This window comes from Chryseobacterium artocarpi (genome assembly GCF_001684975.1).
GTDB lineage: Bacteria > Bacteroidota > Bacteroidia > Flavobacteriales > Weeksellaceae > Chryseobacterium > Chryseobacterium artocarpi.
The window spans coordinates 57,672-115,342 of sequence record NZ_MAYH01000023.1; the positions used below are offsets into that span (position 1 = coordinate 57,672).

58 protein-coding genes (2 of these 58 cut by a window edge) are annotated in these 57,671 nt (G+C 34.5%); 41 read left to right on the forward strand and 17 right to left on the reverse strand.

Annotation, left to right across the window (positions count from 1 at the left end):
* The 5 genes from BBI01_RS08205 to apaG form a co-directional block, all read left to right on the forward strand.
* Positions 1-812: the 3' portion of a glucose-1-phosphate adenylyltransferase gene (locus BBI01_RS08205; protein WP_065394204.1), read on the forward strand. Its footprint begins 457 nt before the window's first position; the window shows 812 of its 1,269 coding nt (coding positions 458-1,269); its start codon lies beyond the left edge, outside the window; the stop codon is at positions 810-812.
* A gap of 338 nt (positions 813-1,150) precedes the next feature.
* On the forward strand, positions 1,151-2,191 hold the full coding sequence (locus tag BBI01_RS08210) for an SRPBCC domain-containing protein (RefSeq protein WP_065394205.1): 1,041 nt from the start codon (positions 1,151-1,153) through the stop codon (positions 2,189-2,191).
* A 125-nt stretch (positions 2,192-2,316) separates the two neighbouring features.
* A complete protein-coding gene (locus BBI01_RS08215) occupies positions 2,317-5,130 on the forward strand; it encodes a 2-oxoglutarate dehydrogenase E1 component (RefSeq protein WP_065394206.1) in 2,814 nt (937 codons plus the stop codon).
* 37 nt (positions 5,131-5,167) lie between these two features.
* Complete coding sequence (gene odhB, locus BBI01_RS08220; RefSeq protein WP_065394207.1) at positions 5,168-6,421, forward strand: 2-oxoglutarate dehydrogenase complex dihydrolipoyllysine-residue succinyltransferase; 1,254 nt, start codon at positions 5,168-5,170, stop codon at positions 6,419-6,421.
* Between the two features lie 80 nt (positions 6,422-6,501).
* Positions 6,502-6,891 (forward strand): Co2+/Mg2+ efflux facilitator ApaG/CorD, encoded by a 390-nt coding sequence (gene apaG / locus BBI01_RS08225; RefSeq protein WP_065394208.1) that lies wholly within the window; start codon positions 6,502-6,504, stop codon positions 6,889-6,891.
* A gap of 2 nt (positions 6,892-6,893) precedes the next feature.
* Here the strand turns inward: apaG and BBI01_RS08230 are convergent, their stop codons facing one another.
* The 4 genes from BBI01_RS08230 to BBI01_RS08245 form a co-directional block, all read right to left on the reverse strand.
* On the reverse strand, positions 6,894-7,616 hold the full coding sequence (locus BBI01_RS08230; RefSeq protein WP_065394209.1) for a T9SS type A sorting domain-containing protein: 723 nt from the start codon (positions 7,614-7,616) through the stop codon (positions 6,894-6,896).
* Positions 7,617-7,632: 16 nt separating this feature from the next.
* A complete protein-coding gene (locus BBI01_RS08235; RefSeq protein ID WP_065394210.1) occupies positions 7,633-8,190 on the reverse strand; it encodes a 3'-5' exonuclease in 558 nt (185 codons plus the stop codon).
* A gap of 80 nt (positions 8,191-8,270) precedes the next feature.
* Positions 8,271-9,248, reverse strand: coding sequence for a glycosyltransferase family 2 protein (locus BBI01_RS08240; RefSeq protein WP_065394211.1), 978 nt, complete (start codon positions 9,246-9,248; stop codon positions 8,271-8,273).
* Between the two features lie 6 nt (positions 9,249-9,254).
* Entirely contained in the window at positions 9,255-10,139 is an 885-nt protein-coding gene (locus tag BBI01_RS08245) for a lysophospholipid acyltransferase family protein (protein ID WP_065394212.1), read from the reverse strand.
* Positions 10,140-10,219: 80 nt separating this feature from the next.
* Here BBI01_RS08245 and BBI01_RS08250 point away from each other — a divergent pair, with 80 nt between their 5' ends.
* Entirely contained in the window at positions 10,220-10,750 is a 531-nt protein-coding gene (locus tag BBI01_RS08250) for a thioredoxin family protein (protein WP_065394213.1), read from the forward strand.
* Between the two features lie 120 nt (positions 10,751-10,870).
* Here BBI01_RS08250 and BBI01_RS08255 read toward each other — a convergent pair whose 3' ends face one another.
* From BBI01_RS08255 to BBI01_RS08270, 4 genes are all read right to left on the reverse strand, one after another.
* Positions 10,871-12,232: an aldehyde dehydrogenase gene (locus BBI01_RS08255; RefSeq protein ID WP_065394214.1), complete on the reverse strand. Its 1,362-nt coding sequence runs from the start codon at positions 12,230-12,232 to the stop codon at positions 10,871-10,873.
* Between the two features lie 361 nt (positions 12,233-12,593).
* Positions 12,594-14,156 carry an MFS transporter gene (locus BBI01_RS08260; protein ID WP_065394215.1) on the reverse strand — a complete coding sequence of 521 codons (1,563 nt, stop codon included), beginning with the start codon at positions 14,154-14,156 and terminating at the stop codon, positions 12,594-12,596.
* Between the two features lie 272 nt (positions 14,157-14,428).
* The gene (locus BBI01_RS08265) at positions 14,429-15,475 is read right to left on the reverse strand and encodes an HlyD family secretion protein (protein ID WP_065394216.1); all 1,047 of its coding nucleotides are present in this window, start codon (positions 15,473-15,475) and stop codon (positions 14,429-14,431) included.
* Between the two features lie 5 nt (positions 15,476-15,480).
* Positions 15,481-16,737: a TolC family protein gene (locus tag BBI01_RS08270; protein ID WP_065394217.1), complete on the reverse strand. Its 1,257-nt coding sequence runs from the start codon at positions 16,735-16,737 to the stop codon at positions 15,481-15,483.
* Positions 16,738-16,951: 214 nt separating this feature from the next.
* Between BBI01_RS08270 and BBI01_RS08275 the strand changes: the two genes are divergently transcribed.
* Positions 16,952-17,755, forward strand: coding sequence for a helix-turn-helix domain-containing protein (locus tag BBI01_RS08275; protein ID WP_065394218.1), 804 nt, complete (start codon positions 16,952-16,954; stop codon positions 17,753-17,755).
* A gap of 205 nt (positions 17,756-17,960) precedes the next feature.
* Here the strand turns inward: BBI01_RS08275 and rplI are convergent, their stop codons facing one another.
* The 3 genes from rplI to rpsF all read right to left on the reverse strand — a co-directional run bounded on the left by rplI (position 17,961) and on the right by rpsF (position 19,254).
* A complete protein-coding gene (rplI, locus tag BBI01_RS08280; RefSeq protein ID WP_065394219.1) occupies positions 17,961-18,464 on the reverse strand; it encodes a 50S ribosomal protein L9 in 504 nt (167 codons plus the stop codon).
* Between the two features lie 112 nt (positions 18,465-18,576).
* Entirely contained in the window at positions 18,577-18,879 is a 303-nt protein-coding gene (gene rpsR / locus BBI01_RS08285; RefSeq protein ID WP_002979091.1) for a 30S ribosomal protein S18, read from the reverse strand.
* Between the two features lie 33 nt (positions 18,880-18,912).
* Complete coding sequence (gene rpsF / locus BBI01_RS08290; protein ID WP_045497373.1) at positions 18,913-19,254, reverse strand: 30S ribosomal protein S6; 342 nt, start codon at positions 19,252-19,254, stop codon at positions 18,913-18,915.
* Between the two features lie 152 nt (positions 19,255-19,406).
* On the opposite strand from rpsF, the gene BBI01_RS08295 reads away from it, so the two are divergent.
* Entirely contained in the window at positions 19,407-20,006 is a 600-nt protein-coding gene (locus BBI01_RS08295) for a hypothetical protein (protein WP_065394220.1), read from the forward strand.
* On the opposite strand, the gene BBI01_RS08300 is transcribed toward BBI01_RS08295, so the two are convergent.
* The 5 genes from BBI01_RS08300 to BBI01_RS08325 form a co-directional block, all read right to left on the reverse strand.
* A complete protein-coding gene (locus BBI01_RS08300; RefSeq protein ID WP_065394221.1) occupies positions 20,003-21,358 on the reverse strand; it encodes a chloride channel protein in 1,356 nt (451 codons plus the stop codon). The two genes, BBI01_RS08295 and BBI01_RS08300, sit on opposite strands and share 4 nt — an antisense overlap.
* Positions 21,359-21,677: 319 nt before the next feature.
* Positions 21,678-22,463 (reverse strand): T9SS type A sorting domain-containing protein, encoded by a 786-nt coding sequence (locus BBI01_RS08310; RefSeq protein WP_065394223.1) that lies wholly within the window; start codon positions 22,461-22,463, stop codon positions 21,678-21,680.
* A 319-nt stretch (positions 22,464-22,782) separates the two neighbouring features.
* Positions 22,783-23,409 (reverse strand): hypothetical protein, encoded by a 627-nt coding sequence (locus BBI01_RS08315; protein WP_065394224.1) that lies wholly within the window; start codon positions 23,407-23,409, stop codon positions 22,783-22,785.
* 122 nt (positions 23,410-23,531) lie between these two features.
* Positions 23,532-24,839, reverse strand: coding sequence for a dihydrolipoamide acetyltransferase family protein (locus BBI01_RS08320; protein WP_065394225.1), 1,308 nt, complete (start codon positions 24,837-24,839; stop codon positions 23,532-23,534).
* 63 nt (positions 24,840-24,902) lie between these two features.
* Positions 24,903-25,730, reverse strand: coding sequence for an SAM hydrolase/SAM-dependent halogenase family protein (locus BBI01_RS08325; RefSeq protein ID WP_065394226.1), 828 nt, complete (start codon positions 25,728-25,730; stop codon positions 24,903-24,905).
* A 133-nt stretch (positions 25,731-25,863) separates the two neighbouring features.
* Between BBI01_RS08325 and BBI01_RS08330 the strand changes: the two genes are divergently transcribed.
* The 7 genes from BBI01_RS08330 to BBI01_RS08360 all read left to right on the forward strand — a co-directional run bounded on the left by BBI01_RS08330 (position 25,864) and on the right by BBI01_RS08360 (position 31,501).
* The gene (locus tag BBI01_RS08330) at positions 25,864-26,823 is read left to right on the forward strand and encodes a PhoH family protein (protein ID WP_065394227.1); all 960 of its coding nucleotides are present in this window, start codon (positions 25,864-25,866) and stop codon (positions 26,821-26,823) included.
* 114 nt (positions 26,824-26,937) lie between these two features.
* Positions 26,938-27,615, forward strand: a complete 678-nt coding sequence (locus BBI01_RS08335; RefSeq protein WP_065394228.1) for a porin family protein — start codon at positions 26,938-26,940, stop codon at positions 27,613-27,615.
* A gap of 145 nt (positions 27,616-27,760) precedes the next feature.
* On the forward strand, positions 27,761-28,258 hold the full coding sequence (locus tag BBI01_RS08340) for a hypothetical protein (RefSeq protein ID WP_065394229.1): 498 nt from the start codon (positions 27,761-27,763) through the stop codon (positions 28,256-28,258).
* A 433-nt stretch (positions 28,259-28,691) separates the two neighbouring features.
* Positions 28,692-29,348, forward strand: a complete 657-nt coding sequence (locus tag BBI01_RS08345; protein ID WP_065394230.1) for an outer membrane beta-barrel protein — start codon at positions 28,692-28,694, stop codon at positions 29,346-29,348.
* Between the two features lie 78 nt (positions 29,349-29,426).
* A complete protein-coding gene (locus tag BBI01_RS08350) occupies positions 29,427-30,077 on the forward strand; it encodes a porin family protein (protein ID WP_065394231.1) in 651 nt (216 codons plus the stop codon).
* 27 nt (positions 30,078-30,104) lie between these two features.
* The gene (locus tag BBI01_RS08355; protein WP_065394232.1) at positions 30,105-30,761 is read left to right on the forward strand and encodes an outer membrane beta-barrel protein; all 657 of its coding nucleotides are present in this window, start codon (positions 30,105-30,107) and stop codon (positions 30,759-30,761) included.
* An 86-nt stretch (positions 30,762-30,847) separates the two neighbouring features.
* Positions 30,848-31,501, forward strand: a complete 654-nt coding sequence (locus BBI01_RS08360; RefSeq protein WP_065394233.1) for an OmpW family outer membrane protein — start codon at positions 30,848-30,850, stop codon at positions 31,499-31,501.
* A gap of 81 nt (positions 31,502-31,582) precedes the next feature.
* Here the strand turns inward: BBI01_RS08360 and ffh are convergent, their stop codons facing one another.
* Positions 31,583-32,944, reverse strand: a complete 1,362-nt coding sequence (ffh, locus tag BBI01_RS08365) for a signal recognition particle protein (RefSeq protein WP_065394234.1) — start codon at positions 32,942-32,944, stop codon at positions 31,583-31,585.
* A gap of 662 nt (positions 32,945-33,606) precedes the next feature.
* Between ffh and atpB the strand changes: the two genes are divergently transcribed.
* The 26 genes from atpB to BBI01_RS08500 all read left to right on the forward strand — a co-directional run.
* Entirely contained in the window at positions 33,607-34,734 is a 1,128-nt protein-coding gene (gene atpB, locus BBI01_RS08375; protein WP_065394236.1) for a F0F1 ATP synthase subunit A, read from the forward strand.
* Positions 34,735-34,785: 51 nt separating this feature from the next.
* Positions 34,786-35,004 (forward strand): ATP synthase F0 subunit C, encoded by a 219-nt coding sequence (locus BBI01_RS08380; protein WP_007844726.1) that lies wholly within the window; start codon positions 34,786-34,788, stop codon positions 35,002-35,004.
* 103 nt (positions 35,005-35,107) lie between these two features.
* On the forward strand, positions 35,108-35,602 hold the full coding sequence (locus BBI01_RS08385; protein WP_045497327.1) for a F0F1 ATP synthase subunit B: 495 nt from the start codon (positions 35,108-35,110) through the stop codon (positions 35,600-35,602).
* A gap of 2 nt (positions 35,603-35,604) precedes the next feature.
* The gene (atpH, locus tag BBI01_RS08390; protein WP_065394237.1) at positions 35,605-36,144 is read left to right on the forward strand and encodes an ATP synthase F1 subunit delta; all 540 of its coding nucleotides are present in this window, start codon (positions 35,605-35,607) and stop codon (positions 36,142-36,144) included.
* A gap of 16 nt (positions 36,145-36,160) precedes the next feature.
* Positions 36,161-37,738 carry a F0F1 ATP synthase subunit alpha gene (gene atpA / locus BBI01_RS08395; protein WP_065394238.1) on the forward strand — a complete coding sequence of 526 codons (1,578 nt, stop codon included), beginning with the start codon at positions 36,161-36,163 and terminating at the stop codon, positions 37,736-37,738.
* Positions 37,739-37,814: 76 nt separating this feature from the next.
* On the forward strand, positions 37,815-38,678 hold the full coding sequence (atpG, locus tag BBI01_RS08400; protein WP_065394239.1) for an ATP synthase F1 subunit gamma: 864 nt from the start codon (positions 37,815-37,817) through the stop codon (positions 38,676-38,678).
* A gap of 269 nt (positions 38,679-38,947) precedes the next feature.
* A complete protein-coding gene (locus BBI01_RS08405) occupies positions 38,948-40,306 on the forward strand; it encodes a hemolysin family protein (RefSeq protein ID WP_065394240.1) in 1,359 nt (452 codons plus the stop codon).
* 11 nt (positions 40,307-40,317) lie between these two features.
* Positions 40,318-40,623 (forward strand): ATP-dependent Clp protease adaptor ClpS, encoded by a 306-nt coding sequence (locus BBI01_RS08410; RefSeq protein WP_065394241.1) that lies wholly within the window; start codon positions 40,318-40,320, stop codon positions 40,621-40,623.
* A 521-nt stretch (positions 40,624-41,144) separates the two neighbouring features.
* Complete coding sequence (udk, locus tag BBI01_RS08415) at positions 41,145-41,759, forward strand: uridine kinase (protein WP_065394242.1); 615 nt, start codon at positions 41,145-41,147, stop codon at positions 41,757-41,759.
* 4 nt (positions 41,760-41,763) lie between these two features.
* The gene (locus tag BBI01_RS08420) at positions 41,764-42,120 is read left to right on the forward strand and encodes an FtsB family cell division protein (RefSeq protein ID WP_065394243.1); all 357 of its coding nucleotides are present in this window, start codon (positions 41,764-41,766) and stop codon (positions 42,118-42,120) included.
* Between the two features lie 110 nt (positions 42,121-42,230).
* Positions 42,231-43,394: a methylmalonyl-CoA mutase family protein gene (locus BBI01_RS08425; protein ID WP_065394244.1), complete on the forward strand. Its 1,164-nt coding sequence runs from the start codon at positions 42,231-42,233 to the stop codon at positions 43,392-43,394.
* A 136-nt stretch (positions 43,395-43,530) separates the two neighbouring features.
* The gene (locus BBI01_RS08430) at positions 43,531-44,703 is read left to right on the forward strand and encodes a class I SAM-dependent methyltransferase (RefSeq protein WP_065394245.1); all 1,173 of its coding nucleotides are present in this window, start codon (positions 43,531-43,533) and stop codon (positions 44,701-44,703) included.
* Positions 44,704-44,832: 129 nt separating this feature from the next.
* Entirely contained in the window at positions 44,833-45,108 is a 276-nt protein-coding gene (locus BBI01_RS08435; RefSeq protein ID WP_065394246.1) for a hypothetical protein, read from the forward strand.
* 170 nt (positions 45,109-45,278) lie between these two features.
* Entirely contained in the window at positions 45,279-46,658 is a 1,380-nt protein-coding gene (locus tag BBI01_RS08440; protein ID WP_065394247.1) for a dipeptidase, read from the forward strand.
* A gap of 261 nt (positions 46,659-46,919) precedes the next feature.
* Positions 46,920-47,762: a T9SS-dependent choice-of-anchor J family protein gene (locus tag BBI01_RS08445; RefSeq protein WP_065394248.1), complete on the forward strand. Its 843-nt coding sequence runs from the start codon at positions 46,920-46,922 to the stop codon at positions 47,760-47,762.
* 262 nt (positions 47,763-48,024) lie between these two features.
* The gene (locus tag BBI01_RS08450) at positions 48,025-48,942 is read left to right on the forward strand and encodes a T9SS type A sorting domain-containing protein (protein ID WP_065394249.1); all 918 of its coding nucleotides are present in this window, start codon (positions 48,025-48,027) and stop codon (positions 48,940-48,942) included.
* Between the two features lie 260 nt (positions 48,943-49,202).
* Positions 49,203-50,114: a T9SS type A sorting domain-containing protein gene (locus BBI01_RS08455; RefSeq protein ID WP_065394250.1), complete on the forward strand. Its 912-nt coding sequence runs from the start codon at positions 49,203-49,205 to the stop codon at positions 50,112-50,114.
* A 79-nt stretch (positions 50,115-50,193) separates the two neighbouring features.
* Positions 50,194-50,901 carry an SDR family oxidoreductase gene (locus BBI01_RS08460; protein ID WP_185114348.1) on the forward strand — a complete coding sequence of 236 codons (708 nt, stop codon included), beginning with the start codon at positions 50,194-50,196 and terminating at the stop codon, positions 50,899-50,901.
* A 148-nt stretch (positions 50,902-51,049) separates the two neighbouring features.
* Positions 51,050-51,796 (forward strand): electron transfer flavoprotein subunit beta/FixA family protein, encoded by a 747-nt coding sequence (locus BBI01_RS08465; protein ID WP_065394252.1) that lies wholly within the window; start codon positions 51,050-51,052, stop codon positions 51,794-51,796.
* A gap of 41 nt (positions 51,797-51,837) precedes the next feature.
* Positions 51,838-52,785 (forward strand): electron transfer flavoprotein subunit alpha/FixB family protein, encoded by a 948-nt coding sequence (locus tag BBI01_RS08470; protein ID WP_065394253.1) that lies wholly within the window; start codon positions 51,838-51,840, stop codon positions 52,783-52,785.
* 179 nt (positions 52,786-52,964) lie between these two features.
* Positions 52,965-53,564 carry a bifunctional nuclease family protein gene (locus tag BBI01_RS08475; protein WP_065394254.1) on the forward strand — a complete coding sequence of 200 codons (600 nt, stop codon included), beginning with the start codon at positions 52,965-52,967 and terminating at the stop codon, positions 53,562-53,564.
* A gap of 22 nt (positions 53,565-53,586) precedes the next feature.
* Positions 53,587-54,969 (forward strand): nucleoside permease, encoded by a 1,383-nt coding sequence (locus BBI01_RS08480; RefSeq protein WP_065394255.1) that lies wholly within the window; start codon positions 53,587-53,589, stop codon positions 54,967-54,969.
* A 298-nt stretch (positions 54,970-55,267) separates the two neighbouring features.
* Positions 55,268-55,672, forward strand: coding sequence for a hypothetical protein (locus BBI01_RS08485; protein ID WP_065394256.1), 405 nt, complete (start codon positions 55,268-55,270; stop codon positions 55,670-55,672).
* A 2-nt stretch (positions 55,673-55,674) separates the two neighbouring features.
* Complete coding sequence (locus BBI01_RS08490) at positions 55,675-56,085, forward strand: hypothetical protein (protein WP_065394257.1); 411 nt, start codon at positions 55,675-55,677, stop codon at positions 56,083-56,085.
* Between the two features lie 58 nt (positions 56,086-56,143).
* Complete coding sequence (locus tag BBI01_RS08495; protein ID WP_065394258.1) at positions 56,144-57,322, forward strand: acetyl-CoA C-acyltransferase; 1,179 nt, start codon at positions 56,144-56,146, stop codon at positions 57,320-57,322.
* A gap of 106 nt (positions 57,323-57,428) precedes the next feature.
* A protein-coding gene (locus BBI01_RS08500; RefSeq protein WP_065394259.1) for an MFS transporter crosses the window boundary here: on the forward strand, positions 57,429-57,671 show its 5' end (the start). The gene runs 1,248 nt beyond the window's last position; only the first 243 of its 1,491 coding nucleotides appear in the window; it begins with the start codon at positions 57,429-57,431; its stop codon lies off the right edge, out of view.

The following is a 57,671-nucleotide window of genomic DNA, read 5'->3' on the forward strand; positions in this document are numbered from 1 at the left end:
CTGTAAATGCTAAAGATGCCACAGGTTTTGGGATCTTAAAATCTGATGATGAAGGAAATATTACCTCTTTCTACGAAAAACCTGGATATGATATGCTGGAGGGTTTACAATCCGAAGTTTCAGATGAGAATAAACATAAAGGAAAAGAATTTCTGGCTTCCATGGGAATTTATATTTTCACAAAGACAATCCTAAAAAAAATGTTTGATGAAGGAGCGGGTGACGACTTCGGAAAAGATATTATTCCAAACTCTATCGGGAAATATAAAACATTAAGCTATCAGTATGAAGGATATTGGACGGATATAGGAACAATAGAATCATTCTACGAAGCCAATCTGGATCTTTGTCTGGATCTTCCACAGTTCAATCTTTTCTCCTCTTCACCTATATATACAAGAGCAAGGATGCTTCCGCCATCCAAGATAAACGGATCTTATGTAAGTAAGGCAGTTTTTGGAGACGGATGTATCATCATGGCTGATAAAATTGAAAATTCAGTGATCGGAAACAGAACAAGAATCGATAAAGGAAGTACCATTGTTAATTCATATGTAATGGGTGCCGATTTCTACCAGAACACTACAGAGATTGTAATGAACGATAGAAAAGGACGCCCGAATATGGGGATCGGGAAATATTGCTATATTGAAAAAGCTATTTTGGATAAGAATTGTTATATCGGTGACAATGTAAAGATCATCGGCGGAAAACATATTCCTGATGGTGATTATGGAACACACTCCGTGCAGGATGGAATTGTAGTCGTGAAAAAAGGCGCTGTTCTTCCCCCGGGAACCCATATTGGGTGATAAATTAAGGAAGAGGGAAGCTGGAGGCTGGAAGTTATCGCAATCGAAGTGATGGATATGGTTGTTCTTTATTGAAAGATTTGTGAAAAATTAGGCTGGAAGTGGGAAGCTGGAGGCTGGAAGTTATTGCAGTCGAAGTGATAAATATGGTTTTTCCCTTATTAAAAGCTGGTAAAGAATAATTTTAATAGGAGAAAGATCAGTAATCATTGGAATAACAGTAACTTCCAGCTTCCCTCATCCCGCTTCCAACCATTAACAAGGTTAATTATTGTTAAACATAAAACAAGAGTGAACAGTGTATTGTTCACTTTTTTTATTTGTATTACTTTTGTGCGATGCGTATTTTTAAAATATTAACTGTAATTATTGTTCTTTTAGGAGGAGCTTATGCTGCTTCCATGTATTATTTCGTGGATGAAAGCAAGAATTTTACTGTAGAAAAAGAGATTGATTATCCAGTGGATAAAGTCTTTGCACAGTTTAATAATCTTCAGAATTTCACACGATGGAACAATTTTTTTACCAGTTCACCTACTATAGATATAGATTATTATACGCCATATGAAGGACAGGGAAGTGCTATTAGTTACGTAGATCCTAAAAATGACACAGATGGAGAAATGTTCATCAGATACGAAAACCTGAACAAAACCTTAAAATACCAGCTTTTTGAAGACGAAAACGAAAATCCGACCTTAGTGGATGTGAAATTCAAGCCGATTTCTGCTGAAAAGACAAAAATTATTTGGTATGTACATACCCCGAAACTTTCAGTATGGAGAAGAGTCGAAAATTTCTGGACAGAAGACCGTTTTGCTGAAAATATCAACAAAAGTATGATTAATCTTAAAAATTCATTAGGAAATAAGGTTGAAAAAGACAACCAAATGGCAGCCATCAAATACGACAGTTTAATGGTGGAAAATGAAGAAGATAAACTGCTATTGGGAATCAATGTAAGTACAGCGAATAAAAAAGATGCCCTTTACAAAAATATCGTGATGAATTATAACAAAGTCTATAATTTCGTATCGATGGATCTTGGTAAAAAAGACGATGAATTTGGATATCCGGTTCTGATGACTGATGCCGATAATTACAAAGACAAAGAAGTTTCTTACTTCTTGGGAATTCCACTTTCAAAAAAAATCGGAGTGTCTGACAATAACTTTAATTTTAGGTCTGTAAATCCATCACAAAACTACGTAATGTACTATAAAGGGAGCTATGAAGGTCGAATTAGGGCAATTCAGCAGCTGATTCAGAAAGCCAAAAAAGACGAGATGCGCTTCGGAGATATTCGCCAGACCTTTATTGAGCGTCCGATGGAAGGTCAGGATGTAAACCTTAAGCTCTCATTATCAGTGTATAAGTAATTTTTTTAGAATATTTTTTTTCTTAAGTTTTTTTAACGGTTTCAGACTGTTCTAACTCGGTTTTTTTTATTAAATTTGAAGATTAATTCTACAAATAAATTTTAATAAATAGATAAACTGTAATAATGGACAGATTTTCATTCCTAAACGCAGCTCATTCTCAGTTAATTGAGGATTTATACCAACAGTACTTAAAATTCCCAGATTCTTTAGAACCATCATGGAAAGCTTTCTTTCAAGGCTTCGATTTTGCTTTGGAGAACTACGGAGATGACGATAACATTCAATTTATTCAGGCTCCGGCCAGCGCTGCTCCTGCAGTACAACAGATTTCTCAGGCTGTATCAAGCGGAGAAGTTCCTGAACACATCAAGAAAGAATTTAAGGTAGTAAACCTTATCGAGGCTTACAGAACAAGAGGGCACCTGTTTACAAAAACAAACCCTGTTAGAGAAAGAAGACACTATACACCTACTTTAGACATCGAAAACTTCGGTCTTTCTAAAGAGGATTTAAATACAAAATTCAACTGTGCCGTTGAAACAGGAATGAAAGAGCCTGCTACTTTAGCAGATTTGATCAAGCATCTTGAAAATATCTACTGTGATTCTATCGGAGTGGAATATATGCACATCAACAATGTTGAAGAAAAAGATTTTATTAAAAGATGGCTTCAGGTTAATGAAAACCACCCAAGCCTTTCTGCGAATGAAAAAACAGAAATCTTATTAAAATTAAACCAGGCAGTTGCTTTTGAAAACTACCTTCATACAAAATTTGTAGGACAAAAAAGATTCTCATTAGAAGGAGGTGAAACATTGATCCCAGCTTTGGATCAGTTGATCTCAAGATCTTCTCAGTTAGGAGTAGATGAAGTTGTTCTGGGGATGGCTCACAGAGGTAGACTGAATGTATTGACAAATATTTTCGGAAAATCTTACAAACAAATTTTCTCAGAATTTGAAGGTAAAGAATTCGAAGAAGATGTATTCTCTGGTGACGTTAAATATCACTTAGGATCATCTAAAAAGATCAAAACTGCTTCAGGAGAAGAAGTTTGTATTAACCTTACACCAAACCCGTCTCACCTTGAAACCGTTGCAGCTCTAGTAGAAGGAATCTGCCGTGCAAAAGTAGACGATAAGTATAAAGACTATTCTAAAGTATTACCAATCATCATCCACGGTGACGGTGCTATTGCAGGACAGGGTATTGCTTACGAGGTAGCTCAGATGATGACGCTTGAAGGATACAGAACAGGAGGTACAGTTCACATCGTTGTAAATAACCAGGTATCTTTTACCACCAACTTCCATGATGCAAGATCTTCAACATACTGTACAGACATCGCAAAAGTTACAGAATCTCCTGTAATGCACGTGAATGCTGATGATGCTGAAGCAGTAGTTCACGCGATCCATTTTGCAGCTGATTTCAGAGCGAAATTCGGAAAAGATGTGTACATCGATCTATTAGGATACAGAAAATACGGTCACAACGAAGGGGATGAGCCAAGATTCACTCAGCCTAACCTTTATAAAGCTATTTCTAAGCACCCGAATCCAAGAGAAATCTATAAGGAGAAATTACTTAAAGATAGCATTACTTCAAACGATGTAATTGCTAAAATGGAAACAGAATTTAAAGCTCTTTTAGATAAGGACTTTGATGCTTCTAAAGAAATCGAGAAAAACGTAATGGACGTGTTCATGGCTGAAGATTGGGTAAACTATCCAATTGGAAAGAGAGGAGCAGTTCAGTTACCTGTTGATACAAAATATGACTTAGCTAAGTTGAAAGAATTGGCGCTTAAAATGTCAACACTTCCGGCTGATAAAAAATTCATCAACAAGATTACAAGACTTTTCGATAACCGTGTTAAAGCTATTGAAGGAAATTCATTAGACTGGGCACTAGGAGAGTGGTTAGCTTATGCTACATTACTTGTAGAAGGTCACAACGTAAGAATCTCTGGAGAAGATGTAGAAAGAGGAACATTCTCTCACAGACATGCTGTCGTAAAAACAGAAGATACAGAAGAAGAATATATCCCATTAAGACACGTTTCAGAAAGCAGATTTGATGTATTCAACTCTCACCTTTCAGAATATGGTGTTCTAGGTTTTGATTATGGATATGCAATGGCTTCTCCAAATACATTAACCATCTGGGAAGCTCAGTTCGGAGATTTCGTGAACGGTGCTCAAATCATCGTTGACCAATATCTTGCTGCTGCAGAAGAAAAATGGAAAATCCAGGACGGATTGGTAATGTTACTGCCTCACGGTTCAGAAGGTCAGGGTGCAGAACACTCTTCAGCAAGATTGGAGAGATTCTTAACACTTTGTGCTAATGAAAACATGGTAGTAGCGAACATTACTTCACCTGCTAACTACTTCCACTTATTAAGAAGACAGTTGAAGTGGTCATTCAGAAAACCATTGATCGTAATGAGCCCTAAATCTCTATTGAGACACCCTAAAGTAGTTTCTCCGCTTGAAGATTTCGCAACAGGTTCATTCCAGCCAATCTTAGACGATCCAACAGCAGATCCTAAAAAAGTAGAAAAAGTAGTTCTTTGTTCAGGTAAACTGTACTTCGAATTATTAGCGAAGAAAGAAGAATTAAACTGTGAAAATATTGCATTAGTAAGATTCGAACAGTTATATCCACTTCAAACGGATGCTATTGAAGCCATCTTCAACAAATACGAAAACAGAAAACAATTAGTGTGGGCTCAGGAAGAACCTGAAAACATGGGAGCTTGGTCTTATATCTTAAGAAACTTCAGAGATACAGGAATCCAGGTTGTAGCTCCGGTACCAAGCGGTGCTCCAGCTCCAGGTAGCCACAAAATGTTTGAGAAAAACCAAAATGCAGTAATCAACAGAGTATTCGACAGAGACGATGCTCCTGCAAAAAGACCAGTAACAGCTTAATAAATAATAATCAATTAAAAAATAAAAAATACTCGATATGTCAGTTTTAGAAATGAAAGTTCCTTCACCGGGCGAATCAATTACAGAAGTTGAAATTGCAACTTGGCTTGTAAAAGATGGTGATTATGTAGAAAAAGATCAACCTATCGCTGAAGTAGACTCAGACAAAGCAACTCTTGAATTGCCGGCAGAACAAAGTGGTGTTATCACTTTAAAAGCAGAAGAAGGTGATGTAGTACAAGTAGGTCAGGTAGTTTGTTTAATTGATATGGATGCTGCAAGACCAGAAGGTGGTGCACCTGCTGCTGAAGCTCCAAAACAGGAAGAAGCTCCAAAAGCTGCTGAACCTGCTAAACAAGAAGCTCCAAAACCAGCTGCTCCGGTTGCTGCTCCAACAACTTATGCTACAGGAGCTCCATCTCCGGCTGCTAAGAAAATCCTTGACGAAAAAGGAATGGATGCAGGTCAGGTTTCAGGAACAGGAAGAGACGGAAGAATCACTAAGACTGATGCTGAATTAGCAGCAGTTCCTGCATTAGGAGGAAGCCCTCTTACTGCTACTGGTTCTAGATCTACAACTACGACTAAACTTTCAGTTTTAAGAAGAAAAATCGCTCAGAGATTAGTTTCTGTAAAGAATGAAACAGCTATGTTAACTACTTTCAACGAAGTTGACATGTCTGAAATCTTCAGATTAAGAAAATTATATAAAGAAGAATTCGCTCAGAAGCACGGAGTAGGACTTGGTTTCATGTCTTTCTTTACTAAAGCAGTAACAAGAGCATTAGAAATGTATCCTGATGTAAATGCATCTATCGACGGAGACTTCAAAGTAAACTATGACTTCTGCGATATTTCAATTGCAGTTTCAGGTCCTAAAGGATTAATGGTTCCTGTATTGAGAAATGCAGAAAACATGTCTTTCAGCGCTGTTGAAGCAAACATCAAAGATCTTGCTACAAAAGTAAGAGACGGAAAAATTACTGTTGATGAAATGACTGGTGGTACTTTCACTATTACAAATGGTGGTACTTTCGGATCTATGTTATCTACACCAATCATCAACCCGCCACAATCTGCAATCTTAGGAATGCACAACATTATCCAGAGACCAGTAGCTGTTGACGGACAAGTTGTAATCAGACCAATGATGTATGTTGCAATGTCTTATGACCACAGAATTATCGACGGAAAAGAGTCTGTAGGATTCCTTGTAGCGGTAAAAGAAGGTATCGACAATCCTGTTCAGGTATTAATGGGAGGAGACGAAAGAAAAGGTCTTGGATTATAGTTTTAATAAAATTATAATATAAATATATAATCTCGCCTCAAAAAAGGCGAGATTTTTGTATCTATTAAAAAAATACTATAATGATGTTTTCAAAAATGACTTCCAATATCAAAGTTTCAGTAATACCTGAATATGATAGTAAGAACAGTTATCCCTCCGAAAACCGTTATGTCTTTAAGTACAATATAACCATAGAAAATGACGGAAGCTTTCCTATAAAAGTACTGAAAAGAAAATGGCTCATTTTTGATGTAGGATTCGGATACACAGAGATTATTGGAGATGGAATTATCGGCTTGACCCCAGAGATAGGAACAGGCGAAAATTTTGCTTATTTCTCTAATGTAATGCTCCGTTCCGGAGTAGGAAATATGAGCGGGAAATACCTCGTTAAAAACCTTGAGACACAGGAAACTTTTGAGATTGATATCCCAAAATTTAATTTATTATCTGAAGTTTTGAGTAATTAAAATTATTCTTTAATAAATTGATGTCTACTAATACCACTTTGAGATTTTACTTCCATAAAGTAGCTCCCTTTTAGCAGGTTAGAGACATTAATTTCAAGATCAGAAGAAAGGTTTTGAAGTACTAATTTTCCCTCCATATCATACACTTTTACCCATTCCACATGATCTGTCGTTTTTAGATAAACGAAACTTTCTTTTACAGGATTAGGGTAAATACTTATTGTTTTATCTGATAGTCGAGATTGGGTCTCTTTTGTGTCTAAAACTCCGGATTGATAAAAAGCCTGATGTCCTAAGCTATTGGTTATAATAAGATTTCTCATCCCGCCGTTATCCGTGATTTGATAGTTGTAACTATTGGAACCCATACTGAAATAATCATTGTATTTCGTGTGAAAAGCTATATTTTCCGGCATAGTACAATTGGTTGGAGTTCCGGTTCCATGAGACCAGAAATTAAAACTATTAGCTGTTATTTCGTTGTTATAGATTAATGCCCATATTGTAACACCACAAATAGGATTACTCATATTGGTTGTTGGAGGAGTGTTAGGAGTAGCTGAAAAAGTTAAAATAGGGCTTCCCATTTCACTGTTCTGAGGGAGAGAATAAGTAATATTATTTATTACAATTTTCTTTAGATTCCAGTCTGCACCGTGAAGTGCTGTTTGTGCATACACAATAGTACCGGCAATTGCGGCAATAGATAATAAGAGTTTTTTCATGGTTTTTGTTTTAAAGTTACAGTTTTTTTATATGATTTTTTAATGCTGAATCATTTATTTCTTCATTTCTGGTAATAAATAGCTTTTCAAAAGCCAATAAAGATATTTTTGCACAAACCTCTGCATCAGCACCGGCTCTGTGATGCGTAAAATCAATTTTATGATAGTCAGCCAATGGCTTTAATCCATATTTTGGCAAATAATTCCAAGATTTTTTGGCAAGCTGAATACTGCACAGGTAATTAATATTGGGTGTAAACATTCCATAATGTTGAAGACATCCTCGCAAAACAGATGCATCAAAACCTGCATTATGAGCAATCATTAAACTCCCATACATCATCTCCTGGGCTTCATACCAAATTTCATCAAATGTAGGAGCATCTTTTACATCTTCCGGCTGAATTCCATGTACAGCAATGTTAAATCTGCTGAAGTAAGGAAAACTTGGTGGTTTGATCAACCAGGTTTTAGTTTCCACAATTTTAGAATCCTGCACTACACAGATTCCCATCTCACATGCTGAGTTTTTTTCGTGGGTTGCTGTTTCAAAGTCTATTGCGCAGAAGTCCATTTGTTTTAAAATTTAAGATTAGATGTTTGAAATTATAAACTTTTCAGATAAGTAAAAAATCTGTGTTGTAAAATTTGTATTTATTTGCCTCCTAAAAAATGCCTGAAAATTAACCATTTTGATTGGTAGAATTGTATTTTCTGATGCTTTTGTCTAAGTTTCCAGGTTCCTGGAAGTTGTCTGTAAAACCCAAAGTGAGCTCTTACTACTGCCCAAAGATGTGGAAAGCCTTGTTTTAATCCAAAATAGATTCCAGCTACACCATCCAGACATAATCTGAAGAAAATTAGCCCTATTAATTGGGGGAAAGGAAGGTTTTTAAGCATCATCGACAAATTGTTTCGGATATTCAAATAGGTCTTTTGTACACTCTGTTTATTCAAAGTTCCGCCACCCACATGAAATACTTTGGATTTTCCTGTATAATAAATCTTTTTTCCTTGATTAATAAGTCTCCAGCAAAGATCAATTTCTTCCTGATGGGCAAAAAATCTTGCATCAAAGCCATTTTGTTCCCAAAAATCTTTGGATCGTATAAAAAGGCAGCATCCGGAAGCCCAGAAAATTTCTGTCTCATCATCATACTGTCCTTTATCTTCTTCCAGATCATCAAATACACGTCCACGGCAGTAAGGATATCCTAGATTGTCAATTAAACCACCTGCAGCACCTGCAAATTCAAAATAGTTTCTATTGTTATAAGATAAAATTTTAGGTTGAACAGCAGAAATAGAAGTGTTTTTTTCAAATAGTTCCAATACGGGATTAATCCAGTTTTCGGTAACTTCTACATCAGAATTAAGAAGACAGTAATATTCATTCTTGATCTCTTTTAACCCTTCATTATAACCTCCTGCAAAACCATAATTTTCATTGTTTTTAATAACTTTTACGGTAGGGAAGTGTGTATTTAAAAACTCTATGGAATCATCTGTAGAAAGATTATCAATAACGTAAATATCTGCATCTTGAGAAAATTGAACTACACCGGGAAGAAATTTTTCAAGCCAATTTTTTCCGTTCCAGTTTAAGATGGCAACCGCCAGTTTTTTCTGCATGTAAATCTATTTTTTTTCAGAATCAAAATTTTTGATAGAATCCTGATACTTCCATTTTCTATGAGACCAAAGATAGTTGTCAGGGTGCTTATGTAAAGTGTTCTCCAATAATTTATGGAATTTTCTTACCACTTCATTTTCTGTAAATTTTTCACCATCCGGATATATTCTGTGATAGTTGACCTGATAATATCCACGCTTTACTTTCTTCATTTCACAGTAGATAAAGATAAGATCCATTTTAGACGTCAATTTATCATACCCTACGAAAGCAGGAGTCCTTTGGTTCATAAATTCTAAACCGTACGTAACATGAGCAAAGTGAGGCGTTTGATCGGCAACAAACATATAAGCGGAATCTCCGTTATTTTTAGATCTGAAGATATTAAGGATGACTCCATTTGCCTCCAGTGCTTCATTTCCAAACCTGTTTCTGACTTTTTTCATCTGGTTCTCCCAAAAATCACTGTTTACCTTTCTGTATACCGGATGGCAGTGAGCCTGAGGGATAATTCTTGCCAATGCATTGATCCATTCCCAATTGAAAACGTGCCCGGCAAGTAAAATAATATTTTTTCCTTCTTCTTTAGCCTCGTGAAACAGATCCTGATTGATATGCTGCATTCTTACTCTTGCCTCAGTTTCAGAAATACTGAACGATTTTATTGTTTCTACGAGATAATCGGAGAAATTACGATAGAATTTTTTGCGGATTTTTCTGATCTCTTCTTCAGATTTATCTGGGAAGGAGTTTTTAAGGTTTTGGGTAATCACCTTTTTTCTGTAACCTACCAGATAATAGTTTAGGAAGAAAATAACATCCGAGAATATATATAATACTCTAAGCGGAAGTTTGGAGACGAAAAATAATATTTTAATTAAGAAGCTCATAAAACACGCAAATTTAGTGATAATAAAATTATGGTTCTATTTTTGCTGAGGGATAAGTATTATTTTTTTACTTTTATGTTATGAAAAAATTGACATTAATTGCTTTTCTGGGATTAAGCTCCCTTGCTTTTTCACAGGAGGTGACGAATTTACCGGCTCAACAAACAGAGGTGGATGCTAAGAAAAAAGCTGCGGAAGAGAAAGCTAAGCTTCCTAAACCTTATAATCCAAAGGCTGATGCACAGGCTGATATTAAAAAATTAGTTGCACAGGCTAAGAAAGAAGGGAAGCAAATTCTTATTCAGGCTGGTGGAAACTGGTGTATCTGGTGTCTTCGTTTTAATAATTTTGTACAGGAAACTCCTGAATTGAAAGAAATTGTAGATAAAAAATATTTGTATTATCATTTAAATTATTCTCCAGATAATAAGAATGAAAAGACTTTTGCCCAGTATATTAATATTAAAGAACAGCAATTCTATCCTTTCTTTATCATTTTAGATAAGAATGGGAAGAAAGTTCATGTACAGCAAAGTGAAGTTCTGGAAGAGGGAAAAGGATACAGCAAAGAAAAGGTTAAGAAATTCCTTGAAGAGGGAAAACTTCTTTAAAAAAAATCTTATACCAGATAATCTAAAAAGAAAAAGGTTGTTTCTATCGGAAACAACCTTTTTCAATTGATGGCTTTCTCCTTTTGAGTTAAATTCGTGTGATTTCTGTTTAAAAAAGAATCACAGTAGTTTTTTTATCCAGCTTAATTTCTTTTCAGAATAAGGCGGATATTTTATATTCGGTTCACCCCAGGTTGTTTTTTCAAGTACAGATTTTTGATGAGAAAAGGCTTCAAAACCGAATTTTCCATGGTAATTTCCAATCCCGGAAGTTCCTACACCACCAAAAGGAAGGTTATCATTACTTAGCTGCATCACAGTATCATTAATGCATCCGCTACCAAAAGAAATTCTTTGGGTAAAATGTTCTTTTTCTTCGGTATTATTAGTAAAAAGGTAAGCGGCAAGTGGTTTTTCCAGTTCAAGAATAGTGTTTAGAGCTATATTGTAGTTTTTATAACTGATAACAGGAAGAAGAGGACCGAAAATTTCTTCCTGCATGATTTCATCTTCCCAATCAACATTATTAAGGATGGTAGGCTCTATATATCGTTTTTCTTCTTCGAAATTCCCACCAAAGTATATTTTTTTATGATCAATAAGCTTTGTTAAACGTTGAAAGTTTCTTTGATTGATAATTTGAGTATATTGTTCCGAATCCGGACTGTATTTGAATTCTTTAATATATTTCCTCAACATTTCCAGAAATTGTTCCTGAATGGATTCTTCAACCAATAAGTAATCCGGAGCTACACAGGTTTGTCCGGCATTCAAAAATTTTCCCCAGACAATTCTTTTTGCGGCTATTTCAAGATTCGCATGTTGCGTTACCATAGCTGGCGATTTTCCACCCAATTCAAGGACAACAGGTGTTAAATGTTCTGCGGCTGCTTTATAAATAATTTTTCCGACTTTGGTGCTTCCCGTGAAAAATATTTTATCAAATTTTAATTTTAAAAGTTCCGTAGTTTCATCAATTCCGCCTTCGTATACGTACAGATATTCTGATGGAAAGTTTTCATTGATGATTTGAGACATCGCTTGCATTGTATTTTCAGCAATTTCACTGGGCTTCAAAATACAGCAGTTCCCGGCAGCAATTGCAGCAATCATAGGAGAGAGGGATAATTGATAAGGATAATTCCATGCGCCTATCACCAAAATACAGCCTAAAGGATCGGAATAAATTTTACTGCTTCCCAGCTGATTTACCAGATTAGTACTTACTTTTTTGGGTTTTGTGAGAGCTTTTAAATTTTTCAGATAGTAATCAATATCTTTCAGAATAAAAGAAATTTCTGTGGTATAAGTATCAAATTTCGATTTTCCAAAATCTTTATGGATAGCTTCATACAACATATTTTCGTTGGAAATAATAAGATTTCGGATTTTTTCAAGATACATTCTCCTGAATGACAGGTTTTTGGTTTGCTGTGTCTTAAAAAAATCTCTCTGACTCTGTAGAACTTTTTCAATTTCCATACGATAGTTTTTTGTATTGAAACAAGCAACAATAAACTAGCCAAAGTTGAAAGTTATTTTTTGACGTTTTGGAGATGTTGTGTATTTAAGGATTTTTTTAATTTAAGCAATGTTTATAAACGCTATGATCGCTAAGATAGTTTCAATGCTGGTTATTTCTCTTTCGCATAGGCACTTCGTTCAGCGAATGCTTTGGATTATAGCTCTTGTGGAGTGAAACGCCTTTGCGAACGGTTATAAAGTATATGATTTTAATTCTTTGTGAACATTGCCTTAAGAATAATAAAATTTCCTTAAACAGAACTGAAGTCACTAGTTATTTAAGACATCAATAACTTTTGAATTTCAGCTTTCTTTTTCTCTACATAATATTTCTAACTGCTATTCTAACTGGATGATAAAGAAGTAACAGGAGAGCTGTAATCAAAGCCAGCCAGAACAATCCTGTAAATATTTCCATGTTGGAAAGCAGGATAGACTGAGCTGTTATTTTGGCTTTAAAGGCTCCTGCAGTCATGGATAATGATTCATTAACCGGGAGTTTTGCAATATTGGCTCCAAAAATCTGATTCCATTGACTATAAAAGACAGGATTGGTATCGGTAAGATTAAAACTTAAGGTATCGGCATGTTTTAAAGTTAAAAATAACATTAAATTCTGCATCAAAGCATATCCAATGGCTGTTGTCCAGAAACGGGTTGTAGTTCCGAGGGCTGTAGCATTGGAAACATATTCTTCCGGCATTCCTGAAATAAGAAAGAAAACGAGCGGAGTAAATAATAATCCTTGGGCAACACCCTGCAAAAATAAAGGCGGACATATCGTGGAAAGGGTAGTATCCGGATAAAATGTGTAAGTAAACCATGCACAATCTATCGCCAGTAACAGAAAGCCTGTAAAGAAAACAATTCTTGAAGAAATTCCTTTTACCAGACAGATTCCTGATAAAAATACACCCAATAGTGTTCCGGCAACGTTCCAATACTGAATATTTACAATATAATCCCAAGGCCATTTCCAGACGGTTGCCATGATGCTGTACACATTGTTTAATCCGGATCGGATAAGATAAAATATGAAAAACAGAAGCATTCCTACAATTACATTTTTTGAACTGAAAACTTCATAGTGAAATAAAGGTCTTTTGGAGTTTCTCTGTTTGAGCATAAATAAACCTCCTGAAAGTAAAAAAACAAACAGGCACATGATAATGATATCAGATTCAAACCACATCAATCTTTTTCCATAAATAATAGCATAACCTCCAGCCTGTAAACAAACCCAAAGCAAAAACCAACTGGTAATATCCAATTGATATAAAGGTTTTTTAGGAAAGAACCTGTTTCTATTGAAAATGGCAATTCCGATGATGAGAACAAAAACATGAAAGTAAACCATCATTAATACCATATGCTGAAAATCATAATCTTCAATACTTGATTTCAATAAGGAAGTGGTCACTGTTCCGCCGGTAAGCATAATGGCATACATTAAAAGATAAGAGATTACCTTAGCATGTTTCGTTTTTAATTCAGCAATAATTAAAGGAAGAAAGATAGCTCCTTCCAGTAATCCAAAGATTCCCTCTAAAAATCGAATGACTAAAATGACATGATAATCATTGGTAACGGATAAGACATAGAGAATAATCACGGAAATGGAAGCCATCAGCAAAACATAATATTTCACACTGAAATACGCCATAAATCTCTGTAAAACCAAAAGGGTAACCACAAATGTCCCATACATCAAAATCATTAGGTATTGGATGTCATCCGAGTCTACATCCATAAAAGAAGATGTGAAGGCACTGTTTGAATGTAACAGTGACAATAACATCAGGTGGGGAAACAGTGCCAGTACAAGGAGCGGCAGTTTCAGCCATTGTGGTACCCATTTATGATAAACAGAGTTATGTTGCATAATTTTTTGAGAAGCAAAAGGTAAAGGCTAAGAAAGCTTTTTTGCTATTCAGTGTTTAGTAATATTTAAAAAAATGCGAAAAGACAAAAAAGCAAAAGGTGTAAAAAAGAGTAAAAGGTAAATGACAAATATGACTAAAGAAAAAATTAGCAGATTTGCATTTTGCGGTTTTGCCTTTTCGCAGAAAAATAATTTAATTAGAAAATTTGAAAATGAATGAATTTGAAAATGATAATAAAACTGTATGTTTTTGTATTCTCATACTCTCAAACTTAAATTTTCTTCGCGCTCACCAGAACATTCATCCCGGAAAGTAATTTTTCGTTTTCTTTATTTTGATCAAGAATAATTTTTACAGGAAATCTCTGTTCAATTTTCACAAAGTTTCCGGTTGCATTATCAGGCTTTACCAATGAAAACTGAGATCCTGAAGCAGGTGAAACAGAAAGAATCTTTCCTTTGAATTCAATGTCTGGGTAAGCATCTGCGGTAATGATAACTTCCTGTTTGGAATCGATTTGTCCAAGTTGGGTTTCTTTATAATTGGCAATGATCCATTTTTCTTTGCTTACGATTTGCACCAAAGCCTGTCCTTCTTTGATCAGCTGTCCTTCCTGAATGGTTTTTTTACCGACCCAACCGTCATAAGGAGCTGTGATCACGGTATAAGAAAGAAATAGTTTGGCATTGTTCAAATTCGCAGAACTTTGCTGAATCTGGCTTTTGGCAGGTGCTACTTTGGTTTGCTGTTCGCTAGCTCCGGCTTTTACAGCATTTTTCTGTTGTTCGAGTGCCAATAAATTCGCTTTTGACTGCTCATAAGAAGCCTTTACATTTTCAAAATCCTGCTCAGTGGCAGCATCTTCATTCAACAGATTTTTATATCGTTTATAGTCTTGTTCCGTTCTCCAGATGTCAATTTTTGCAGAAGCAATTTTAGCATCAATGATTTTAGTGTCGCTTTCTTTGGTATTTACACTGCTTTGGATCGTTGTAATATTTTCAGTATTAGCATGAAGGTTTGCTTCCGCCATATGTACCTGATTAACAAATTCTCTGTTATCAATGATGATTAAAGTATCTCCTTTACGTACAAATTGGTTTTCATTAAACTTTATAGCTTTGATAAACCCTGAAACCTTGCTTGATACTGGTGTGATATATTGTTCGATCTGCGCATCGTTTGTCGTAACATTTTTTCTCGAAAAAAGATAGAAACTCACCATTCCTGTGACTCCGCTGATGATAAGAATCCATGCCAGTAAAGTGATTGTCTTATTAATTCTTTTTTCCTTTTGTGTCAGTTGTTTCTGTGCCATAGTTTTTATAAGTTTCCAATCGTATATTGGAGTTGATAGTATTTTAGTTGACGGTTAATTTTTACGGAGATAAGATTAGATTCCGCTTCCAGATACGTATTGTCTGCATCAATAAGTTCAGTAATAAGGCTTAATTTATTTGCATATTTTGTTCTTACAATACGATAATTTTCTTTTGCCTGATCAATAGCTTCTTCAGCTATTTTTACCTTTTGTTCGGTCTCTTCAAACTTCTTATAAGCTTCATATACATTATGTCTGATCTTTTCATCGTTTTCTTCAATTTGTAGCTTAGCCAGATCAATATTCTCTTTAGCTTCCTGCATTCTGTACTTATTTTTATACAGGTTTTCGATAGGATAGGTCAGGTTTAATCCGATCATCCCTAAACGATAAGCATAAGGCTCAGGAGGAAAGAACATCATATTCGGATACTTTAAAAAATATTCTCCGCCCGCAGTTATTTTAGGTAAATAATTCGCTCTTGTAATTTTTTGGTCCAATTCCTTTAATGAAAGGTTTTTATGGGTCATTCCTACAGACTCATTTTGGTTTAAAGCTGTTTCTGTAAGCTGATCAACGTAAGGAATTGCCTCTTTATCTGAAATAAGGTCTTCTGTATCCACGTGCATTTCCTGAGGTTCCGGAAGAGAAAGGATTGTTTTTAACTTATGTTCGGCGATCTGTATATCGTTATCCAGTTCTGTCCAGCTCATTTTGTGGTTAGAAAGCTGTAAAGATGTTCTTAAAACCTCATTCACTGTCACTACACCATTTGCTTTCAAAGCTTTTACCTGTTTGATATTGATAGAATCCTCTTTCATTTTATCATTGATAAGACTTTGTTGTTCTTTCAGGTGATGAATTTGTAGAAAAGCAGTAATGATTTCCATTTTAAGCTGTCTTTCATCAAGATGCGTTCTCAAGGTCGAAATTTCAGTGTCAATAGCTGCTTTCTTTTCTGTGTTTTTTATTTTTCCACCCATATAAACCGGAATGGAAGCCGATAAAGTAAAATCATACATTCCATTGATGGCGTCATACTTTGTGGGCTTATTAAATACACCGTCCTGGTATTGGAAAAGGTTTGTAACCTGGCTGTAGCTTGTATGGAATTCTATATCCGGCAGTTTTTCCATTTTCAGGTCTTTTTCCTTCGTTACGGACATTTCCTGTTTTAAATGGCTGATTTGGATATTCTTATTGTTTTTTAAACCGATCTCTATAGCCTGCTGTAGACCAAGATTTTGGTAGTCTATCATCTGTGAGTGTAAAAAATTGCTCAATAACAAGCACAACGCGATGCACTGATATCGGCATGCGTTAAATATCATATTCATAAATTAATTAAAGGATTTTTGCTAAAATGATTTTGATACTGCAAATTTACGACGAGTAGTGCCGGACACTATTTGTGAAAACAGAAAAATATTTGTTCATTTACGCCATTTTGAAAAAACTTCATATCTTTATTTCATGAATAACAGTCATTTTAAAGAAGTAGAAGACGACGATGCCGAATTTTACGTATATCATGTCCTTACAGGAAATATTACAACAGAAATTCATTATCATAGTTCTGCGCAATTAGTTTATGCAGAAGGCGGTATTGTGCATGTTTTTACAGATCTGAAACACTGGTATCTTCCGGCAAGATGTTTTATGTGGATTCCCGCGGGAACACCTCATTATCTGTTTTCTACCAGCCCAAAGGTTGATTTATATAATTTTTATATGAAAAAAGAAAATGACGAAAGTGGCTTTTTTGATGAAATCAATATTTATTCAGTCAATGATCTCCTTCGGGAAATGATTTTATACACCAGAGAATGGAATGGGAAAATCACAAAAAATGATGGGTCAAAATATTATTTTCTTAAAGCATTGAAAGGCGTTTTACCTGAAAAAAGAGATAAAAACCTTGCCTTTCCGGTTCAGCATCCATTTCCCAAGGATGAAACTTTATTGAAGATAGCCAGATATATTCATGCTAACCTTGAGAAGCCCCTTACGATTGAATCTACAGCAAAAGAATTCGGGATGAGTACGAGAACCCTTTCAAGGAAGTTTAAAGAGACTTTAGGCATGAATTATGTCCGTTTTCTGAGAGCTTTAAGAATAACCCGTTCTCTTGAGTTAATGTTGGAAGATAAATATAATATGTATGAAATTGCAATGATGGTCGGCTATAATAGCTTGTCTTCTTTCAGTAATATTTTCAAAAAAGTAATTGGAGTGGCACCCACGGAGTACCAACAGAAACTGAGAGGAGATAGGTAGTTTGAGGATTTGAGAGTTTGGGTACGAATGTAACTAACTCTACCAAAAAATGACTAGTATATCTTAAAACCTCCCATTCACCTTCTCTTGAGGGGTGGATTTCTGCAATGCAAAAAGACGGGGTAGTTTATAAACGAGTAATACTAAAAAAACCACCTCAAATAAATGAAGTGGTCTTGTATTTTGAGAAATTCTCAATCGCTTATTAAGCTTCTTCAGATTTAGCTTCTTCCTTCTTAGCAGCAGGAGCAGCTACAACTGGAGCATCAGAAACGATGTCGAATTCGTAGTTGTACTCAACATTTCTGTGAAGTCTGATAAGAGCAGCAAATTTACCAGTTCTCTTGATAGTGTTACCAGGAATTTTGATATATTTTTTCTCTACAGAAACTCCAGCTTTTTCTAAAGCAGTAGATAGATCAGCATTGTTGATAGATCCGAATAGTTTGTCACCAGCACCTACTTTTGCAGGAATAGTGATAGAAGTTTTCTTCAATTGCTCAACTACAGCGTTAGCAGCAGCGATTAATTTAGCTTCTTCTTCTTTTCTAGCTTCTAATGTAGCTTCTAAAGCAGCTTTGTTTTTAGGGGTAGCTAAAAGAGCAATTCCTTGAGGAATTAAGAAGTTTCTAGCATAACCTGGCTTTACGTTTACTGTATCAAACTCAAGTCCTAAGTTTTCTACGTCTTTTTTTAGGATAATTTCCATTGTTGTTGTCCTTTTTTAGATTTTAGTTTTATGATCTAAAATCAAGTTAGAATTAATGATGTATTCAGCAACAAAAGAAGAGATTGCTCTCTTCTTTTATTTATTTTTTGTCTTATTTCAATAAGTCAGCTACGTATGGTAGTAACGCAAGGTGTCTTGCTCTTTTGATAGCAGCAGAAACTTTTCTTTGGTATTTTAAAGAAGTTCCAGTGTATCTTCTTGGTAAAATTTTACCTTGCTCGTTTACAAACTGTAATAAGAAATCAGCATCTTTGTAATCAACGTGCTTAATTCCGTATTTTTTGAATCTACAATATTTCTTTTCAGATTTTGTATTGATATCAAGCGGAGTAAGGAATTTTACTTCTGATTCTCCTCCAGCTGAGGCTTGTTTAGCCATTTCATCTATTGCCATGTCTTGTCTTTTTTAAAAAATAGGGTTAATTAATTAAGCTTTAGCTGATTTTACTTTAGCTCTTCTAGTTACAGCGTACTCAACAGCGTGCTTGTCAAGTTTAGTAGTAAGGTAACGGATTACTCTCTCGTCACGCTTGAATGCTAATTCTAAGTCAGCTACTACAGAACCTTCTCCTTTAAATTCGATTAAAGTATAGAACCCGTTCTTTTTCAATTGGATTGGGTAAGCTAATTTTTTTAATCCCCAGTTTTCTTTAGCAACGATTTCGCAGTTCTTTTCTTTGATAAGATCTACATACTTGTTCACTGCTTCCTCTACCTGTGACTCAGATAGAACGGGAGTTAAAATGAAAACAGTTTCGTAATTGTTCATAATGTTAAATGAATTTGTTAATTATTTCGAGGTGCAAAAGTAGAGAATATATTTTTATTATGCAATAGTAGGAGCGGAATTATTCAATGTTATAGTAGGGAAATTGAGTGTTTATGGTGTTTTTTGTATCTTTGAGGTAGAAAAAATATTTCATGAAAACTAAAATGTATGCCTTTCCCTTATTGCTGATGGGGGTTCTATGTTATTCTCAGGATAAAATTATAAAGAAAAACGGAAATTCTTTCGAAGCTAAAATTATAGAAGTTGGAGCTTCAAATATCACTTACAAAGAGTTAGATTATCAAGACGGACCTACTCATTCATTAAACAAACCTGAAATTTATAAAATTATCTATGGTAATGGAAAAGAAGATCTTCTTGGGAAATATCATAATGTGGATGAAGTGAAGGCTTTTATTGCTGATAAAATCAGAGAATTTGGTGCAGACCGAGATAATGGAATGCTAAGACTTGCTGCTGAATTTGAAGGAAATAATATTAGAATAAATTCAGTAGATAAAAATGGAAAACTCTATTACAAAGGAGATTTATGGGATTTGAGTAAAGTTGTAGAATTTCATAAAGTATCCAAAAGGAAAAATGGGGATGCATTTTTAAATATAGTAACCTACAAAGTGAAAAGATCAAGTGAAAAACTGGATAAGTTGGTTATTAGAGTTATGAATTATGGTATAGCTGAAGAACTATCGGAAGCCTTTAAGGATTTAAATATTATGTTGAAAAAATCCTAAGAATTATCTTTACGGATTTCAGTTAAGAAGTTTACTTTCAATACATCATACAAAGAATGTCTGCTCACTAAAATAGAAGCAATAGAAGAAACCATACCGGCAAGCATCAGATGGAAAATCAATGAATGCCTGTCGGTCATTTCCAGTACAATAATTGCTGAAGTGAAGGGAGCACGGGTAATTCCGGTAAGAAAAGCAACCATACCTCCAAGTACAACAACATTGGTTTCATTAGCTGTTAAATGAATCATTCCCGAGATCACAGAGCCAATACTTGCCCCGGCAGTTAAAGCTGGAGCAAAAATACCACCGGCACCACCAGAGGTAAAAGATAGAGCAGGACCCAGCATTCTTAAAATCGGGACATACCAGTCTTCATGTTTGTCTTTCGTGAAAAGGACACGTTCCATAATCTCTTTCCCTGAACCAAGAATTTCATGGTTGATAAAATAAGCGATCGAAGCAATAATCAGAGCACATATAATCAGAAATACTATATTCGCTTTATCTGTTTTTAAAGTTTTCTTCTTCCAACCATTTATTTTAAGCATAATAACAGACAATTGGCTTGCAAGAATACCAGCCGTTGCTGCTACAAGGATAATAGGGAACATCACCATTAAGGAGACGTCATTTGTTTTAGGATAGCCAAGGTACAAATAAGATCCAGCCAATGTCTGAGCGGTTAAACCTGCAATGATAACGGCTGTAAATAACGCTGTTTTAAAGTAATTAATATGAGTTTTGGATAACTCTTCCACAGCAAATACAATTCCTCCTAAAGGCGTATTAAAAGCAGCCGCAAGACCCGCGGCGGCACCTGTCATAATCATATTTTTTTTGGAAATTTTAGGCCACCATTCAGGAAGGTATTCATTCACTTTTCTGAAAACAGAACCTGCAATTTGAATGGTAGGACCTTCACGACCCACAGCACCACCTCCAATAACCAATACGACAGAAGAAATGATTTTAAAAATGATAATTTTAAGACTTAAAAGACTTCTTATCTTTTTATGCTCCTTGGGATTAGCAAGCTCTACAGCCGCCATCACTTGTGGAATACCACTTCCTTTAGCATTAGGAGCAAATTCTTTTACCAGCCACCATGAAAGAACAAAACCTATAGGAGCAATAATGAAAATCATCCAAGCATGCCAGTCAAAGATAAAATTCATAAGGTGCTCGCCCCATGCAAATATCTGAGCATATAATACCGCGAAAAAACCAGTAATCACAGATCCGATCCAGAAAGGAATAGCCTGCAACAGATTGTGCTTCAACTGTTCATTCCGGATGTTATCAAAGGATTTCTTTATAGATCGGCGAATAAGGATAAGGACTTTCAGCATTTGTAGGTTTTGAAGGATGAAATTACGGCAAAATTTTGAGAATTATATAGTATTTATAAAATTAGGAGTAAGTCTTACACGGTCTAAATGAAAAGCTTGGATAGCTTCAAATTGATTTTTTATCTCAAGTTGAAAATCTTCATTGTGAATAAACGATATGCTTTCTTTTTGCTTTCCGGATTTAAAAATGACGCGGTATTAGCTTATTCTCTGCTTATAATGTTAACGAGTGTTTCCTCTGGTATGAATAAATGTCCTACTGCTAAGCAATATATGGAAGAAAAAAATCTCACCCAATAATGAGTGAGATTTTAAAATTTTAATTCTTAATAAACTTGGCATTTAAATTTCCAATTTTATAAAAATAAGTTCCTTTTGTCAGATTTTCGACGTCAATGGAAACCATACTATCACTGGTTCCAAAAGATTTATTTAAAACAATTTTCCCGGTCATGTCATAGACTTCCACTTTGTTGCTTCCATTTCCTGGGTTGGTGATTGTAAGAGTTTTACTCGCTGGAATTGGGAAAGCTGCCAGCTTGGCTGTATTTTGAATTTCCTTTGTAGCCAGAACGGTGGTAGGTAAACCAAATACAGTATAAATTGATTGGTCATTGGCGGTCTCATTCTCTATCATGATTTTATTAGTATTTGAAACTGGATCATGAAATACAGAATATTCTCCTGAGTAGGAAACAGTAATGTCCGGATTGAAGTCTTTGATAAGAAGACCATCTTCGTTCATAAGAATCAGTTTTCTATGCGTGGTTGTAGAATATTTTCCAACAGCTACTAAAAACTCTAATTTATCATCAGTATTGAAAATGTTTTTGGAAATAGGGTAGCTAGATTGTCCACTATCATACCATAAACTGGCAATGTAGTCTGTAGGTACAGGAATATTTACGGTTTTAATCAATGTAAAAGATGAATTATAAATCTTCAATGTATTGGTGCCGTTTACTAAATTTACATATACCATATCAGTACCTTTAGCAAAAGCAAATGCTCTTTCTCCTGTTGCAAAAGTATTCTCTAGTGTGATTTGTTGTCCAAACATCAAACCTGTCACTACGAATGCAGTGGATAATAATAATTTTTTCATGTTATAGTTTATTTTTAGTTACTTCTATTATTAAAGATTGTTTATAAGTGTAAGCAGATCCATTATCTGAAAGTGATTTTTAGAATGGATTTGATGACTTCTCTGTGTTTTATTTTAATTCGAGTTCAAAAATAAGATTATTTTCTAAAAAATCTGTGATCATAGATCCTGTTTAGAAAGGAATTGCCTGAAGAAGATTGTACTTCAGCTGTTCATTCCGGATGTTGTCAAAGGATTTCTTTATAGATCGGCGAATAAGGATAAGGAGTTTCAGTATTTGTTGGTTTTGTGGGATGAAGTTACAGCAAAAATCGGAGATTTAAATTTCCTGCAAAAATTTTGAGATCATTAAAGCATTTTCTGTACTTAAGGCTTTTGGAACAGCTAAACCTACGATATTATTTTTGACTTCAAGTTTAAAATCACCATCGGTAATAGACTTTACAGCGTCTTTTCTTTGTGGGTTTAAAAACGCCATGGTTTTATAAGGATCACTCCCTAAAACATAAAAGTCTTTAAAGTCCTTACTTTCCTTAAAATTAATATTGAAACGATTGAATATCCCTGCAATTTTATCAGCCATTTTTTTCTTATTGATTGAAATGAACCCAAAATCTTCATTCATTTTCTTTAGCCCCCAAACTTCCAATGTGTCGTATTCATCGGTCGTGCGGGTTCCCTTAGCTGTTGTTCCTATTGTGTTTACAAAGAGAATATAAAAAATATTAGTCATATTATTGTCCATAATATGATAGCAAAGTTTTGGCTCTTGTAAAAAATTGATGTCACTGGATTTAAATTGAGGGTATGGGGAATCTTCAATCTCTACAACAGATACTGTAAAGTTTTCTGATAGTCTGTCATGAATTTCAAAAATTAGTTTTTCGTCTTCTTTTGAAAAATTAAATAATTTAGTAACGTATAATTTTCTGAAATCGAGTTCCATTTGTAATTGTTTGTTTTAAAGATAAAATTTTTCAGACATATATCCAACAAAAAACCTCCGATCAGATCGAAGGTTTTGTATTTAAAATGTAATGATAAGTTTAAATCTTAATCACTTATTACTTATATTTCCGTGTTCAGATCCCAGTTTTCAAGGTAATCATGAACATGTTTAAGCATCATTCCACCTAAAGATCCATCTACTACTCTGTGATCGTAAGAATGAGACATGAACATTAAGTTTCTGATAGCAATTACATCTCCATCTGCTGTTTCAAGAACTGCTGGCTTTTTAACGATAGCTCCAATTGCTAGAATAGCAACCTGAGGCTGAGGAATGATTGGAGTTCCCATAAGGTTTCCGAAGCTTCCAACGTTAGAGATCGTGTAAGTTGCTCCTTGAGTATCTTCTGGTCTTAATTTTTTATTTCTTGCTCTGTAAGCTAGGTCGTTGATCGCTTTTGCAAGACCTGAAAGTGATAATTGATCAGCATTTTTGATAACAGGAACGATAAGGTTTCCGTCTGGAAGAGCAGTTGCCATACCAATGTTGATGTTTTTCTTTTTGATGATATTTTCACCGTTTACAGAAACATTGATCATTGGGAAGTCTTGGATTGCTTTTACAACAGCTTTTACGAAGATTGGCATGAACGTTAATTTCTCACCTTCACGTTTTTCGAAGATCGCTTTATTTTTATTTCTCCATTTTACAACGTTTGTAACGTCTGTTTCAATGAAAGAAGTCACATGAGGAGCAATTTGTTTTGCTTTCACCATGTTTTCAGCGATGATCTTTCTCATTCTATCCATTGGAATGATCTCATCACCTGCGCTTACAGGGATTGTAGCTGCCGGAGCAGAAGTTGCCGGTTGTGGAGTAGTAGCTACTTGTACCGGAGCAGCCTGTGGAGCTGGTTGGTTTCCTCTGTTAGCAACAAATCCTAATATATCTTCTTTAGTAATTCTTCCTTCTAAACCGCTTCCTTTGATAGTTTTCAGCTCAGCTTCAGAAATATTTTCTTGTTGTGCAATTGATTTTACAAGTGGAGATAAATAAAGATCTCCTGAGAATTCTACATTTGACGCAGCAGCAGTTTGTAATGGCTGTTCAATTGTTTTTAATGTTTCAGTGTCCGGAGTAGCAGCCGGTGTTTCAGTAGTTGTTTCTTCTGATGCAGTGCTTTCTCCTTCAATTTCTAAAATAGCAATGGGCTCGCCTACTTTTGCAACTTCATCTTTTTGCTTTAAAATTTTCACAATTTTCCCCGAAACTGGTGTCGGAACGTCTGAATCTACTTTATCTGTTGCAATTTCTACTACAGAGTCATCCTCTTTTACGTTATCACCTTCATTGAATAACCAAGTGATAATTGTCGCTTCCATAACACCTTCTCCCATGGAAGGAAGCAATAATTTGTATTCTGCCATTTTTGATTTTTAGATTTTGACAAATATATAAAAAAAATCGGTTTTTTTATGAAATATATAATTTTACGTGAATTCAATGTAAATATTTTCGCCTACATTCAATCCAAACAGGCTTTTAGCTCCGTTTTTCTTGCTGCCTTTATAGATCGTAAGCTCCAATAGCTGGCTATCATTGAAGATTGCTGCTGACTGGCCATGAAATTCTGTCTCCCTTTCCCAATCCGAAACCACCTCTGTATGGCTGGCAAATATTCTTGAAAGACTTAGGTTCCTGAATTTTATAGTAAAATTTTTATATCCTTTGCTGATATTTTCAAAGAAATCTTTATTAATATTTGAGATTATATTTCCGAAATTATCAATGTAAGTAACTTCACCAATGATCATTCCTTCAGATTCATTGTAAACGGCTCTAGGGAACATCAGTTGTTTTACAGATTCTATTTTTCTTCCAATAACTTCAGGGAGCCCTCCGTTGGCAAGATGAACGGCAGCAGGAACAAAAATGTCCGTAGAAGTGAAATTGATGACATCATCAAAACGGTTGTTTAGGGTCAATTCATAGATCGCTTCAGGTTTAATATCAAAAAATACTAAGCTCAAAAGACCATTGTCTGCCGCTAAAAAGTAGGAATCATCGGCTTTATAGATGATGTTTTTTCTAGATTTATTGTAAAAACTATCCACAGAAAGAATGTGAATACTTCCTTTTGGAAAATATTTATAAGCGTTTCTTACGATGTAAGATGTTTGTATAAGGTTGAAAGCCTGGATGTCGTGGGTTATATCAATAATATTAACCTCTGGATTTAGAGACAGAATTTTGCCTTTCACAGCGGCAACTCTGTAATCTAAATTTCCGAAATCCGAAGTAAGGGTAATAATTGACATGAGCAATTTATAGAATAGTGTAGTCTTGCAAAGTTATTTAAAATAAAAAGAAAGCCCGAAAGATTGTTGAAAAGAATTTGATATAAATTTGAAAAAAAGCTTTAATTTTAAAATCTAAAAATAAAAATACTGCATGTTTGAATTAACATATGATTTGGAAGATATCGATGCGAAAATCTTCTATGGAGTTAATAACCAATATTTCAACTTATTAAAATCAAGCTTCCCGACCATTAAAATAACAGGAAGAGATCATTATATTTTTGCGATGGGAAACCAGGAAGCTTTAGACATACTGAAGCAAAAACTGGATGATATCGTCAAGTTTATCTCAAAAAACAACTCAATTGGGCTTAAAGACGTTGAAAATATCCTGAATATTAAAGATGAAAATGAAAAACAACTGATCTTTGACCAGGATATTATTGTAAAAGGAGTAAACGGAAAAGTAATCAAAGCGAAAACAACCAATCTTAAAAAGCTGGTAAAGGAGACGGAGAAAAAAGACATGGTTTTTGCCATTGGTCCTGCCGGAACCGGAAAAACATATACGAGTGTTGCTTTGGCAGCAAGAGCTTTGAGAGATAAGGAAGTGAAAAGAATTATTCTCACAAGACCGGCTGTAGAAGCAGGAGAGAGCCTTGGATTTTTACCGGGGGACCTTAAAGAAAAGCTGGATCCGTATTTACAACCTCTATATGATGCACTTCGTGACATGATTCCTCATGAAAAACTTGAAGGTTTTATGGAGAAGAAGGTTATTGAGGTAGCTCCGTTAGCATTTATGAGAGGACGTACTCTTGATGATGCTTTTGTAATCCTTGATGAAGCACAAAATACCACTCATGCTCAGATGAAAATGTTCCTTACCAGAATGGGTATGAACGCTAAGTTTATCATCACAGGTGACCCGAGCCAGATTGACCTTCCTAAAAACCAGCAATCAGGATTGAAGGAAGCAATGAGAATTTTGAAGGGAGTGAATGAAATTGGTTTTGTACATCTTACAGAGGAAGATGTGGTAAGACACCCTGTTGTGAAGAAAATTATCCTTGCTTATAACGACGAAGATAAAAGATTGAGAAACGAATAATTTGCAGTTGAAATTTTTATTAACCGTTTATTAACGCTGAAAGATCTCATTAAAGTTTGTTAAATTGAAAAAAATAACTAGTTTTGCAGTCCTTTAAACGTAAAACTAATAACAATGAAAAAACTTTTACTTACTGCAGCAATCGCTGTAATGGGAATTTCTGCAAACGCTCAAGAATTCAAATTCGGTCCTAAAGCTGGTTACTCTTTATCAATGCTTAAAGCAAGTGGTGAAGGGCAAGATTATAAATTTGATGCAAAATCAACTTTCTATGCTGGTGCAATGGTTGAGTACAAATTCAATGACAAATTTGCTGTGCAAGGTGAAGTATTATATTCTCCCATTGGAGGCAAGCAAGAAGAGTCTGTTTCTTATAATATCATGGGAGCTAACGTTACAGGTACTGAAAAATCAGATTGGAAATTAGGTACTGTGCAAATTCCGGTGAGTGCTAAATATTATGCTACAGAAAATTTAGCATTTGGAGTAGGGCTTAATGTAGGAATTATTACTTCAGCTAAGATAAAAATGACAGCCGAATTATCTGGAACAGCTATGGGAGAACCTTTCTCTGATTCAACCACTGAAACTACAGATGTTAAAGATCATATGAATAAATTGAACTTAGCCCCATTTGTAGGTGCTGAATATACGCTTGAAAACGGATTGTTCTTTGATGCAAGATATAACTTAGGAGTTTCTAATCTTGCTAAAAAAGAAGATGGAGAAAACGGAACTTTAAAAAACAGCTTCATCCAGGTAGGTGTTGGTTTTAAATTCGGAGGGAACTAATCTGAAATTTAGAAATAAAATAATCATAGGAAAACAGGGCAAATTTGCCCTGTTTTTTTGTTGTTATAGGATGCTATAAAGTGAAATGTGCTTCTGTGATGAAAATAATTAGTATTTTTGGAGCGTAAAATTTAAACTTAAAAAAATGAAAAAGTTATTATTAGTAGGTGCTTTTGCACTTCTAGGGGGTGCTGTACAGGCACAGGAAGGTTTAAAATTAGGTGGACATATTGGTGTTCCTGTATCTGATGCAAGTAATGTTTCGTCGTTTACATTAGGAATTGATGGAGCTTATATGTGGAATATTGCTAAAGGTCTAGACCTTGGGGTAGCAACAGGATATTCTCATTTCTTCGGAAAAGATCATTTTGATGATTTCGGATTTATTCCTGTAGCGGTTTCAGGTAAATATAAATTCAAGGGTGCACCTATCTTTGTAGGATTAGACTTAGGATATGGAATTTCTACAAAAGCTAACGTGGATGGAGGCTTCTATGCGCAACCTAAATTCGGATACCAAATGTCTAAAGGAGAATTATACATCGGATATCAGTCTATAAGCAACAGACGTGATCACGGTTGGTATAAGGACAGCTGGAATGTAGGAGCTGTTAACTTAGGATATAATTTCTATATTAAATAAGAAATCTCTTTAATATATAGTATACAGAACTCTGGCTGAAAAGCTGGAGTTTTTATTTTTCTTGCTGATATTCCTATTATTATCTCCTTTTGAGATGCAAAAAACAGCCTCTAATTATAAACAATTGTTTAAATTTTAAGAGTTAATTCATTAAAAATTAACATTTTAACAAGAGTATTTTGCCTGTGTTTTGCTAATTTATTCTGGTTTTACTAAAATTCAGAAATTTTAAAAAGTAAACATATTAGGCTCTGGTTGCTAAATCGTAATTTTTTTATTCATAATATTGTGAAAAACTCAAAAGACTCTCCTGGGTATGATTTATTTTTGTAAAACCTTAAATTTTAACAATGATATTAATCACATTAACAAATTTTAATATTACTGGATACGACTGTAAATTTGCCTCCAGAAAGTATTAAAAATTTTTAAAATGAAAAAAGTATTATTAGCGGGTGCTGTTGCACTTTTTGGTTTATCAAACGCTCAGATTGCTAAAGGAACTACATATTTATCAGGATCAGTTGGTTACTCTCAAGAAGAAACTAACAACGGAAATTCTAAAGATGAGAATTTCAATGTATTGCCTACAGTTGGATATTTTGTAAACACTAACTTAGCAATTGGTTTAGGAGTTGGATACAAGACATCAAAATCTACTGAAACATCTACTTTAACATTGCCAGGTTCAACTACTGTTAGCGAAGATATTACTAAAAAACCAGCCTTTGTTGTTGCTCCATTTGTAAGAAAATATTGGACTTTATCTGAGAAATTATATATCTTCGGTCAATTAGCTGTACCAATGGAATTTGGTAAAACTAAAATCGAAAATAATGATGTAACTACTGCAGGAAACTCTACAGTTACTAACTCTACATCTACTGAGGCTAAATATACTCAGATTGGTGTTACTGTTAAGCCAGGTTTAGATTATTTCTTAAACAAAAACTGGTCTATTGAAGCTACTATCGGTGAGTTTGGTTATAACAACTATAAGCCAAAAGATGGTGATGCTACAAACAACTACAACTTTGGATTAAAGTTATCTTCTGTAACTTTCGGAGTTAAATATGTATTTGCAAAATAATAAACAAAACATATAGCAAAAAGCCCTGAGACTTCTCGGGGCTTTTTTGTATTTTTGGAAACTTTTTTAATAATAATCATGAAAAAAATCTTACTAGCATCTGCAATTGTTCTATTTGCAGGGCTTAATGCACAAACTAAATTCGGAGTAAAGGCTGGATATTCTCTATCAACGTTGAATTCTAATGATGATAATTTTGAAATCGGAGGTATCAAAGCCAGTATGGAATCAAAATCTGGTTTCTATATTGGAGGATTGGTTGAGCATAAACTCAATAATAAGTTCGCGTTACAGGGGGAGTTAGAATATGCTAACCTTGGTGGTAAAGCAGTTGTAAAAGCTTATGGCGTTACAGTAACAGAAAAATTAAACTTTAACAGAATCGTGATTCCTGTGTCTGCGAGATACTACGCTACTCCGGAATTAGGACTTTATGCTGGTCCATATGTAAGCTTTAGAACGAATACAAAGGTGAAAATGGAGGTGAGTGGAGCGCCATCAAACCCAGAAGCTCTACATGAAGGAGAGAAGTACCTTGAAAAAACTTTTGATGATAATCTTAAATCTACTGAGTTCGGTTTGTTCCTTGGGGCTGATTATAACGTTTATAAAGGCTTTTTTGTAGATGCACGTTACAGCTTTGGATTGACTAATATGATTAAAAATCCTGTAGATGGAGAAAAACTAAAGATGAATTTCCTTCAAATTGGTGTAGGATATAAATTTTAATAACTCAATTAATAATAATTAATAATCATGAAAAAACTATTATTGGCAGGTGCAATCGCACTTTTCGGACTTTCTAATGCTCAGATGACTAAAGGCGACTGGGTGATCAGTGGAAACACAGGAATGGGCTTTAATAATAATACAACTACGGTAAAAATTGGAAGTAGCTCTACCGACGGTCCAAAAGTAAATACATTCTCAATTGTTCCTTCTGTAGGATACTTCGTTATTGATAAATTAGCTGTTGGTATTGACTTAGGTTATGTTAATACTACGACTAAATATGAAAAAGCTAAATTTACAAACTCTACATTCTCAGTAATGCCTACAGCTACTTATTATTTTACTAATTCAAGCAAGCTGGTACCTTTCTTGGGAGCAGGAATTGGTTATGCATCAAATAAGGAAAAGACTTCTTATAGTGGTATTAATAATGACATGTATGATCCAATTCTTATGCAGAATACAGAGACTACTACAGATGGTTTGGCATGGAAAGTAAAAGGAGGAGTCACTTATATGGCAACTCAGTCTTTAGGGATTAATTTGGGCGTTTCTTATGATCAGTTTTCAAGTAAAGAAACGATTATGAATACAGAAGTTAAGACAAATGTTAAGACTTTTGGTGTGAACGTTGGTTTCTCTTATTTCATTAAAGGAAAAGCGCAGAAATCTGATAAATAATCTTTTATTGAAAGATAAAATAATAAAAAAGCTCTGAGACTTCTCAGGGCTTTTTGTATTTTTGGAAATATTTTTATATAATAACCATGAAAAAACTCTTATTAGCAGGTGCAATCGCGCTTTCTGGACTTTCTAATGCTCAAATGACTAAAGGTGTTTGGGTAGTAAGTGGAAACACCGGACTAGGTTTTAATAATGTTACAACTACTACTAAAGTGGGGGATAAGTCCGTTGATATACCTAAAACAAATACTTTTTCCGTAACTCCTTCGGTGGGATATTTTATAATCGATAAACTCGCAGTTGGGATTGATTTAGGATATGTCAATACTAGAACTACCTATGAACGCTCTAAAAATACAGATACTTCTTTTTCAATAATACCTACAGGTACTTATTATTTTACTAATTCCAGTAAAATTGTTCCGTTTTTAGGAGCAGGTATTGGGTATGTGTCAAATACAACAAAGATTCGTAGCAGAGATAACAATGTAATTCCTAATACCTTGATTGTGCTTGATCAATCATCAACAATAGATGGTTTAGCATGGAAAGTGAAAGGAGGAATAACGTATATGGCAACTCAACATTTAGGAATTAATTTAGGGGTTTCTTATGACCAGTTTTCACATAAAGATACTTTTATGAATCAAGAGGTTAAGTCGCGTTTTAAGACTTTCGGTGTGAATGTTGGTTTTTCTTATTTCATTAAAGGAAAAGTACAGAAATCTGATAAATAATATATTTATTTAAAGGAGATAAAAACAAAAATCCGACTCAATTTTGAGTCGGATTTTATATTTATAGCTGATGTTTTTAAATTATTTTCCAAACATTCCACCCATTCCAGGCATATTTGGCATCTTGCTCATCATCTGCATCATTTGCTTTCCTTGAGGTCCCTGCATCATCTTCATCATCTTACCCATCTGATCGAATTGTTTCATCAATTGGTTTACATCTTCAATCTTTCTTCCAGCCCCTCTTGCAATTCTATTCTTTCTCTGTGTGTTGATAATAGAAGGTTTTCTTCTTTCTTCAGGCGTCATAGAGTAAATAATAGCTTCAATATGTTTAAATGCATCATCGCTGATCTCTACATCTTTGATTGCTTTTCCAACCCCAGGAATCATTCCCATCAAATCCTTCATGTTACCCATTTTCTTGATCTGATTGATTTGCTTAAGGAAATCGTCAAAACCGAACTCGTTTTTAGCAATTTTCTTGTGAAGTTTTTTAGCTTCTTCCTCATCAAACTGCTCCTGAGCTCTTTCTACTAAGGAAACAACGTCTCCCATTCCTAAGATTCTGTCTGCCATCCTTTCAGGGTAGAAAAGATCTAAAGCTTCCATTTTCTCTCCTGTAGAAATAAATTTGATTGGTTTTTCAACCACAGAACGGATTGTTAAAGCAGCTCCACCTCTTGTATCACCATCTAGTTTAGTAAGAACAACTCCATCAAAGTTTAGCGCTTCATTGAACGCTTTAGCCGTATTCACAGCATCCTGACCTGTCATGGAGTCTACTACGAAAAGAGTTTCTTGCGGCTTGATGAAATAATGTACAGATTTGATCTCGTTCATCATCTGCTCATCAATCGCTAAACGACCTGCCGTATCCACAATTACTACATCATGGTTGTTTGCCTTTGCAAAATTAATCGCGTTTTCAGCAATAGTAGAAGGGTTTGTAGATCCTTCTTCAGTATAAACAGGAACATTAATCTGTCCTCCTAATACTTTCAGCTGATCGATTGCAGCAGGACGGTAAACGTCACAAGCTACTAATAAAGGCTTTTTATTTCTTTTTGTTTGTAAATAATTAGCAAGTTTTCCAGAGAAAGTAGTCTTACCAGAACCCTGAAGACCTGCAATAAGGATTACAGATGGCTTCCCGGAAAGATTAATCCCTTCCTGAGAGCCTCCCATCAGGTCCACTAGCTCATCGTGAACGATTTTTGTCATCAACTGCCCTGGAGTAAGGGAAGTAAGAACATTTTCGCCTAATGCTTTATCCTGAACTCTTTTAGTAAGATCCTTTGCAACTTTATAGTTAACGTCGGCATCCACCAATGCTCTACGGATTTCCTTTACGGTTTCCGCTACATTGATTTCAGTAATTTTTCCACGTCCGGAAATATTATGTAATGCCTTATCTAATTTATCCTGTAAACTATTAAACATATTTATTGTAAATTATAGGTTTGCAAAAATAAGGAATTTTTGAGAAATCTGAGTATGATATCCTTAATATTATAAGGATTTGATTGAAGTTGGAAGCTGGAAGCGGGGAGAAGGATGTTTTTTGAGGTCGATAGTAGTAAATAAGGTTTTTAATAATATATAAAGTAAGAGTTTTGGATTATTTTAATAAAACGAGCTGAATTGCGGTGTTGTAGAATAGTAACTTCCATCATCCAGCTCCCAGCTTCCTTCCTTATATAGATATAGAAGAATTCTTTTGTTTCAGAAATTATAATCCTATTTTTGCAGCATGAATTTTCTTGATAGTTTTATTATTGTATTATTAATAGCATTGCTTAATATAATAGTATATATAATATTTAAAAAGTATTTATACGGAAAACAGGATGCAGGAATGAGGTTTCTGGTCATTAATCTCTCTAAAGACCTGGTTTGGCTTATTGCTTCTTTAATAATAATAGAGAAGACTAAGGCTAATTTTCTCTTTATAGTGATCTGTTTTCTAGTTGCATCCTTCCTTATTTATTTACCCATAATAAAACTCATTAATAAGTCTTGATTTTTTTGATGATAAAAATCAATTTTTAGTATTGGTAAAGTTTAATAAAATCGATATATTTGCACACGATTAAAAAAGAGATATGAACAGAAAATTTTCTTCATTATTTTTCGCATTTTTATTTGTGTTTATAAGCGGTTTAGCTTGTGCTCAACACGAATCTGAAGGAGAGAAATCAGCGGAAAAAGTAGAGAACAAAGAAGCGAAAGATGGCTTCAATGCGACTACGATGATCATGGAACACATTGGTGATTCTAATGAATGGCATTTATGGACAACTAAAGATGACAGTGGTGAAGAGCATCACGTTTCTATCCCTTTGCCTGTTATCATTAAAGATAATGAAGGATGGCATACTTTTCTTTCTAGCAGTATTGCTCACGGACACGAACACGATGGGTATACTTTAGAACACGGGCAGGTAGTTTCTACTAAAGGTGTTGAAAAAGCTACATTATTTTCAATCATCAGTGGAAAGCAAAAATCAAACGAAGTATTTTTTGATCTTTCAGTAACAAAAAATGCAGCTTCAATGTTCTTGTCAGTGCTTTTTATGGCAGTAGTGTTCATAGGAATGGCAAGAAACTATAAGAAATCACAACTTCCAAAAGGTATCGGGAAATTTATGGAACCAGTGATTGTGTTTATCAGAGACGAGGTGGCTATTCCAAACATCGGGTCTGTTAAATATAAAAGATACATGCCTTATTTATTAACTGCATTTTTCTTTATCTGGATTAACAACTTATTTGGATTAATTCCTTTCTTCCCTTTCGGAGCTAACCTTACAGGTAACATTGCGATCACAGCAGTATTAGCAATCATTACCTTATTAATTACATTATTCAGTGCGAATAAAGATTACTGGAAACACATCTTTATGCCGCCGGTTCCAATCTTATTGTATCCAATTATGGTTCCAATTGAGATTATCGGAATCTTCACAAAGCCTTTCGCTTTAATGATGCGACTTTTCGCTAACGTTACAGCGGGACACATTATGATCTTGGCGATCGTTTCATTGATCTTCATTTTCAAAACACCATTATTAGGATTTGCATCTGTACCATTAGCATTATTCGTTTCAGTACTGGAATTATTGGTAGCAGCATTGCAGGCATATATCTTCACTGTATTATCCGCACTATTTATCGGAATTGCAGTTGCAGAGCACGAACATGAGCACGGTCACGAAGAGCACGCTCACTAATTAAAAGAAAGAATTTAAAAATAATTTTTTAACTAATATAATTTATTTATTATGGATTTATCAACAGGAGCAGGATTAATTTACGTAGGTATCGGTTTAGCAGTACTAGGTGTAGGTCTAGGTATCGGTAAAATCGGTGGTCACGCAATGGACGCTATCGCTAGACAACCAGAACAAGCTGGTAAGATTCAAGGAGCAATGCTTATCGCTGCTGGTCTTATTGAAGGTGCTGGTCTTATCGCGATCATCTTTGGTGCTTTCATCAAGTAATCTATCCTCAAAAAACATTCTTAGCAGTAAAGCGGTTGGCTGCTGCTAAGAATTTTTTAAAAAACAATCCATAAAATAACATTTAAAAAAAGAATTTACAGATATGGGAATTATTGAACCTGGAATTGGACTTTTGTTTTGGATGACCCTTACTTTTGTTATCCTATTATTTCTTCTAGCTAAATTCGCTTGGAAACCAATTGTAAATGCTGTTAATGAAAGAGAAACTTCTATCGTTGATGCATTAAACCAAGCTAAATTGGCTAAAAAAGAGATGGAAGATCTTAAAGCTGACAACGAAAGAATCATTCGTGAAGCTAAAATCGAAAGAGACGCTATCCTTAAAGAAGCTAGAGAAATTAAAGACAGAATCGTAGGTGAAGCTAAAGATGTTGCTAAAGCTGAAGGAGATAAACTTATCGAAGCTGCTAAGCAAACTATCAACGCTGAGAAAAATGCTGCAATGGCAGACATCAAAACTCAAATTGGTGCTTTATCTGTAAACATTGCAGAATCTATCTTGAAACAAAAGTTAGATAACACGGAAGCTCAAAACGAATTAGTTCAAAATTATATCAACAAATCTAACCTTAACTAAGAATGCTTACATCTAAAGTAGCGAAAAGATACGCACAGGGTTTACTTGATTTCACGAATGAATCAGGTCAGACAGCTGCCGTGTTTTCTGAAATGAAAGATGTAGTGAAGATCATGATTGAATCTAAGGATTTGAACAAATTCTTCCTTACGCCTTACATTGATGCAAAAAAGAAAATAGAGGTAGCAAACGAAATTTTCAAAGGTTTATCAGCATCTTCCCAGAATTTGATCAGATTGGTTATTAAACACGGACGTGAGAACCAATTAAAAAATATCGCTCAGGAATTCATCAACAAAGTTGAAGATATCAATGGAGTACAAAGAGTTACTTTAACTACGGCTACTCAGCTTTCCAAAGAGAATATTGATCAAATCCTAAGATCTACCAACTTGGTAAATGCAAACTCAAACTTCGATTTGAAAGTAAACATCAACCAAGATATTTTAGGTGGATATATCCTAAGAGTAGGAGACCAGCAGGTAGACGCGTCTGTGAAGACAAAATTGAACCAAGTTAAAAAAGATTTCCAATTAAATTAAGAAAAACAACCATACAATGGCAGAAATAAATCCGGCAGAAGTATCTGCGATCTTAAAACAGCAATTGGCCAACTTCGATACTCAATCAAACGTTGAGGAAGTAGGTACAGTTTTAACCATCGGTGATGGTATTGCTCGTGTATACGGGTTAGAAAACGTACAATACGGAGAGTTGGTGAAATTTTCTAGTGATGTAGAAGGTATTGTACTTAACCTTGAAGAAGACAACGTAGGTGTTGCTCTACTTGGTGAAAGTAAATTAGTAAAAGAAGGGGATACAGTAAGAAGAACAAACAGAATCTCTTCTATCAAAGTAGGAGAAGGAATGTTAGGAAGAGTAGTGGATACTCTTGGTAACCCTATCGATGGTAAAGGTCCTATCACAGGAGATTTATACGAAATGCCATTAGAAAGAAAAGCTCCTGGAGTTATCTACAGACAACCGGTAACTGAACCTTTACAGTCAGGTATCGTTGCGATCGACTCTATGATTCCTGTAGGAAGAGGACAAAGAGAGCTTATCATCGGTGACAGACAAACAGGTAAAACTACTGTTGCGATCGATACGATCATCAACCAAAAAGAATTCTTTGATGCTGGTAAACCAGTATATTGTATATATGTTGCTATCGGTCAGAAAGCTTCTACTGTAGCACAAATCGTTAAAACTCTTTCTGATAAAGGAGCTTTAGCATATACTGTAATCGTTGCAGCTAATGCTTCAGATCCAGTTCCAATGCAGGTATACTCTGCGATGGCAGGTGCTGCTATCGGTGAGTTCTTCAGAGATACAGGTAGACCAGCGCTTATCGTTTATGATGATTTATCTAAACAAGCTGTTGCTTACCGTGAGCTTTCTCTACTATTAAGAAGACCACCGGGTCGTGAGGCTTATCCTGGAGACGTTTTCTATCTTCACTCAAGACTATTGGAGAGAGCTGCGAAAGTAATTGCTGACGATAATATCGCTAAGCAAATGAATGACTTACCAGAGTCTCTTAAGCCAATCGTGAAAGGAGGTGGTTCATTAACTGCTCTTCCAATCATCGAAACTCAGGCAGGTGACGTTTCTGCATATATCCCAACTAACGTAATCTCTATTACAGACGGACAGATCTTCTTGGAGTCTGATCTATTCAACTCAGGGGTGCGTCCGGCGATCAATGTTGGTATCTCTGTATCAAGGGTAGGAGGTAACGCTCAGATCAAATCAATGAAAAAAGTATCTGGTACATTAAAACTTGACCAGGCTCAATATAAAGAATTAGAAGCGTTTGCTAAGTTCGGATCTGACCTTGATGCTTCTACGTTAGCAGTAATCTCTAAAGGAGAAAGAAACGTAGAGCTTCTTAAGCAACCAGTTAACTCTCCACTTCCAGTTGATAGCCAAGTAGCTATGATCTATGCTGGTACTGAGAACTTATTGAGAAACGTTCCATTGAACAAGATTAAAGAATTCCAACACGAATATATCGAGTTCCTAAGATCTAAGCACCCTGATACTATGGCTGCTATCAAATCTGGAAAAATCGATAACGATATTACAGGTGTTCTTAAGCAGGCAGCTAATGATTTAGCTTCTAAATACAACTAAAAAAATTCAATGTTTAAGGTTTAAAATGTAAGTTTTAAGCCTTAAACTTTAGACCTTAAACTTTGAACCCAAATTAATGGCAAACTTAAAAGAAATACGAGGCAGAATTACGTCAATTTCATCTACGATGCAGATTACACGTGCTATGAAAATGGTTTCCGCGGCGAAACTTAAAAAAGCACAGGACGCAATCGTAATGTTAAGACCTTATTCTGAAAAATTACAGGAGCTTATCCAGAATGTAAATTCTAGCTCTGATCCTGACCAGGTTTCTGTATATGCTCAGAAAAGAGAGGTTAAAAGAATACTTTTCATCGCTGTTACTTCAAACAGAGGTCTTGCGGGAGCTTTTAACTCTTCAATCGTAAAAGAGCTTAACCTTCAGTTCCAGAACAACTCTCAGTATGAGATTGAAGTTCTTCCTGTAGGGAAAAAAGTATATGATGCTGTAAGAAGAAATCGTTCAGTATATACTAATGGAAGTTCTGTTTATGATAACCTGAGCTTTGATTCAGTTGCTCATATCACTGAAGGTGTTATGACAAGCTTCAAAGAAGGTAAATTTGACGAAGTTTATGTTATCTATAACAAATTCGTTAATGCAGCTACTCAGGAAGTAACTACAGAACAACTTCTTCCAATCTCAATGCCTGAAACTACAGAACCACAGGTTGAAACAGATTATATCTTTGAACCTAACAGAGCTGAGATCTTGGATAACTTGATTCCAAAATCTATCAAAACTCAGGTTTTCAAAGCAATCTTAGATTCAGTAGCATCTGAGCACGGAGCGAGAATGACTGCAATGCATAAAGCTACAGATAACGCAGAAGCTTTGAGAAATGATCTTAAGATCTTCTACAACAAAGCAAGACAGGCTGCAATTACCAACGAAATCTTGGAAATTGTTTCCGGAGCAGAAGCTTTAAAAAATTCGTAAAGAATTATTTTAACATACAATCAAAAGCATCGACAATATCGATGCTTTTTTGTTTTTAAAGGGTGTAAAATTCAATTAAGCACTCAAAAAAGCTTTTTTTTATCTATAAATGAAAAGTACTTCCAATTATTTTTTTTATGGTAAAATAGACAGGTTTTAAGATGTTAAATTTTACCTCAAAAATTCCTTTATTGAAATAATCTATCCCCGATTCAGGTTATTTTTATTTTGCATATCTTTGTACCTAATAAAATTTATACAACTTCTAAATGGACTCGGACATAGTCAGGCTTTTGCTGGCCTTATTTCTTGTTTTACTAAATGGCTTCTTCGTAGCCGCAGAATTTTCAATTGTTAAAGTTCGTTACTCTCAAATTCAACTAAAAGCCGCAGAAGGGGATTCTATGGCAAAGCAGGCAGAACATATCATCAAACATCTGGATGAATATCTTTCCGCGACACAATTAGGTATTACTTTGGCTTCCCTTGCCCTGGGTTGGGTAGGAGAGAGTGCTCTGCATCATATTGTTGAAAATATTTTCCACTCACTTAATCTGAACATGAGTCAGGCTACCATTACTTCGGTAGCATTGATAATAAGCTTCGTATTAATTACGATTATGCACATTGTATTTGGAGAGCTTATCCCTAAATCAATTGCCATCAGAAAATCTGAAGCAACAACAATGGCAACAGCTGTTCCGCTAAGGGTTTTTTATACTGTTTTTAAACCATTTATATGGTTGATGAACTCCATGTCTAATGGTTTTTTAAGACTTGTGAAAATTCACCCGGCTTCTGAACAGGAAATTCATTCTACAGAAGAACTTCAGCTGTTGGTAAAACAAAGTGCAGACAGCGGTGAAATTGAAGAAGAGAATTATGAGATCATTAAGAATGCATTTGATTTTACAGATCACTCTGCAAAACAGATCATGGTTCCAAGACAGAACATAACATCTATCGACTTTGAAGAAGATGTAAATGATATTATCAACAAGATCATGGATAGCGGATATTCCCGTATTCCTGTTTATCTTGATTCAATCGACAATGTAATAGGTATTTTCTATACAAAGGAAATTATCAGAGAATATGTGAAAAGAAAAGGAGCTTTAGATCATGAAGATCTTAAAGACCTTATGCGTGATGCCTTTTTCGTAGTAGAAAGCAAAAAAGTTTCAGACTTATTAAAGATTTTCCAACAGAAAAAACAACACCTTGCTATCGTTATCGATGAATTTGGTGGAACTGAAGGTATCATTACCCTTGAAGATATTCTGGAAGAACTTGTAGGGGAAATTCAGGATGAAGAAGACGAAGAAGAAAAGATTGTTGACAAAATTGCAGACAATACCTATTGGGTGCAGGCTACACAGCCTTTGGATGAGATCAATGAATTCTTACCTAAAAGACTTCCTCTTTCCGAAGAAAGTGAATACAACTCATTAGCAGGATTTATCCTTTATGAATTGGAAGATATTCCGGAAGAGAATCAGGAATTTGATTTAGATGATTATCATTTCAAAATCCTGAAGATGAATAACAAGAGTGTTGAACTTGTTGAACTAATATACCAGGAACCCAATGCTATTGATAGTTTAGCAGAAAAAATCGGTGAAGTTTAAAACAACTAAGAATGAATTTTTATAATACGATAAAAGACTACGAAGACCCGAAACGTCAGTATGAAGAAGAAGTTCTTGTACTGGATGATACGGATGAAGTCTACAAACTGGTGTTGCATAATGATGATGTTCATACCTTTGATTATGTAATTGACAGCCTGATTGAAATATGTAAGCATACATTAGAACAGGCAGAACAATGTACGATATTAGTCCACTATAAGGGCAAGTGTACTGTAAAAACAGGCTCATTGGATATTTTGAAGCCTATGCACGAAAAATTACTTTCACGCGAATTAACAAGTGAAATCGTATAAAATAAAAAAACCGACCAATCATTGGTCGGTTTTTTTATGGAAACCTTTCATGAACCTTTAACGATAAGTGTTGTCATTCCGACGAAGGAGGAGTCTCATAATCTAAGTATTCTAAATTTGACAGCCAGTTTTATTATTCCTGTAAATTATTTTAACGCAGCGTCCGCAAGGTTTTTAATCAAAAGAATGAAGAATTCCGTTTGCAGAGGCGTTAACACTTAGCAAATGCTCTTATTGGATTCATTGCTAAATGAAATATCTTTGCGAACAAAAAATATCCATACAATATTTAAATTCTTTGCGTATTCCTAGCGTTAAAAAGTAAGACAGTAGTTTTTAAAGATATAAAGCAGTTTTTTTCTAATTAAATCCTCCAATTTTCAGTAAGCTAACTATTTTTGAGACTAATTACTTTAGCCTCAGAGTGTAAGGATTTCCGAATTACTCAATTTCGTTCTCTGCATTGCCACATTTTATCTAAAATAGTATATTTGTACCAACTATAAAGAAACAAAAAAACAATGCTTGTAATAGGAATTGCCGGTGGAACAGGATCCGGCAAAACTACAGTTGTTGATAAGATACTTCAGCAGCTTGATATCGAAGGAATGAATATCCTTTCTCAGGATAATTATTATCATGACAACCAAGGTCTTACACTGACAGAAAGAGAGGCTTTAAATTATGACCATCCGAAGTCGATAGATTTTGAACTATTGATAAAACACGTGAAAGCCTTAAAGAATAATGAGCCTATTGAACAGCCTATTTATAGCTTTGTAACGCATTCCAGAACGGGAGATCATGTTACTGTAGAACCTAAAAATGTATTGGTAGTAGAAGGAATTCTTGTTCTTACCAACAAAGAATTACTGAAAGAATTCGATTTGAAAGTATTTGTTCATGCAGATTCTGATGAAAGATTAATAAGAAGGATCAGAAGAGATACTCAGGAAAGAGGAAGAGATCTGAGCGAAGTATTACACCGTTATCAGACGACTTTAAAACCAATGCATCAGGAATTCATTGAGCCATCAAAGAATGAAGCGGATCTTATTATCCCAAATATGAAGCAGAATTCTGTAGCGATTGATTTTTTAACTACTGTTATTAAAAACTCGTTGAGAAAACATTAAAAAAATGGAAGAAAATAACCTTATCAAAGACATTCAGCCGAAATCTGAAACATTCAAACTTATCCAAAAATATGTATTGAATAAGTATACCATTACGATCTGTCTGTTTTTGGTATGGATGATTTTCTTCGACAAAACCTCATTTCTTGTAATTAACGAACTGAATGGTGAGATTCATAAATATGAAGAGCAGCTGGAGTATTACAAAAAAGAATACGAAAAGAATGATGCTTTTTATAAAAAACTGATGAACAACAAGTCAGAGAAAGAAAAATACGCAAGAGAAAATTATTTTATGAAGAAACCTAATGAAGAAATCTTCATTCTGGTAGTCGACAGCACGAAAGTCGCTAAAAAATAAGATAATGGTATAAATGTCAATAGTGAATGGTTAATTGGGTATGTTTGATAGGTACTATTCACTTGCGAAGCAAAATTAGCCATAGACAATTCACAATTTAAACAAAACTAATGTCAAATACAGCTACACTTCCAAACTGGGAAAATTTAGTAAAAAAACAGCTTAAAACAGAAGATATTTATCCTATTCTGGAAAAAGAAAACCTTGAAGGAATAGAAGTAAGGCCTTTCTATACGGATGTTAAGAAACCTTTGGTAAATCTGCCTAAAGTTGAAGAAAGTACCCATCTGGTGGCAAGATACCACGAAAGTCTGGAAGAAGAAGTATTTGCATTTTTGCTTGATCAGAATGTTGAAAACCTGTTCGAGAAAACCATTTTTGTTAATAACAAAGATCTTGCAGGACACATCAGCCCACAGGAAGATGATCAATATTTTTCTTTAATTGATGTATTTGATGAGAAAAATGCAACGATTGATGATCAATTAGCAAAGGAATTATTGGCAAAAGGATTCAAAAGAAACATTTGTGTTGATATTTCATTACATCAGAATGCCGGAGCTGCTATTTATCAACAACTTGGAATTGCATTGGCAAAAACAAAAGAGTTGGTAGAATTGTATGGACCTGAAATTCTTAATAAACTGATCTTTAAAATAGCTGTTGGTGGAAATTATTTCTTTGAAATGGCAAAATTAAGAGCCTTTAAAATGGTTTTTAATCAACTCTCTAAAGAATATGGGCTGGATGAAGTTCCTTACATCTTTGCAGAAACTTCCCTTAGAAATAAAGCTGTTTCTGATAATGAAAATAACTTGATTCGTTCAACATTGGAACTTGCCTCAGCCATGATTAGTGGAGCAGATGCCGTTTTTACAAACAATTATCTTGTAAACAAAAGTACAGATAACTCTGAAGAAATTTCTTTCAAACAACAGATTGTATTGGCTTATGAAAGTATCATCAATGTATTTGAAGATGCGGCTAACGGAAGTTATTACGTTGAAGATATTACTCAACAGATCGCTGATAAATCTTGGGCTTTATTTGTTGAAATAGAAGAAGCAGGAGGTTACCTAGAGCTTTTAAAACAGGGAGTTATTCAGAAAAAGATTTATGACCATGCTGTTATGGAGCAACAATGGATAGAAGAAGGAAAAATTAAGCTGATCGGAGTCAATTTATACCCAAAATTAGACGTTAAAAAATCAATTATAGATCTTTACAACGAAAAGGAAATAAAAGCCGTTCGTTGGGCAGAAATGTTTGAATAGATCATCTTAAAATAATTAAGATACTTCGACTCCGTTCAAGATAACACCGTTTATACTACCTTAATTTTTAAAACAACAAATTAAGCAATTAGTATTAGCGTTGTCATGCTGAGCGGAGTCGAAGCATTTTAACCTAATGAATGTAAAATTTGTGAAATCTGTGGAAAATAAACTATTAAATAAAGAAGTTCAAAACTATATCCATGCAAATCTTAAAACAGATCTGCATTCGTTATTATTGAAAAAATCTCCATTTCCTGAGGTTTCCATGCAAGAAATTGTACAGCAGATCAAAGGGAAGCAGGTTGCTGAAAAAAAATTCCCGTTTCTTCTGAAAAAAGGAATTATATTTCCGCCTCAGCTCAATATGGAGCAGTCCTCATCTGAAAAAACAGCTCTTTATAAATCGGAAATTTTAAAAGGGAAAAAGTTTATTGATCTTACTAGTGGATTTGGAATTGATGCTTATTATCTGTCACAAAACTTTGAGGAAGTTACTTTAATAGAGCAGAATACAGAGCTTTTAGAGATTGTAGAGCATAATTGGTCTGTTTTAGAGAGAAAAGCAAGATTTATCAACCGTAAATTGGAGGATTTCCTGAATGAAAATCAGGAGTATTTTGACACGGTTTATCTGGATCCTGCACGAAGAGATCAAAATAAAAATAAAGTATTTCTTTTAGAAGATATCTCTCCAAATATTCTTGAAATTCATAACAATTTACTTTCAATCTCAGATCAGGTGATCATTAAACTGTCTCCGTTGATCGATTTGAAGTATCTTGTTTCGGTACTTTCTAATATTTTTAGAATAGATATCATAGCTCTTAAAAACGATGTAAAGGAAGTTGTAGTCTTTTTATCCAAAGAAAATAAAACAGGGATTATTTGCAATTGTGTGAACCTTGAGAGTGACGAATCTAACTTTAGTTTTACATTTGGAGAAGAAGAAAATGCTGAATCTGAGTATTCCGAACCGGAAAAATTCATTTATATCCCTAATAATACTGTTTTAAAGGCTGGAATTTTTAATTTAATTTCAGAGAAATTTCAAGTAAAAAAACTTCATTCCAATACCCACCTTTATACATCCACAGAAAAGAGGGAAAGTTTTCCCGGAAGAATATTTGAAATGGAAGTTGTTGATTCTAAAAAGATTAAAAAGAAAGAGCAATTCAATATTATTTCAAAAAATTACCCGTTAAAGCCTGAAGAAATTAAGAAGAAATATGCTCTAAAAGATGGCGGAAATAACTACCTTATTTTTACACAATCCAAAAAAGGGAAAATTATTTTAAAATCAGTCTAAAAATGTTGCCGAAAGAAACAGGATTTCTTAATTTTGGGCAATCTAAAATTTAAGCATAAAATTGTACTTTATTTAAGCAATAAGAATAGTGCAATTTTATATGATCATTAAAAAAAATAAATTTTACATATGAAAAAATTAGTTATATGTTTAGCGATTGCAACAGTAGCTGTAAGCTGTAAAAAAGTACCACAGGGAGGAAACAGAGGTACTTTGAAACTTGAAGAAGGAGTAGAAAGATACTCTGACGATGCTCAGGGTGGAGAAGCTCATGCTACACATGCGGCTACTGCTGAACACAAGGAAGAAGCAGCAAAACCAGAAGCTGCAGCTCCTAAAACAGATAGTACTGCTGCTGCAAAGCCTGCTGAGACAAAAGAAGAGGCTCCAAAAGCTGGACACTAATTAGTAGTATACAATATACAATTGCCCTGTACAAACAGGGCATTTTTTATTTAAAAAAAATGACGGATCAATTAATTCAGTTAAAATAATATTATTCTTTAGAAAATCACTGTGTTTTTGCTTGGTCCAGCGGTGCATTTTTTTTAATTTTAACAAAATAAATTTTTACAATGCAAGAGACATTAAATTACATTAACGAAAACAAACAGCGTTTCGTGGATGAATTATTTGAGTTATTGAGAATTCCTTCTATTTCTGCGGATCCGGCATATAAAGATGACGTATTGAAATGTGCGGATGTAGTGGCAACACACCTTAAAAATGCAGGAGCTGATAATGTTGAAGTTTGCCAGACAAAAGGGTATCCAATTGTTTTCGGAGAGAAAATTTTAGATAAAAGTTTACCAACGGTATTGGTGTACGGACATTATGATGTTCAGCCGGCTGATCCATTGGAACTATGGACGAAACCTCCTTTTGAGCCTTATATTGAAAAAACTGAACTACACCCGGACGGAGCAATCTTTGCAAGAGGAGCGGCTGATGACAAAGGACAATTCTTTATGCACTTGAAAGCTTTTGAAGCTATGATGAAAACCAATGCTCTTCCTTGCAACGTTAAATTTATCTTAGAAGGTGAAGAAGAAGTAGGATCTGTAAGCTTAGGAGATTGGGTAAATGAAAATAAAGAGAAATTAGCTTGCGATTGCATTTTAATTTCTGATACTCATATTTACAGCAATGAGCAACCTACTGTTACAACAGGATTAAGAGGGTTAAGCTATGTAGAAGTAGAAGTGGAGGGTCCAAACAGAGACTTACACTCAGGTCTTTATGGTGGAGCTGTTCCAAACCCTATCCACGTTCTTTCAAGAATGATCGCTAATCTGATTGATGAAAACGGACATATCACCATTGATGGGTTCTACGATAACGTAGAAACTGTTTCTGATGCTGAAAGAGCCGAAATGAACAAATTGAAAGACAATCCTGAAGAGTTCAAAAAATCAATAGGATTAAGCAATATCGAAGGTGAAAAAGGTTATACAACATTAGAAAGAACATCTATTCGTCCTACTTTAGACTGCAACGGAATTTGGGGTGGTTATACAGGTGAAGGTGCAAAAACTGTAATTCCTTCCAAGGCTTTTGCTAAAATTTCAATGCGTTTGGTTCCTTACCAGACACCTCAGGAAATCACGGAAAAATTCACAAAATATTTTGAAAAGATTGCTCCGGATACAGTAAAAGTCAAAGTAACGCCTCACCACGGAGGGATGCCTTATGTTTTACCAACGGATACTAAAGAATTTGCTGCTGCAAAACAGGCAATGGAATCTGCATTCGGAAAAGAAGTTCTTCCATACAGAGGAGGAGGAAGTATTCCAATTACAGCTATGTTTGAGCAGATTTTAGGAGCTAAATCTGTATTGATGGGCTTCGGATTAGATTCAGACGCAATTCATTCTCCAAATGAGCACTACGGATTATTTAATTTCTATAAGGGAATTGAAAGTATTCCAATGTTTTTTGAAAACTATTCAAAATAATTATTGAATATTTATAAGATATTTTTACAAAACGAGGTGTTTCTTTATGAAATACCTCGTTTTTTTTTAAATAGATTGTGATTGATTAAAAATAACAATGTTAAAGTTGTTTTTTATTTGTTTTTAATGATATTTTTAATTTTTCGACATTAAAAGTTTGTTTTTAATAAAGCAAAAAATAAATTTGATAAAATTCAGTAATTCAAATATTTAAATGTGTTTTACTGTGATGAATTTATTAATAACCTTTATTAAACATTTATGAAAAAATTATTACTCTCGATTGTAGCTGTATTATCTTGTACAGCTTCGTTTGTTAATGCACAAACTGTAATTTATGAAGAAACATTTGAATCAGTCACTCCACCTAGTTTACCAATAGGTATGGGAGTAGATGACATGGATGGTGATGGTAGTAATTGGATAGTAGATAGTATTGATCCTCTTATTGCTATGGGAATACCTTATAGTTTTTCAGGAAAGATAGCTTTTTCTAGCTCTTATGATTTTTTAAATCCGGATAATTTTCTGATAACCCCGAATATTAGTGTGCCAGTAGGAGAGGCTGTTACACTAAGTTTTTTAGTAGGTGGATTGAAGTTCTACGAAATTCCTGGTTTCCCAGTACAAAATAGTGAGGAACATTATGCGGTGTATGTTATTTCTGCCAATGGTGTTTATGAAGGAGTAGAAACTCCAATACATGAAGAAACAATATCTCCAGGTATTACATTTGAAAGAAACTTTGATTTATCAACTTTCGCTGGACAGACTGTTAAAATTTATTTTAGACATTTTAACAGTGCTAATCAATCAGGCTTGATGTTGGATGATATAAAAGTTGTACAAGGAGGAAGTTTGGGAACTTCTGAAAATAATCTTATTTCTGAATTAAAAGTATTTCCCAATCCTTCTTCTGATTATGTGTATTTAAATTCTAAATCTAAAATAAGTAAAGTACAAGTTTTTGATTCAATAGGAAGAAAGGTAAAGGTAAAACTAATTGATAATAAGGCAGATGTAAGAAATCTCCCAATCGGAAATTATTGGTTTTCTATAACAATTGGTGATAAAACCATTTCGAAAAAAATAATTAAAAAGTAAAGTCCGATTTATAAAATGTGTTTGCTCTTTTAAGCCACGAATGTATGGGCTTTACTTTATATGTTCGTGGCTAAAGTTTAAATGGTATAAAAAATAGTGTTTTTAAATGTGGAATATTGGTTGAAATCAATGCTTAAATATGCCCTGAAAATTACTTTTTAAAAATAAATTCATTGAAAATAAAAGCTTTATTTTTTATTTGAAATAAAATATTTCACCTTTTGTGGAAAGTTCATATTTTTAATCCAAACTTGAAATTACCATGAAAAAAATTCACACAATCGCTTTTTCTTTGTTAGCGGCATTATCCTTTGCCCAACAAACAGCTTCTTTTGAACATAACGAAGGATTTATAGAAGGAAATATCCATGGACAAGGAGACTGGATCAGTACTCCTACCGGAGGAACTCCTGAAAACGTTACTAATCAGATCATATCTGTTGATCGGGCTACAGACGGTGAACGTTCCTTGAAAATTGTAAAGGAGCCAGTCTTTGGAACCCAGTTTGATCCTATTATTGGAGCTTTTTATATTCCGCCAATACCGCTTGCTTATAATAACTTTTCGGTTTCGTTTGATATTAATATGTCGCATCTTAATGGGTCTATATTTGGCTTTCAGGGAATGGATAGTATCACTGAACAGTTTATTGTAAGATTAGACTTTGATAAAACAGGAGTTGTGAAGATATTAAGTTCTGTTTCCGGAATACCACAAATTATCTCTACAGGAGTGGTTTGGGTTCCAAATACCTGGTATAGAGTGAAGATGGTTGGCACAGCAATGGAAATCAAATATTATCTAAATGATACTTTAATTTACACAGGTACGGTAGTTAATTCATTAAATATAGATCAACTTCGTTTTGTACATGATAATACATTCGGAACGGCTTATTTTGATAATATTAAGATTAATAATGAAGTCGTATTGTCTGTTAAAGATTCGATAGTTAAAAATGATAAAATTACTATATATCCTAATCCGGTGGAAGATTATCTCCATATAAAGTCAGAATCTAGGGCAAATAATGTTGAAATTTTCAATCTGGAAGGGCAGAAAATGGATGTAATTTGCGGAGATAATATGATAAATGTAAAAAAACTTCCTCCAAATGTATATATTATGAAAGCGATAATTGATGGTGAAATTCAGTATCAAAAATTTATTAAAAAATAATTATGGTGTTGTAATTTATAAACAGAGGCGTTTTCTTTGAAAACGCCTCTGTTATTGTTGTTGATGATGTTTTTATTTGTGATTATTATGATATTTTCTTTATTAATTATGTGTTTTTTATCTTTTATTGTTATTTAATTTTAAATGTTAATTTTATTTATTTTTTAATGGTAAATACTAATTATAGTTAATTTTTTTAACTAAATTACTTTTTTATTTGTATTTAAATTGCTAGTTTTACATGAACTAAAAAAAATATCATGAAGAAAACTTTACTATTGGGTGCGTTTTTAGGATTATGCTCTTTAAATGCACAAACAACAATTTTTAATCAAACAGTTACAAGTGATAATGGGATCGTTGCTGATGCCTTGGCTAATGGAAACTTTGTTGCATCTGCGGATGACTTTAGGTTTACAAACCAAAACAGAGTCACAAAAGTTAAGGTGCTTGGCTTTCAGAATGCCGGAAATTTAGAAACTACTATTGCAACGGGTGCAATGCTTTATATTTATGCAGATGCAGCTGGATCTCCTGCGGGTGTTCCTAATGGCGCAGGTACTCCAATTGCGGCAATAAATGTGGCTAAAGGAGCTCCAGGATACTCTTTAGTAAAAACACTTACGGGATATACTTTTGAAATTGATGTAACAGCTGCATTAAGTACTCCTGTTGTATTATCTGCTAATACAAATTATTGGTTAGTGTTTGCTGCAAAAACAAATCAGACTGATTATGGAGCAAATAATGGAGCCAATGGCTTTAACTGGTTTTCAGGGCAAATCAATGGAAGCCCTGCCAAACTTATAGATCCTATGAATGCTTTTGGGGCAGGAGCTACATCTTGGAGTAAAATATCAGACCTTACAGCAGAGCCAGCTTTTGATGGTCTTGCATTTAGTATTGAAGGGCAAAATGCAACATTGGGAACTCATGAAATATTCAGTAATGTGAAAAAAATGACAGTCTCTCCTAATCCAACTACAGATTATTTAAATATCACTTCTGTTGAAAAAATTAATTCTGTTGAAATTTTTGATATGAGTGGAAGAAAAGTGATTGTTAACTTAGATGGGAACAAAATTGACGTGAGAAACCTGAACCCAGGAAGCTACATCATCAATATTGAAACTAAAGCAGGTAAAACTACTGAGAAATTCATAAAAAAATAATAACTGATAAATCTTAGCATCAGTAAAACGCTCCAATTGGAGCGTTTTTGTTATTTTAGGGAAATAAATTTTGAAGATTATGGCAGAGAATAAAACGGCTTATATAACAGGCGGAACTAAAGGAATAGGCTTTGGAATTGCTAAAATTTTGCTTGAAAATGGTATTTCGGTAGCATTTTCTGGGAGAAAAAGAGAGGATGTTATGAAAGCAGAGGAAGATCTTAAGCAATATTCAGACAATGTATTGGGGATTGTTTCGGATGTGAGAAGTCTGGAAAGTGAGCAGGAAGCGATTAAATATATATTAGAAAAATTCGGCAGGCTGGATTATGTAATTGCGAATGCTGGCTTAGGGATCTTTAAACCTGTAGATGAACTTACCGCTGAAGAATGGAATAATATGATAGAAACCAACCTTACAGGTGTTTTTTATACCTTAAAAGCTTCCGTAGAAGAACTTAAGAAGACGGAAGGGTATTATATTACTATTTCAAGTCTTGCAGGAGCGAACTTCTTTGAAAACGGAACAGGCTACAATGCATCAAAGTTCGGAGTGGTAGGTTTCACACAAGCAGTCATGATTGATCTGAGAAAATATAATATCAAATCTACAGTGATTATGCCAGGGTCAGTGGCTACACATTTTAACGGAAATATTCCATCGGAAAAAGACAATTGGAAAATTCAGCCGGAAGATATGGGGAATCTGATATTAGATATTTTAAAGATGAATTCGAGGGTTCTGCCTAGTAAAATTGAGTTTAGAGCAACAAAACCAGCAAAGTAAATACTTCTAATGTATTGAATAATAATTTAGTAAGTATTATGCATGCATAATATATTTTTTATTTATATTAGCAAAAATTAATTCAAACAAAATCTCTGCATAAACTGTCATGATTTTATGCTAAAAGAGAAAAAATAAAATAGTACACATGAAAATATTAGTTTGTATTAGTAGTGTTCCGGATACTACTTCCAAAATTAACTTTACAGCAGACAAATCTGCTTTCGACAAAAACGGAATTCAGTGGGTAATCAACCCTCTTGACGAATTTGCGTTGACAAAAGCGGTTAAACTTCAGGAATCTCAAGGAGCGACTGTAACAGTAATCAACGTAGGAGATGCTGCTACAGAACCTGTAATCAGAAAAGCTTTAGCAATTGGTGCTAACGATGCAGTAAGAGTAAACCTTGATCCAAAAGACAGCTATTCTACAGCAAAAGAAATTGCTGCAGTAGCTCAAAACGGAGGATATGACCTTATCCTTTGTGGAAAAGAATCAATCGATTATAACGGTGGTTCAGTTCCGGGAATGGTAGCTCAGTTATTAAACCAACCTTTCGTAAATGCATCTGTAGGATTAGATGTAAACGGAAGTGAGGCGACTGCAGTAAGAGAAATCGAAGGAGGAAAAGAAACTATTTCTGTTAAATTACCTGCTGTAATTGCAGGACAGAAAGGATTAGTAGACGAAAAAGATCTTATCATTCCAAATATGAGAGGGATTATGTCTGCAAGAACAAAGCCTTTACAAGTAGTAGAACCTACTTCTTCTGAAGTGAAAGTTCAGGGAGTATCTTATGACAGTGTTCCGCCAAGAGCAGCTGTGAAAATGGTTTCTCCAGACAATTTGGATGAATTAGTAAGATTACTTCATGAAGAAGCTAAAGTAATCTAATCTTTAAATTTTCAACCTTTTAATTTTTTAAATTTAAAACAATGGCAGTATTCGTATACGCAGAAAATATAAACGGAGTTTACAAAAAAGCAGCTTTCGAAGCAGTTTCTTACGCAAAAGCTATTGCTGATAAAGCTGGAGATACAGTTACAGCAATCTCTGTAAACCCTACTGATTCTTCAGATTTATTATACAAATATGGAGCATCAAACGTTATCAATATCAAAGACGAAGGTCTTAAAAACTTCTCAGCTAAAGCTTTTGCTCAGGCTGTAAATGAAGTGGTAGATGGAAATATCATCGTTTTCCCTCATACTACAGACGCTTCATCTATCGCTCCAATGCTTGCAGTAATGAAGAACTATTCTTTAATTACTAATGCTTTAGAGGCGCCGGAAAGCCTTTCTCCTTTCCAGGTGAAGAGAAGAGCATTCTCAGGAAAAGGATTCATGCATGCAAGAGCTGAAGGAAACGGAGTAATTGTTACTGTTTCTCAAAACGCATTCGGTGTTAAAGAAAACGCAGTATCAGGTACAGAAGAAGTGAAAAACCTATCAGTAGCTAATGAAGATACTAAAGTAATTTCTCACGAACAAAGTTCAGGTAAATTAGATCTTAAAGAAGCAGAAGTAGTAGTTTCTGCAGGTAGAGGTATGAAAGGTCCTGAAAACTGGGGAATGATTGAAGAGTTAGCAAACGTTTTAGGAGCTGCTACAGCTTGTTCTAAGCCGGTTTCTGACATCGGATGGAGACCTCATACTGAACACGTAGGACAAACAGGTAAAGCAATTGCACCAAACTTATATGTTGCTGTAGGTATTTCTGGAGCTATTCAGCACTTAGCTGGAGTAAACTCTTCAAAAACTATTGTAGTAATCAACAATGACGCTGAAGCACCATTCTTCAAGTCTGCAGATTACGGGGTAGTAGGAGATGCTTTCCAGATTATTCCTGCATTAACAGAGAAAATTAAAGCAATCAAAGGATAGAATTTAATGGTGAATAGCTAACTTTCTTTGTCTGGTGATATTAATCATTCTCCTGCAAAGCAAAATTAACGATTGACCATTGATAATCATAATAATACAATAAAAGCTCGGCTTTCCGGGCTTTTATTTTTGTGTAAAAAAGTGAAAACACAACAAAAAATTAATCTATATTTGTAGCTATGGATTATAAACAGCTAATTATTCGCGGAATATCATACAGCCAGACCCAATCTGGAGCGTATGCATTGTTACTGGAGCATGAAGAAACACACATAAAATTACCTGTTGTTATAGGAAATTTCGAAGCTCAGTCGATCTCTCTTGGACTAGAAAAAGATATCCATCCACCGCGCCCTCTTACTCATGACCTCTTCACAAAATTTATAGTTTCTGCCAATTATGAACTGATTTCTGTAATAATTTATCAGATTGTAGATGGCGTTTTCTTTTCAAATATCAACTTTAAGAATAAAGTTACCGAAGAAGAATTGATTCTTGATGCAAGAACTTCTGATGCCGTAGCTATGGCTGTAAGATTCGATGCTCCTATTTTTACTACACAGCAGGTTCTGAATGAAGCTGGAATCTTATTAGAATTAGAAGATGTTTCAAGAGAAGAACAAACCTTTTCAGAAACAGTACAGACTGAAGATACTCTGAAATCCCTTTCTATGGATGAACTTCAGAAGTTATTGGATGATGCCGTTAAAGAAGAAGATTATGATACAGCCCTTGAAATTCAGGAAGAAATCAAGAGGAGGAAAAAGAAAATTGACTAAAGAGATACTTTTTATATAAACTATGAATTTAAAATTACGACTGACCATCCTCAGTTTTCTTCAATTTTTTGTTTGGGGAGCGTGGCTGATTACGATGGCGAACTTTTGGTTTGGTACAAAGCATTGGGACGGAACTCAGTTTGGAGCTGTTTTCGGAACAATGGGAATCGCTTCCATTTTTATGCCTACCATTACTGGGATTATTGCCGATCGTTGGATAAATGCCGAGCGAATCTTCTCAGTATTACACATCCTTTACGGGGCTATGCTTTTTATACTGCCACATTCAGCTGATCCGAACTCATTTTTTTCGGTAATGCTTGTTGCAATGTGTTTTTATATGCCAACTATTGCCCTTACCAATTCAATTTCCTATACCATTCTAAAAAATAACGGACTGGATGTAGTAAAAGATTTTCCACCAATTCGTGTATGGGGTACTATTGGGTTTATTGTGGCAATGTGGATTACAAACCTTAGTGGAAATAAAGCTACAGAAGGACAATTTTATATCGGAGGAGCAGTAGCTATATTTTTAGGGATTTACGCTCTTACTTTACCAAAATGCCCACCACAGAAATTAATTGATAAAGATGCACCATTATCTGAACAGCTGGGATTAAATGCTTTTAAGCTTTTCGGAAATTATAAAATGGCGTTATTCTTCTTGTTCTCAATGCTTCTGGGGGCAGCACTTCAGTTGACAAACGCTTATGGTGATGTATTCTTAAGTGAATTTGCTCATTTTCCAAAATATGCAGACTCGTTTGTAGTACAGAGATCTACGATTATTATGTCGATATCTCAGGTATCAGAAACATTATTTATTCTCGCAATCCCTTTCTTCCTTAAGAAATTTGGAATTAAAAAAGTAATGTTGATGTCCATGTTGGCATGGGTACTTAGATTCGGGTTCTTTGCTTATGGAGTTCCGGATGGATTGGGGCTATCTTTGATCATTCTTTCATGTGTTGTTTACGGAATGGCTTTTGATTTCTTTAATATCTCAGGCTCTCTTTTCGTAGAGACTACAACAGATAAAAAGATCCGTTCATCTGCACAAGGTTTATTTATGATGATGACGAATGGATTTGGAGCCGTTTTTGGTAGTTATATTGCAGGCTGGGCTATTGATAAATTCTTTACTCATAAGTTTAATACCGCAACAGAATTATCAACTTATCTGGAAACAACATCAGATAATCCTACATTCTTACAAATTCTAAAGAATAGTTTTAATGCGGTTGTCAACTCAGACGGAACACTTTCTACCGTTGTAATGGTAAAAGACTGGCACCAGATTTGGCTGTCATTCGCTATCTATTCATTGGTTTTAGCAATATTCTTTGCCGTTTTGTTTAAACACAAGCATAAACCTGAAGACGTTTCATCAGTGAAACATTAATTCAGTAAAAAATAAACGATATTCAATTGCACTTTCGATAAGAGAGTGCAATTTTTTTGTTTTAAATCGTTTCATAATTAAATTTTAGATGTTGATAAGCATAAAAAGTGCTTTCAAAATTATGATAATGATGATTTTGATGTTTTGTACTTGTTAATATATTGTTAATATTGTTGTTGAATATTTATTTTTTTACAGGTTTTATTATGACTAATGATTGTTAGGGAAGATAATTACATGTTTGGAAACAGATGATTTGAAAATGTGTTTTTTTTTGTATTTTGGCACTTTAGTAAATATGAAAAATATTCAGTTATTAGGATTGTTATTCGTGGTTGTAGGGAGTTTTCTGCCTTTGGTTCATGTTCCTATTATTGGAAACTGGAATTATTGGAAACTAGACCACTATTTGGCTATAGCATGCTGGATCTTTACAGCCTGTGCAGTCTTTGGAATTGTAAATAACAGCGCAAAAATTGTAAGATTTTTTGGAATTCTGCTTATCCTTTTATTCGTATTCACCCTGATTGCCGTTAAAATGCAGTCTTTAGAATACTTCAGCTTTTTACCCTTTAAATCCTGGAGAGAAACATTTGCAGGAGTGGTTAAATTAAAATGGGGCTGGATAGTAGAGTTTTTAGGCGCTTTTATGATGGTTTTACCAGGAAATAATAAAAAAGTAAATCAACGTACACAAATTTAGATATGAGGCTTTTTAAAGTACTTTCAACAGGATTTTTACTATTGGCAGTTTCTCAGATTAAAGCTCAGGAATCTGCTCAGAAAAAACCGGATAACCCAGTTAAATGCTCAAATATAAAGGAAGGTAAATTTATCAGAGCAAATTATCCGGAAGCTATATGGCATATGACCATTAAAGATAATGTTCAGACAGAATATTTCAATAACGGAAAAGATTATATAAAATCTACTTTGGTTTTTGTAGATGACTGTAACTACAAATCAGTCGTTATGGAAAAAACAGATAAAAATGATCCCGCTCAGATCGGAGATGTTTTCAATAATAAAGTTGTCGCTACTCAGGATAATCTTTTGAAAATTAATACGAAGATTGAAGGCTCACAGTTTGATGTGGTCTATATAAAAGTAAAATAAATTTAATAATAAAAGTGAAACTAAGGTTTCATTTAGTAAAAAAATAAAAATTATATACATGAAAGAAGTATTCATTGTTTCCGCAGTAAGAACTCCAATGGGAAGTTTTATGGGAAGTTTGTCAACAGTTCCGGCTACTAAATTAGGAGCAACTGCTGTAAAAGGAGCATTAGATAAAATTGGTTTAGATCCTGCAAACGTTCAGGAAATTTATATGGGAAATGTGCTACAGGCAGGAGAAGGACAGGCTCCGGCTCGTCAGGTGGCATTAGGAGCTGGTCTTTCTGTTAACACTCCTTCCACTACAGTAAACAAAGTTTGTGCTTCAGGAATGAAGGCTGTTACAATGGCTGCTCAGGCAATTAAAGCAGGAGACGCAGAAGTAATTGTTGCAGGTGGTATGGAAAATATGTCTTTAGTTCCTCACTATTATAATGCTAGAGTAGCTACAAAACTTGGTGATATCAAAATGCAGGATGGTATGGTGCTTGACGGTCTTACTGATGTTTATAACAAAGTACATATGGGAGTATGTGCAGAGAAATGTGCAGTAGACTATAGCATTACAAGAGAAGATCAGGATAACTTCGCGATAGAATCTTATAAAAGATCAGCAAAAGCTTGGAGCGAAGGAAAGTTTACTGAAGAAATAGTACCGGTTTCTATTCCTCAAAGAAAAGGAGAGCCAGTAATCTTTGCTGAAGATGAAGAGTACAAAGCGGTAAACTTCGACAGAATTTCAACACTTCCTACAGTTTTCAAAAAAGAAGAAGGAACAGTAACAGCGGCTAACGCATCTACATTGAATGATGGTGCATCTGCTTTAATCCTTGTTTCAAAAGAAAAAATGGAAGAATTAGGATTAAAGCCATTAGCAAAGATCGTTTCTTACGCTGACGCAGCACAAGAACCTGAAAACTTTACAACTGCTCCGGCTAAAGCTTTACCTATTGCCCTTAAAAAAGCAGGATTAGAAGTATCAGATATTGATTTCTTTGAATTTAACGAAGCTTTCTCTGTAGTAGGATTGGCAAATAATAAAATCTTAGGATTAGACGCTTCCAAAGTAAACGTAAACGGAGGTGCTGTAGCGCTAGGACACCCACTGGGAAGTTCTGGCTCAAGAATCATCGTTACTTTGATCAACGTATTAAAGCAGAATAATGCAAAATATGGTGCTGCAGCTATCTGTAACGGTGGTGGTGGAGCTTCTGCTATCGTGATTGAAAATATCTAATATTCTGTCTCAGAATATATTGCCATTAAGGAATCGATAATTTTTTTAAAAACTTATCCATTTCTTAATGGTTTTTTTATTTTTGTGCTACTAATATTTATTTGAAATGTCTGAAACTGAGAATCGACAGCCTAAAAACATAAAGAATAATCCGAAGATTATGAAGGCTTGGGCTGTATATGACTGGGCGAATTCCGTATATTCCCTGGTTATTACTTCCACCATTTTCCCTATTTATTATTCCATTCTTACCACAGCTTATGAAAAGAAGGAATATGTGACGGAAACAAAACAATGGATTGATGTCCCGGTGAGGCATATGATCAAAATTTTTGGTGAAGAATATCAG

What these genes read in the sequence shown, in the direction of transcription:
- BBI01_RS08235 (WP_065394210.1), bottom strand. Translation starts at nt 8,190, where the DNA reads ATGGACTTCTGCGCAATAGACTTTGAAACAGCAACCCACGAAAAAAAC.
- BBI01_RS08295 (WP_065394220.1), top strand. Translation starts at nt 19,407, where the DNA reads ATGAAAACTAAAATGTATGCCTTTCCCTTATTGCTGATGGGGGTTCTA.
- atpA (WP_065394238.1), top strand. Translation starts at nt 36,161, where the DNA reads ATGGCAGAAATAAATCCGGCAGAAGTATCTGCGATCTTAAAACAGCAA.
- BBI01_RS08380 (WP_007844726.1), top strand. Translation starts at nt 34,786, where the DNA reads ATGGATTTATCAACAGGAGCAGGATTAATTTACGTAGGTATCGGTTTA.
- BBI01_RS08460 (WP_185114348.1), top strand. Translation starts at nt 50,194, where the DNA reads ATGGCAGAGAATAAAACGGCTTATATAACAGGCGGAACTAAAGGAATA.
- BBI01_RS08475 (WP_065394254.1), top strand. Translation starts at nt 52,965, where the DNA reads ATGGATTATAAACAGCTAATTATTCGCGGAATATCATACAGCCAGACC.
- BBI01_RS08300 (WP_065394221.1), bottom strand. Translation starts at nt 21,358, where the DNA reads ATGCTGAAAGTCCTTATCCTTATTCGCCGATCTATAAAGAAATCCTTT.
- BBI01_RS08435 (WP_065394246.1), top strand. Translation starts at nt 44,833, where the DNA reads ATGAAAAAATTAGTTATATGTTTAGCGATTGCAACAGTAGCTGTAAGC.
- BBI01_RS08430 (WP_065394245.1), top strand. Translation starts at nt 43,531, where the DNA reads ATGAATGTAAAATTTGTGAAATCTGTGGAAAATAAACTATTAAATAAA.
- BBI01_RS08485 (WP_065394256.1), top strand. Translation starts at nt 55,268, where the DNA reads ATGAAAAATATTCAGTTATTAGGATTGTTATTCGTGGTTGTAGGGAGT.
- BBI01_RS08445 (WP_065394248.1), top strand. Translation starts at nt 46,920, where the DNA reads ATGAAAAAATTATTACTCTCGATTGTAGCTGTATTATCTTGTACAGCT.
- BBI01_RS08335 (WP_065394228.1), top strand. Translation starts at nt 26,938, where the DNA reads ATGAAAAAACTTTTACTTACTGCAGCAATCGCTGTAATGGGAATTTCT.
- BBI01_RS08270 (WP_065394217.1), bottom strand. Translation starts at nt 16,737, where the DNA reads ATGATAGACTACCAAAATCTTGGTCTACAGCAGGCTATAGAGATCGGT.
- odhB (WP_065394207.1), top strand. Translation starts at nt 5,168, where the DNA reads ATGTCAGTTTTAGAAATGAAAGTTCCTTCACCGGGCGAATCAATTACA.
- BBI01_RS08230 (WP_065394209.1), bottom strand. Translation starts at nt 7,616, where the DNA reads ATGAAAAAACTCTTATTATCTATTGCCGCAATTGCCGGTACTATTGTG.
- BBI01_RS08210 (WP_065394205.1), top strand. Translation starts at nt 1,151, where the DNA reads ATGCGTATTTTTAAAATATTAACTGTAATTATTGTTCTTTTAGGAGGA.
- BBI01_RS08315 (WP_065394224.1), bottom strand. Translation starts at nt 23,409, where the DNA reads ATGGAACTCGATTTCAGAAAATTATACGTTACTAAATTATTTAATTTT.
- BBI01_RS08265 (WP_065394216.1), bottom strand. Translation starts at nt 15,475, where the DNA reads ATGGCACAGAAACAACTGACACAAAAGGAAAAAAGAATTAATAAGACA.
- BBI01_RS08455 (WP_065394250.1), top strand. Translation starts at nt 49,203, where the DNA reads ATGAAGAAAACTTTACTATTGGGTGCGTTTTTAGGATTATGCTCTTTA.
- ffh (WP_065394234.1), bottom strand. Translation starts at nt 32,944, where the DNA reads ATGTTTAATAGTTTACAGGATAAATTAGATAAGGCATTACATAATATT.
- BBI01_RS08360 (WP_065394233.1), top strand. Translation starts at nt 30,848, where the DNA reads ATGAAAAAACTCTTATTAGCAGGTGCAATCGCGCTTTCTGGACTTTCT.
- rplI (WP_065394219.1), bottom strand. Translation starts at nt 18,464, where the DNA reads ATGGAAATTATCCTAAAAAAAGACGTAGAAAACTTAGGACTTGAGTTT.
- BBI01_RS08255 (WP_065394214.1), bottom strand. Translation starts at nt 12,232, where the DNA reads ATGGAAATTGAAAAAGTTCTACAGAGTCAGAGAGATTTTTTTAAGACA.
- udk (WP_065394242.1), top strand. Translation starts at nt 41,145, where the DNA reads ATGCTTGTAATAGGAATTGCCGGTGGAACAGGATCCGGCAAAACTACA.
- BBI01_RS08325 (WP_065394226.1), bottom strand. Translation starts at nt 25,730, where the DNA reads ATGTCAATTATTACCCTTACTTCGGATTTCGGAAATTTAGATTACAGA.
- BBI01_RS08260 (WP_065394215.1), bottom strand. Translation starts at nt 14,156, where the DNA reads ATGCAACATAACTCTGTTTATCATAAATGGGTACCACAATGGCTGAAA.
- BBI01_RS08490 (WP_065394257.1), top strand. Translation starts at nt 55,675, where the DNA reads ATGAGGCTTTTTAAAGTACTTTCAACAGGATTTTTACTATTGGCAGTT.
- BBI01_RS08330 (WP_065394227.1), top strand. Translation starts at nt 25,864, where the DNA reads ATGTTTGAATTAACATATGATTTGGAAGATATCGATGCGAAAATCTTC.
- BBI01_RS08340 (WP_065394229.1), top strand. Translation starts at nt 27,761, where the DNA reads ATGAAAAAGTTATTATTAGTAGGTGCTTTTGCACTTCTAGGGGGTGCT.
- BBI01_RS08450 (WP_065394249.1), top strand. Translation starts at nt 48,025, where the DNA reads ATGAAAAAAATTCACACAATCGCTTTTTCTTTGTTAGCGGCATTATCC.
- rpsR (WP_002979091.1), bottom strand. Translation starts at nt 18,879, where the DNA reads ATGGCAATAGATGAAATGGCTAAACAAGCCTCAGCTGGAGGAGAATCA.
- apaG (WP_065394208.1), top strand. Translation starts at nt 6,502, where the DNA reads ATGATGTTTTCAAAAATGACTTCCAATATCAAAGTTTCAGTAATACCT.
- BBI01_RS08215 (WP_065394206.1), top strand. Translation starts at nt 2,317, where the DNA reads ATGGACAGATTTTCATTCCTAAACGCAGCTCATTCTCAGTTAATTGAG.
- BBI01_RS08310 (WP_065394223.1), bottom strand. Translation starts at nt 22,463, where the DNA reads ATGAAAAAATTATTATTATCCACTGCATTCGTAGTGACAGGTTTGATG.
- BBI01_RS08240 (WP_065394211.1), bottom strand. Translation starts at nt 9,248, where the DNA reads ATGCAGAAAAAACTGGCGGTTGCCATCTTAAACTGGAACGGAAAAAAT.
- BBI01_RS08250 (WP_065394213.1), top strand. Translation starts at nt 10,220, where the DNA reads ATGAAAAAATTGACATTAATTGCTTTTCTGGGATTAAGCTCCCTTGCT.
- atpG (WP_065394239.1), top strand. Translation starts at nt 37,815, where the DNA reads ATGGCAAACTTAAAAGAAATACGAGGCAGAATTACGTCAATTTCATCT.
- rpsF (WP_045497373.1), bottom strand. Translation starts at nt 19,254, where the DNA reads ATGAACAATTACGAAACTGTTTTCATTTTAACTCCCGTTCTATCTGAG.
- BBI01_RS08385 (WP_045497327.1), top strand. Translation starts at nt 35,108, where the DNA reads ATGGGAATTATTGAACCTGGAATTGGACTTTTGTTTTGGATGACCCTT.
- BBI01_RS08470 (WP_065394253.1), top strand. Translation starts at nt 51,838, where the DNA reads ATGGCAGTATTCGTATACGCAGAAAATATAAACGGAGTTTACAAAAAA.
- BBI01_RS08425 (WP_065394244.1), top strand. Translation starts at nt 42,231, where the DNA reads ATGTCAAATACAGCTACACTTCCAAACTGGGAAAATTTAGTAAAAAAA.
- BBI01_RS08480 (WP_065394255.1), top strand. Translation starts at nt 53,587, where the DNA reads ATGAATTTAAAATTACGACTGACCATCCTCAGTTTTCTTCAATTTTTT.
- BBI01_RS08405 (WP_065394240.1), top strand. Translation starts at nt 38,948, where the DNA reads ATGGACTCGGACATAGTCAGGCTTTTGCTGGCCTTATTTCTTGTTTTA.
- BBI01_RS08420 (WP_065394243.1), top strand. Translation starts at nt 41,764, where the DNA reads ATGGAAGAAAATAACCTTATCAAAGACATTCAGCCGAAATCTGAAACA.
- atpB (WP_065394236.1), top strand. Translation starts at nt 33,607, where the DNA reads ATGAACAGAAAATTTTCTTCATTATTTTTCGCATTTTTATTTGTGTTT.
- BBI01_RS08495 (WP_065394258.1), top strand. Translation starts at nt 56,144, where the DNA reads ATGAAAGAAGTATTCATTGTTTCCGCAGTAAGAACTCCAATGGGAAGT.
- BBI01_RS08350 (WP_065394231.1), top strand. Translation starts at nt 29,427, where the DNA reads ATGAAAAAAATCTTACTAGCATCTGCAATTGTTCTATTTGCAGGGCTT.
- BBI01_RS08345 (WP_065394230.1), top strand. Translation starts at nt 28,692, where the DNA reads ATGAAAAAAGTATTATTAGCGGGTGCTGTTGCACTTTTTGGTTTATCA.
- atpH (WP_065394237.1), top strand. Translation starts at nt 35,605, where the DNA reads ATGCTTACATCTAAAGTAGCGAAAAGATACGCACAGGGTTTACTTGAT.
- BBI01_RS08440 (WP_065394247.1), top strand. Translation starts at nt 45,279, where the DNA reads ATGCAAGAGACATTAAATTACATTAACGAAAACAAACAGCGTTTCGTG.
- BBI01_RS08320 (WP_065394225.1), bottom strand. Translation starts at nt 24,839, where the DNA reads ATGGCAGAATACAAATTATTGCTTCCTTCCATGGGAGAAGGTGTTATG.
- BBI01_RS08465 (WP_065394252.1), top strand. Translation starts at nt 51,050, where the DNA reads ATGAAAATATTAGTTTGTATTAGTAGTGTTCCGGATACTACTTCCAAA.
- BBI01_RS08355 (WP_065394232.1), top strand. Translation starts at nt 30,105, where the DNA reads ATGAAAAAACTATTATTGGCAGGTGCAATCGCACTTTTCGGACTTTCT.
- BBI01_RS08275 (WP_065394218.1), top strand. Translation starts at nt 16,952, where the DNA reads ATGAATAACAGTCATTTTAAAGAAGTAGAAGACGACGATGCCGAATTT.
- BBI01_RS08410 (WP_065394241.1), top strand. Translation starts at nt 40,318, where the DNA reads ATGAATTTTTATAATACGATAAAAGACTACGAAGACCCGAAACGTCAG.
- BBI01_RS08245 (WP_065394212.1), bottom strand. Translation starts at nt 10,139, where the DNA reads ATGAGCTTCTTAATTAAAATATTATTTTTCGTCTCCAAACTTCCGCTT.